Source organism: Petrotoga mobilis SJ95 (genome assembly GCF_000018605.1).
Lineage (GTDB): Bacteria > Thermotogota > Thermotogae > Petrotogales > Petrotogaceae > Petrotoga > Petrotoga mobilis.
In genome coordinates this window covers 1,625,928-1,683,598 of record NC_010003.1, presented here as the reverse complement: position 1 = coordinate 1,683,598, position 57,671 = coordinate 1,625,928, and the positions used below count along the sequence as shown (strand labels likewise).

General features: G+C 33.1%; 51 protein-coding genes and 1 tRNA gene (1 of these 52 only partly in view). 31 read left to right on the top strand and 21 right to left on the bottom strand.

The genetic code is table 11. The features are described 5' to 3' along the window. Window positions 1-12: 12 nt before the first annotated feature. The 5 genes from PMOB_RS07965 to PMOB_RS07945 form a co-directional block, all read right to left on the bottom strand. The gene (locus PMOB_RS07965; RefSeq protein ID WP_012209348.1) at window positions 13-1,194 is read right to left on the bottom strand and encodes a glycine C-acetyltransferase; all 1,182 of its coding nucleotides are present in this window, start codon (window positions 1,192-1,194) and stop codon (window positions 13-15) included. A 2-nt stretch (window positions 1,195-1,196) separates the two neighbouring features. Then, window positions 1,197-2,249 (bottom strand): L-threonine 3-dehydrogenase, encoded by a 1,053-nt coding sequence (gene tdh, locus PMOB_RS07960; RefSeq protein WP_012209347.1) that lies wholly within the window; start codon window positions 2,247-2,249, stop codon window positions 1,197-1,199. A gap of 146 nt (window positions 2,250-2,395) precedes the next feature. Further along, the gene (locus PMOB_RS07955) at window positions 2,396-3,553 is read right to left on the bottom strand and encodes an amidohydrolase (protein WP_012209346.1); all 1,158 of its coding nucleotides are present in this window, start codon (window positions 3,551-3,553) and stop codon (window positions 2,396-2,398) included. 257 nt (window positions 3,554-3,810) lie between these two features. Further along, the gene (locus PMOB_RS07950; RefSeq protein ID WP_012209345.1) at window positions 3,811-5,100 is read right to left on the bottom strand and encodes an ArsB/NhaD family transporter; all 1,290 of its coding nucleotides are present in this window, start codon (window positions 5,098-5,100) and stop codon (window positions 3,811-3,813) included. A gap of 151 nt (window positions 5,101-5,251) precedes the next feature. Then, window positions 5,252-6,541 (bottom strand): ArsB/NhaD family transporter, encoded by a 1,290-nt coding sequence (locus tag PMOB_RS07945; protein ID WP_012209344.1) that lies wholly within the window; start codon window positions 6,539-6,541, stop codon window positions 5,252-5,254. 491 nt (window positions 6,542-7,032) lie between these two features. Here PMOB_RS07945 and PMOB_RS10310 point away from each other — a divergent pair, with 491 nt between their 5' ends. The 7 genes from PMOB_RS10310 (at window position 7,033) to PMOB_RS07915 (ending at window position 11,984) form a co-directional block, all read left to right on the top strand. Beyond that, a complete protein-coding gene (locus PMOB_RS10310; RefSeq protein WP_012209343.1) occupies window positions 7,033-7,719 on the top strand; it encodes a CPBP family intramembrane glutamic endopeptidase in 687 nt (228 codons plus the stop codon). A 171-nt stretch (window positions 7,720-7,890) separates the two neighbouring features. Next, complete coding sequence (locus tag PMOB_RS07935) at window positions 7,891-8,331, top strand: Hsp20/alpha crystallin family protein (protein WP_012209342.1); 441 nt, start codon at window positions 7,891-7,893, stop codon at window positions 8,329-8,331. Between the two features lie 331 nt (window positions 8,332-8,662). Next, window positions 8,663-9,739 carry a tetratricopeptide repeat protein gene (locus PMOB_RS07930; protein ID WP_012209341.1) on the top strand — a complete coding sequence of 359 codons (1,077 nt, stop codon included), beginning with the start codon at window positions 8,663-8,665 and terminating at the stop codon, window positions 9,737-9,739. A 60-nt stretch (window positions 9,740-9,799) separates the two neighbouring features. Continuing rightward, window positions 9,800-10,213, top strand: a complete 414-nt coding sequence (locus tag PMOB_RS11180; protein ID WP_081429288.1) for a prepilin peptidase — start codon at window positions 9,800-9,802, stop codon at window positions 10,211-10,213. 205 nt (window positions 10,214-10,418) lie between these two features. Further along, window positions 10,419-10,964 (top strand): YdcF family protein, encoded by a 546-nt coding sequence (locus tag PMOB_RS07925; RefSeq protein WP_158245194.1) that lies wholly within the window; start codon window positions 10,419-10,421, stop codon window positions 10,962-10,964. Between the two features lie 55 nt (window positions 10,965-11,019). After that, the gene (locus PMOB_RS07920) at window positions 11,020-11,289 is read left to right on the top strand and encodes a hypothetical protein (RefSeq protein ID WP_041534125.1); all 270 of its coding nucleotides are present in this window, start codon (window positions 11,020-11,022) and stop codon (window positions 11,287-11,289) included. Between the two features lie 89 nt (window positions 11,290-11,378). Continuing rightward, on the top strand, window positions 11,379-11,984 hold the full coding sequence (locus tag PMOB_RS07915) for an isochorismatase family protein (RefSeq protein ID WP_012209339.1): 606 nt from the start codon (window positions 11,379-11,381) through the stop codon (window positions 11,982-11,984). Between the two features lie 34 nt (window positions 11,985-12,018). Here the strand turns inward: PMOB_RS07915 and PMOB_RS07910 are convergent. The 3 genes from PMOB_RS07910 to fbp form a co-directional block, all read right to left on the bottom strand. Then, window positions 12,019-12,094, bottom strand: a tRNA-Pro gene (locus PMOB_RS07910). Between the two features lie 48 nt (window positions 12,095-12,142). Continuing rightward, window positions 12,143-13,381: an MFS transporter gene (locus tag PMOB_RS07905; protein ID WP_012209338.1), complete on the bottom strand. Its 1,239-nt coding sequence runs from the start codon at window positions 13,379-13,381 to the stop codon at window positions 12,143-12,145. A 172-nt stretch (window positions 13,382-13,553) separates the two neighbouring features. Beyond that, window positions 13,554-14,669, bottom strand: a complete 1,116-nt coding sequence (gene fbp, locus PMOB_RS07900; protein ID WP_012209337.1) for a fructose-1,6-bisphosphate aldolase/phosphatase — start codon at window positions 14,667-14,669, stop codon at window positions 13,554-13,556. A 354-nt stretch (window positions 14,670-15,023) separates the two neighbouring features. Between fbp and PMOB_RS07895 the strand changes: the two genes are divergently transcribed. The 4 genes from PMOB_RS07895 to PMOB_RS07875 all read left to right on the top strand — a co-directional run bounded on the left by PMOB_RS07895 (window position 15,024) and on the right by PMOB_RS07875 (window position 25,287). Beyond that, window positions 15,024-16,088 (top strand): ERCC4 domain-containing protein, encoded by a 1,065-nt coding sequence (locus PMOB_RS07895; RefSeq protein WP_012209336.1) that lies wholly within the window; start codon window positions 15,024-15,026, stop codon window positions 16,086-16,088. A 323-nt stretch (window positions 16,089-16,411) separates the two neighbouring features. After that, complete coding sequence (locus tag PMOB_RS07885; RefSeq protein ID WP_012209334.1) at window positions 16,412-19,672, top strand: helicase-related protein; 3,261 nt, start codon at window positions 16,412-16,414, stop codon at window positions 19,670-19,672. Further along, window positions 19,665-23,024, top strand: coding sequence for an Eco57I restriction-modification methylase domain-containing protein (locus PMOB_RS07880; protein ID WP_041534124.1), 3,360 nt, complete (start codon window positions 19,665-19,667; stop codon window positions 23,022-23,024). Before PMOB_RS07885 ends, PMOB_RS07880 begins: the two co-directional genes overlap by 8 nt. Then, window positions 23,014-25,287 (top strand): AAA family ATPase, encoded by a 2,274-nt coding sequence (locus PMOB_RS07875; protein WP_012209332.1) that lies wholly within the window; start codon window positions 23,014-23,016, stop codon window positions 25,285-25,287. The genes PMOB_RS07880 and PMOB_RS07875 overlap by 11 nt, the downstream gene beginning before the upstream one ends. Window positions 25,288-25,511: 224 nt before the next feature. Here the strand turns inward: PMOB_RS07875 and PMOB_RS07870 are convergent, their stop codons facing one another. From PMOB_RS07870 to PMOB_RS07850, 5 genes are all read right to left on the bottom strand, one after another. Beyond that, complete coding sequence (locus tag PMOB_RS07870; RefSeq protein ID WP_012209331.1) at window positions 25,512-26,783, bottom strand: MFS transporter; 1,272 nt, start codon at window positions 26,781-26,783, stop codon at window positions 25,512-25,514. 303 nt (window positions 26,784-27,086) lie between these two features. Next, window positions 27,087-27,734 carry an ABC transporter permease gene (locus tag PMOB_RS07865; protein ID WP_012209330.1) on the bottom strand — a complete coding sequence of 216 codons (648 nt, stop codon included), beginning with the start codon at window positions 27,732-27,734 and terminating at the stop codon, window positions 27,087-27,089. Continuing rightward, window positions 27,731-28,645: an ABC transporter ATP-binding protein gene (locus PMOB_RS07860; RefSeq protein ID WP_012209329.1), complete on the bottom strand. Its 915-nt coding sequence runs from the start codon at window positions 28,643-28,645 to the stop codon at window positions 27,731-27,733. Before PMOB_RS07860 ends, PMOB_RS07865 begins: the two co-directional genes overlap by 4 nt. 4 nt (window positions 28,646-28,649) lie before the next feature. Continuing rightward, window positions 28,650-28,829: a hypothetical protein gene (locus tag PMOB_RS07855; protein WP_041534123.1), complete on the bottom strand. Its 180-nt coding sequence runs from the start codon at window positions 28,827-28,829 to the stop codon at window positions 28,650-28,652. A gap of 297 nt (window positions 28,830-29,126) precedes the next feature. Further along, a complete protein-coding gene (locus PMOB_RS07850; RefSeq protein WP_012209328.1) occupies window positions 29,127-30,833 on the bottom strand; it encodes an ABC transporter ATP-binding protein in 1,707 nt (568 codons plus the stop codon). Window positions 30,834-31,418: 585 nt separating this feature from the next. Here PMOB_RS07850 and PMOB_RS07845 point away from each other — a divergent pair. Continuing rightward, complete coding sequence (locus PMOB_RS07845) at window positions 31,419-32,324, top strand: tRNA dihydrouridine synthase (protein WP_012209327.1); 906 nt, start codon at window positions 31,419-31,421, stop codon at window positions 32,322-32,324. A gap of 3 nt (window positions 32,325-32,327) precedes the next feature. Here PMOB_RS07845 and PMOB_RS07840 read toward each other — a convergent pair whose 3' ends face one another. The 7 genes from PMOB_RS07840 to PMOB_RS07810 all read right to left on the bottom strand — a co-directional run bounded on the left by PMOB_RS07840 (window position 32,328) and on the right by PMOB_RS07810 (window position 38,936). Continuing rightward, window positions 32,328-32,702 (bottom strand): flagellar protein FlaG, encoded by a 375-nt coding sequence (locus PMOB_RS07840; RefSeq protein WP_012209326.1) that lies wholly within the window; start codon window positions 32,700-32,702, stop codon window positions 32,328-32,330. A 154-nt stretch (window positions 32,703-32,856) separates the two neighbouring features. Further along, entirely contained in the window at window positions 32,857-33,882 is a 1,026-nt protein-coding gene (queA, locus tag PMOB_RS07835; protein ID WP_012209325.1) for a tRNA preQ1(34) S-adenosylmethionine ribosyltransferase-isomerase QueA, read from the bottom strand. Further along, window positions 33,875-34,873 carry a hypothetical protein gene (locus tag PMOB_RS07830; protein ID WP_012209324.1) on the bottom strand — a complete coding sequence of 333 codons (999 nt, stop codon included), beginning with the start codon at window positions 34,871-34,873 and terminating at the stop codon, window positions 33,875-33,877. Before PMOB_RS07830 ends, queA begins: the two co-directional genes overlap by 8 nt. 4 nt (window positions 34,874-34,877) lie before the next feature. Beyond that, window positions 34,878-35,357 (bottom strand): tRNA (adenosine(37)-N6)-threonylcarbamoyltransferase complex ATPase subunit type 1 TsaE, encoded by a 480-nt coding sequence (tsaE, locus tag PMOB_RS07825; RefSeq protein ID WP_012209323.1) that lies wholly within the window; start codon window positions 35,355-35,357, stop codon window positions 34,878-34,880. Further along, the gene (locus tag PMOB_RS07820; protein ID WP_012209322.1) at window positions 35,336-35,986 is read right to left on the bottom strand and encodes an endonuclease III domain-containing protein; all 651 of its coding nucleotides are present in this window, start codon (window positions 35,984-35,986) and stop codon (window positions 35,336-35,338) included. Before PMOB_RS07820 ends, tsaE begins: the two co-directional genes overlap by 22 nt. Window positions 35,987-35,996: 10 nt before the next feature. Next, window positions 35,997-36,959, bottom strand: a complete 963-nt coding sequence (locus tag PMOB_RS07815) for a 2-hydroxyacid dehydrogenase (RefSeq protein WP_012209321.1) — start codon at window positions 36,957-36,959, stop codon at window positions 35,997-35,999. A gap of 258 nt (window positions 36,960-37,217) precedes the next feature. After that, entirely contained in the window at window positions 37,218-38,936 is a 1,719-nt protein-coding gene (locus PMOB_RS07810; protein WP_012209320.1) for a hypothetical protein, read from the bottom strand. A 364-nt stretch (window positions 38,937-39,300) separates the two neighbouring features. Here PMOB_RS07810 and PMOB_RS10695 point away from each other — a divergent pair, with 364 nt between their 5' ends. The 8 genes from PMOB_RS10695 (at window position 39,301) to PMOB_RS07780 (ending at window position 46,927) form a co-directional block, all read left to right on the top strand. Beyond that, window positions 39,301-39,444 carry a hypothetical protein gene (locus PMOB_RS10695; RefSeq protein WP_155811091.1) on the top strand — a complete coding sequence of 48 codons (144 nt, stop codon included), beginning with the start codon at window positions 39,301-39,303 and terminating at the stop codon, window positions 39,442-39,444. A 182-nt stretch (window positions 39,445-39,626) separates the two neighbouring features. After that, a complete protein-coding gene (locus tag PMOB_RS10690; RefSeq protein ID WP_155811090.1) occupies window positions 39,627-39,791 on the top strand; it encodes a hypothetical protein in 165 nt (54 codons plus the stop codon). Window positions 39,792-39,937: 146 nt separating this feature from the next. Continuing rightward, window positions 39,938-40,993, top strand: a complete 1,056-nt coding sequence (locus PMOB_RS07805) for a radical SAM/SPASM domain-containing protein (RefSeq protein ID WP_012209319.1) — start codon at window positions 39,938-39,940, stop codon at window positions 40,991-40,993. Next, window positions 40,974-42,242, top strand: a complete 1,269-nt coding sequence (locus PMOB_RS07800; protein WP_012209318.1) for a radical SAM/SPASM domain-containing protein — start codon at window positions 40,974-40,976, stop codon at window positions 42,240-42,242. Before PMOB_RS07805 ends, PMOB_RS07800 begins: the two co-directional genes overlap by 20 nt. 27 nt (window positions 42,243-42,269) lie before the next feature. Further along, a complete protein-coding gene (locus PMOB_RS07795) occupies window positions 42,270-43,256 on the top strand; it encodes a S8 family peptidase (protein WP_012209317.1) in 987 nt (328 codons plus the stop codon). 43 nt (window positions 43,257-43,299) lie between these two features. After that, entirely contained in the window at window positions 43,300-45,789 is a 2,490-nt protein-coding gene (locus PMOB_RS07790; RefSeq protein WP_012209316.1) for an ABC transporter permease, read from the top strand. A 43-nt stretch (window positions 45,790-45,832) separates the two neighbouring features. After that, window positions 45,833-46,525, top strand: a complete 693-nt coding sequence (locus tag PMOB_RS07785) for an ABC transporter ATP-binding protein (RefSeq protein WP_012209315.1) — start codon at window positions 45,833-45,835, stop codon at window positions 46,523-46,525. A gap of 21 nt (window positions 46,526-46,546) precedes the next feature. Next, entirely contained in the window at window positions 46,547-46,927 is a 381-nt protein-coding gene (locus PMOB_RS07780) for an ATP-binding cassette domain-containing protein (protein ID WP_049755303.1), read from the top strand. A 78-nt stretch (window positions 46,928-47,005) separates the two neighbouring features. Here the strand turns inward: PMOB_RS07780 and PMOB_RS07775 are convergent, their stop codons facing one another. Next, entirely contained in the window at window positions 47,006-48,268 is a 1,263-nt protein-coding gene (locus PMOB_RS07775) for an IS110 family RNA-guided transposase (protein ID WP_012208365.1), read from the bottom strand. Between the two features lie 93 nt (window positions 48,269-48,361). On the opposite strand from PMOB_RS07775, the gene PMOB_RS07770 reads away from it, so the two are divergent. From PMOB_RS07770 to PMOB_RS07740, 11 genes are all read left to right on the top strand, one after another. Beyond that, window positions 48,362-49,096, top strand: coding sequence for an AAA family ATPase (locus tag PMOB_RS07770; RefSeq protein ID WP_155811089.1), 735 nt, complete (start codon window positions 48,362-48,364; stop codon window positions 49,094-49,096). After that, complete coding sequence (locus PMOB_RS07765; protein ID WP_012209314.1) at window positions 49,093-49,905, top strand: ABC transporter permease; 813 nt, start codon at window positions 49,093-49,095, stop codon at window positions 49,903-49,905. Before PMOB_RS07770 ends, PMOB_RS07765 begins: the two co-directional genes overlap by 4 nt. Next, a complete protein-coding gene (locus PMOB_RS10860) occupies window positions 49,902-50,057 on the top strand; it encodes a hypothetical protein (RefSeq protein WP_196793025.1) in 156 nt (51 codons plus the stop codon). Before PMOB_RS07765 ends, PMOB_RS10860 begins: the two co-directional genes overlap by 4 nt. Continuing rightward, a complete protein-coding gene (locus tag PMOB_RS10685) occupies window positions 50,023-50,187 on the top strand; it encodes a hypothetical protein (RefSeq protein ID WP_155811088.1) in 165 nt (54 codons plus the stop codon). Before PMOB_RS10860 ends, PMOB_RS10685 begins: the two co-directional genes overlap by 35 nt. 202 nt (window positions 50,188-50,389) lie before the next feature. Continuing rightward, window positions 50,390-50,548, top strand: coding sequence for a hypothetical protein (locus PMOB_RS10680; protein WP_196793024.1), 159 nt, complete (start codon window positions 50,390-50,392; stop codon window positions 50,546-50,548). A gap of 75 nt (window positions 50,549-50,623) precedes the next feature. Continuing rightward, a complete protein-coding gene (locus PMOB_RS10675; RefSeq protein WP_231282467.1) occupies window positions 50,624-50,788 on the top strand; it encodes a hypothetical protein in 165 nt (54 codons plus the stop codon). A 266-nt stretch (window positions 50,789-51,054) separates the two neighbouring features. Then, window positions 51,055-51,858 (top strand): hypothetical protein, encoded by an 804-nt coding sequence (locus tag PMOB_RS07760; RefSeq protein WP_012209313.1) that lies wholly within the window; start codon window positions 51,055-51,057, stop codon window positions 51,856-51,858. A 294-nt stretch (window positions 51,859-52,152) separates the two neighbouring features. After that, window positions 52,153-53,724: a dynamin family protein gene (locus PMOB_RS07755; RefSeq protein WP_012209312.1), complete on the top strand. Its 1,572-nt coding sequence runs from the start codon at window positions 52,153-52,155 to the stop codon at window positions 53,722-53,724. 60 nt (window positions 53,725-53,784) lie between these two features. After that, window positions 53,785-55,605 (top strand): translation elongation factor 4, encoded by a 1,821-nt coding sequence (lepA, locus tag PMOB_RS07750; RefSeq protein ID WP_012209311.1) that lies wholly within the window; start codon window positions 53,785-53,787, stop codon window positions 55,603-55,605. A gap of 17 nt (window positions 55,606-55,622) precedes the next feature. Continuing rightward, window positions 55,623-55,979 (top strand): hypothetical protein, encoded by a 357-nt coding sequence (locus PMOB_RS07745; protein WP_041534120.1) that lies wholly within the window; start codon window positions 55,623-55,625, stop codon window positions 55,977-55,979. 72 nt (window positions 55,980-56,051) lie between these two features. Continuing rightward, window positions 56,052-57,671, top strand: the 5' portion of a protein-coding gene (locus PMOB_RS07740) for a methyl-accepting chemotaxis protein (RefSeq protein ID WP_012209309.1). Its footprint extends 669 nt past the window's final position; 1,620 of the gene's 2,289 nt are visible here — the first part of the coding sequence; it begins with the start codon at window positions 56,052-56,054; its stop codon lies off the right edge, out of view.

Below are 57,671 nucleotides of genomic sequence, written 5' to 3'. Positions count from 1 at the left end.
ACAACAATTTATTTATAGAGTACCAAGACTTTTACCTATTTTTTCAAATTTGCTTAAAGCAAAGTCTAAGTCTTCTTTACTGTGTAATGCGCTTATCATTACCCTTATCCTGGCTTTACCTTTTGGAACGGTGGGATAAACTATACTAGACGCAAAAATTCCTTCTTCATATAGTTTTGAGCTAAATTCTTTTGTTTTCTTTTCATCATATATCATCACAGGGGTTATAGGAGTTTCAGTGCCTCCGATATCATAGCCCATTTCTTTTATCTTACTTTGAAAATATTTTGCATTATCCCACAGCTTTTTCACTAAATCGTCAGATTCATAAAGTATTTTTGTTGCTTCTAAAGCGGCAGCCGTTTCTGCTGGAGATAAAGAACTAGAGAATAGAAAGGGCCTTGCTTGTTGCTTCAAATAATCAATTAATACTTTTTTACCTGCTATAAATCCGCCTACCACTCCAAAAGCTTTCGATAAAGTTCCAATTTCTATATCCACTTCCTCTGTCAAATTGAAATGATCCGCTATTCCTCTACCGTTTTCTCCTAGTACTCCTTCCCCATGTGCATCATCCACCATTACTAAAGCATCATATTTTTTGGCTAATTCTACAATTCCTGGTAGAGGCGCAATATCTCCATCCATACTAAAAACACCGTCAGTTATAATTAATTTTCTTCTACAATTATCCCTTTGAGCCTTAACCAGTTGCTCTTCCAAGGAGTTTAAATCTTTATGTTTCCAAATATATCTTTTTGCCTTTGATAATCTAACACCGTCTATTATGCTAGCGTGGTTAAGTTCATCTGATAAAATGCCATCTTCTTCGTTTGTTATAGTAGGAATAACTGCTTGATTTGCGTTGAACCCAGATTGAACAACGAGAGTTGCCTCTACTTTTTTAAATTCCGCTAGCTTTTTTTCTAATTCTTCGTGAATCTTCATAGTCCCAGCTATTGTTCTAACTGCACCTGGACCTACACCCCAGTTTTTAATCGCATTAATAGCAGCTTCTTTAAGCCTTTCGTTGTTTGCCAAACCCAAATAATTGTTAGAACACATATTTAAAACCTTTTTACCATTGATATTGATCCAAGCGCCTTGTGCACTTTCAAGTGTTCTTATGGTGATAAGTAAACCAGAGTCTTCGAGCTTTTTCAACTCTTCTCTCAATTGTTCATAAAAATCCATAATCAAACCTCCTCCTCTTTTGTAACGTTTAAAACTATCTTACCGCTTTTCCCACTGGCCATCAATTCGAAAGCTTCTTCAAAATTTTCAAAGTCAAATTCATGCGTAACGACTTTACTTAAATCCAATTTATGATATTTCAGCCAGTTTATAGCCATATACCACGTTTCAAACATCTTTCTTCCAGTAATCGTGTGAATAGTAAGATTTTTAAAAACTGCGGTATTCATTTCAAACTTTATCTTGCTTTCAGGATAAACCCCTAAGATAGATGCCACTCCTGTGCTTTTTAATGATTTTATACCATCATTCAAAGCGTTTTCATTTCCTGACATTTCAAGAAAGACATCTGCTCCCAATCCAGAGGTTATTTTTAATACTTCTTCAACTACAGACTTCTCCTTCGGATTTATAACTAAATCAGCCCCTAAAGATTTTGCCATATTGATCCTGTAATCAGAAGGTTCACTTACTATAATGAAAGCTGCTCCGGATAATTTGGCAATTTCTATCGCCATAGCGCCAATAGGTCCCGCTCCGGCAATTAAAACTACTTTACCTCTAAGATCGGCTGCAGTTGTTGTAAAAATCGCATTTCCCAAAGGTTCCATCACAGATGCATATTTTAAAGGTATACTTTCGTCGATTTTTATCAAAACTGTATCTGGTAGAACGGCGTATTCAGAAAAAACGCCATCTCTATCTACTCCTAAGATCTTTAAATTCTGGCATACATGCATATTTCCTGTTCTACACTGATGACAATAACCACAAGGTATATGACTGTCTGAAACAACTAAATCTCCAGGTTTAACGCTTTTAACTTCATTTCCAACTTCGATTACCCTTCCAACAAATTCATGGCCATCGATTTGTGGGAATTGCTTAATTCGGTCTTTTGCCCAATCATTCCATTCGTAAATATGTACATCAGTCCCACATACCGATACTTTTAAAATTTTAATCTTTACATCGTGTGAAAACTGTAAAGTTGGTTCTTCTACTTCCATTAGGGTTAACCCTTTTCCTGGTTTGGCTTTTACAATAGCCTTCATTTTTTCACTCTCCTTTAAAAGATAACTACTATTATATATAGTAACTCACTATGAAATTTTTTTCAAACCTCAGGAGAGTAGTTTATAGGCAAAAATAGACAATAATAGGTGATTATGGTTAATTAAAACAAAATTAGCGAGTAATTTTACGATTCATAAACCACAGTTCCATTTATCAGTGTCTTTTCTACAATGCTTCTGGGGTCAAAAGGATGACCGCTCCACAAAACCAAATCTGCGTCCTTGCTTTCATCAATAGTTCCTAAACGTTTTTCTATCTTTAGAATTTTAGCTGGATTTATCGTTAACATTTTTAGCAAGTCTTCTTCCTTGGCTCCATACCTTAAGGCAGTAGCTGCTTGTATTGAAGCGTGTTCTAAATGAGTTACAGGATGATCACACATCAACGCAGCTAAGATTCCCTTCTCATTAATTATTTTTATCGACTCAAACCGCATATCTCTGGTTTCCAATTTTGTTCTAAAACCTAGTAGAGGTCCCAAAATCAATGGAATATTTTTTTCTTTAATAAAATCAGGGATTTTATAAGCCTCTGTTGCGTGTTCAATAACCAGGTCAAACCCAAATTCTTCAGATAACCTTATCGCAGTTAAAATATCGTCTTTTCTGTGTGCGTGAATCCTTGCTGGAATTTGCTTATTTAGAACTTTCTCGCCAATTTCAAATTTGATGTCTGTCTCAGTAAAAGCTTTCCCTTCTTTTTCTGCAGATTTCTTCTTTTCAATATAATTTCTAACTTTAGTAAAATAATCTCTTATTACTGCAGCATTTCCTAGCCTAGTAGATGGAGTTTTGTTGTAAGAACCATATACTCTTTTAGGATTTTCACCCAAAGCCATTTTAAGGCCAGCAGGTTCTCTTAAAATAGCTTCATCGGTTATTTGAGAATTTAACTTCAATATAGCCCCCTGACCTCCAATGGGGTTTGCACTACCTGGCACTATCATCACCGTTGTAACCCCCCCAGATAGAGCTCTTTTTATAGCAGCGTCTTCGGGATAAAAGGCATCAATCGCCCTAACTTGTGGTGTAACAGGGTCCGTCGCTTCATTTCCGTCTTGGTAAGAGGCTCCAACACCTTCTTCAAACAAACCAATATGGGAATGTGCATCGATAAATCCTGGTAGGATATACTTATTTGTTGCATCTATTACCTCTTCTGCTTTAACCTGCAGATCTTCCCCTATTTGCTTGATTATGCCATCTTCTATCAAAATATCTCCGACAAATGGTTCTCTAGAAATAGGATAAATGTATCCATTTTTCAATAAAAGTGTTTTCATAAAAGTATTCCCCCTTTTAGTATTGTTCTTTTGTTAATGCCTTTAGAAAGCTTCTTTAGCGCCCCTTGCCCCGCTCCCCACCCTTCTAAGGAAGGGACCTGCGGTCCCTTAAACTGGCAGGGGGAGGGCTCCGCCCTGTGACCCTTTTAAAAACCATTTTTTTGGATTAATTGTTTGCTTAGTTTTCTTGTAAGTCGTGTTTAGTCTTTGTTAGCGCCCCTTGCCCCGCTCCCCACCCTATAATCCACCAAAAGTTTCTAAAAAAACAATAATAATAAATAAATTTCTGAGATAACTATATTTCCTAATACAAGTAAAAATCCGTATTTAGCAAAATCTTTGAACAAGATAGTTTTATTCTTAAACTGGGTTAACATAGCGAGTCCAATTATATTAGCGGATGCACCGATGGAAGTTGCATTTCCACCTAAACATGCACCCATCGCAAGAGAATACCATACTGGATCTAAATTACTGAAAATACCGGGTTGTACCACTTGTAAATGTTGAACAACGGGAATCATAGTAGCTGTAAAAGGAATATTATCAATGAATCCCGAAATTAAGCTAGCAACAGGTAAAATAAACAAAGTGAAAGATTTTACCGAATCTCCAGCAACTTTTACCATGACATCGGATAAATTAGCTATCAGTCCTGTTTCTTCCATCGCCCCTGTAATGAGAAATAAACCAAAAAAGAATAAAAGACTTTCCCACTCAACTTCATTCAAAGTATCCCTCACCTGATTTGGCGCTAATAGTAGTAAAGAGAAGAATCCTGCTACTATTGCAATTGTAGAACTCTCCAAACCTAAAAAGTGTTGAGTAGAAAAAGCGATTATTACACTTACAAAAAGAATTATGGACAGGAAAAATCTTCTTTTATCTTCGATCAAATGGGACGTATCAAAACTTTTTATACTCTCTTTATCAAATTTGATTTGAAGATCTTTTTTAAAAATGAATATAAAAAGCATATCCATGAACAAGAGATTCATTATTGCAATTGGGTACATAACTAAAGCAAATTCTGAAAAGGAAAATCCTGCAGCTGAAGCTATCATAATATTGGGTGGATCGCCAATGATGGTTGCCATTCCTCCAATATTCGATGCAAAAATTTCACCTAAAACATAAGGGAAATAATTGACTTTTAAAGAATCCGTTATAGCAAAGGTAATAGGTATAAAAACAAGTATCGTAGTAACATTATCAATGAAACCTGAAATTAATGCAACCAAAAAAGTTAAGGAAATAAACAACATGTATCCGTTATGTCCAAATATTTTCAAAGTCTTAATACCTACATATGAAAAAAGGCCAGTTCTACGAATAACGCTTACAAATAACATCATCCCGAGCAGTAAAAGAAGGGTGTTGAAATCAATATAATTTCTTATAGCTTCAATTTCGTCAGGAAAAACTCCGAATATAATAAGCACCGAAGCTCCAAGCATGGCAATAATGGTTCTGTTAATTTTGTGAGTGATGATAAAAAACAATACTACAGCGAATACTATAAGGGTTATTAGTTCAGTTTGTGACATAAATTAAAGGTTCCTCCTGATCTAATATTTTTACTGTCATTAGAAACTTTAAGAACTTTATAAATAACCCCCCTTAGCCCCGCTTCCCACCCTTCTAAGGAAAAAAATCTGGACCAATTCATCCCTGATCCCAGCTTATAAGGGTAAGAAATCAGAAAAAAATGAAATTTACATATATTCCAGAAATTACTATATTCCCTAATAATATTATCAAACCGTATTTAGAAAACTCCCAAAAAGAAATTGTTTTCCCTTTAAATTGGGTTAAGAGACCTAACGCTATAACGTTCGCTGAAGCGGCTATTGGAGTTAAGTTCCCTCCCAAGCAAGCCCCCAATGATAATGAATACCAAATGGGGTCAAGATTACTAAATATGGAAGATTCAGAAATAGATAATTTTTCAATGACAGGTATCATTGCAGCCACTAAAGGAACATTATTTAGGAAACCAGTAAAGAAAGAAGAAATTGTTAGAATGGAAAAACTAAATAACAGTAAAGAGCCACCAGCAAAATTGACAAGCATATTAGAAAAAGCGTTAATGATACCCGTTTCTTCAAGTGCACCGGCAATTAAAAATAAAGCAAAGAAAAATAAAATATTTTCCCATTCAACTTTAGATAATGTATCTTTCAAATCCTTTGGCCTAAGAATAAATAATGAAAAAAAACCACCCGCTAAGGCAACGGTTGAGCTTTCTAAATTAAGCTCATGTTGTAAAGCAAAAGCCACGATAACTGCACCAAACAAAAGTATAGACAAGATAAATTCCTTTTTGTTTTCTACAATATGAGATACATCAAAGTTTTTAATCACTTCTTTGTCTATTTTAACGGATAAATCTTCCTTGAAGAAATATATCAATAAGAGAATGGCGAATACTAAATTGATCAATGTAACCGGATACATAATAAGAGCGAACTCTGAGAAAGAATAACCTGCCGCAGAAGCAATCATAATATTAGGAGGATCACCAATTATAGTTGCCATACCTCCAATATTTGATGCGAAAATTTCTCCTAAAACAAAAGGGAGATAATTAATATTTAATGAATCCGTAATGGCAAAAGTCATTGGAATAAAAACTAAAACAGTAGTAACGTTATCAATAAAGCCAGAAAATAAAGCAACCAAAAAAATTAGAGAGATGAATAAGGTATAGGTGTTATTCCCAAACAATCTTAACATGGAGAGACCTAAGAAGGTAAATATACCTGTCTTTCTTAAAGTCTCAACAAATACCATCATTCCAAGCAGCAATAACAGAGTGTTATAATCCACGTACTCTTTTATTGCACCAATTTGGTCAGGGAAAATCCCTGTTCCTAATAGAAAAATAGCCCCCAACATTGCAATAAGCGTTCTATCTATTTTCTGAAAAACCATTCCTACAACGACAATTATGAAGACTATCAAAGATGTTAAGGCATAAATTGACATATAATTCCTCCGAAACGGAACCATTCTTTTTTACTAATGTTTTTAAAGGATTTAATATCCCAAACTAATTATAGTTTAAAAAAAAGACAAAGTCAAATAAATCAATATTTCCTTTTAATTCTTATTGCATCGGTTAATCATATTGATTAAAATTAAGCATCCTAATATTGTATAATTAAATTAAAGATACAGACATTTAAAGTGCGGAGCCGGGTCTAAGGGACCGCAGGTCCCTTTCCTTAGAAGGGTGGGGAGTGGGGCGAAGGGGCGCAAACCTAGATAAAATTAATATTTTAAAAACTTAATTATTTTCAAAAATAAGATTTTGATCTTAAAAGGGTCACAGGGCGGAGCCCTCCCACCTTCCGGGCGAGGGACCGAAGGTCCCTTCCTCAGAAGGGTAGAAAGCGGGTCTAAGGGACCGCAGGTCCCTTTCCTTAGAAGGGTGGGGAGCGGGGCGAAGGGGCGCTAACACAAAGGTTGGTGAATATATGCTCTTTATTAGATTTATCATCTTAGTTGTTATCTACTATTTACTAATATATGCAATAGGTCGATTTTTTCTAAAAAGAAAAGGTATTTATTTAGGAAATTTTATTTTAGGAATCTTCAGTATTGCTATTTCAATCTTTCTTATCTATCTTTCACCAATAAACTTCCAACAGGCTGGATTTCAAATAGGAAATTTTAAAAAAGGACTGTTTATGCTTCTAATTTCTTTAATTTTAATAATAGGATCTTTATTTAGTATGAGAAAAATGAGTCTTTCTGATCTCATGAAGATTCCCTACGGAAGTTTTCAAAATAACAAAATTATGTTATTACATGTTTGGTTGGTGGTAGGACCATCTGAAGAGCTATTTTATAGAGGATTTATCCAAGGAAATATAAGAATGTTTTTACCCGGTTCAGTTTTTTCTATTGAATATGCAACGATCATAGCAACATCAATCTTTGTTTTTGCCCATTTAAACAATCTCTTCTTTGGCAGAGAAAGTATAAAACAATTTATAGGTCTTTTACCAGGAAGGATCATAATGGGATCGATTTTGGGATACACCTTTCAAATTTCAAATAGCTTGATCTATCCTATCATAATACATACCCTCTCAGATGGACTAACTATAACTTACTTAATTATCTTAAAGAAGCGAACCCTAAATAATTATCACTTATAGATAACAAGTGATTAAATCTTTTATTATATTTAAATTTAGTATTAATATAAAGCTTTTATTGTCAATTAAAAACAATCATAACCTTTTTTAAAGACTCTCTTGACACAAAAGATTTTTTTGATATATAATTTTAGTGAAAATAATAAACAGTTAAAAGGGAGGCGGTGACAAATGTTAGAAAGAAGAAGAGACGACAGAGATGACAGAGAAGACTTGTTATCTCCATTTGATTTCTTCAATAGAGAGTTTGAAGACTTCTTTAGATCATTGCCTTTTGGAACGACCTCTCGTGGTGAGATGGATGTGTATGAAACTGACGATGATTACATCGTAGAGTGTGAATTACCTGGTTTAAACAAAAAAGATATAAAAGTTCAATTAAACAACGATCTATTAACCATATCCGCAGAAAAGAAAGAATCCGACGAAGTAAAAAGAGGGAACGTATATAGGAGAGAAAGATACTTTGGTAGAATTGAACGAACTATAAGACTACCAGAGTACATTGACAAAGACAAAATTAAAGCTGAATATGAAAATGGAGTTTTGAAACTAACTATACCAAAAGTTGAGACAGCTAAAGGTGAAGGAAAAGAGATCAAAATTGAATAAAACTGACAATAATTAAGAAGGCAGGCGTAAGCCTGCTTTTTATAATTTTACAAAGTAATTTTATAGTTATTCTTTCAAGCTCTTGAGAAATTTTAGTCGTTTCTACAATTAGAGCCTATTTTATTTGGTTTAATAATCTGAAATGCAAAAAAATGTAAATAAATTTTCTTAATAATTCTTAATTATGGTATAATAAAAAATAACAGCAACAACATCCTACTTAGCTAATTTAAAAATAAAATTAGGGTGGGCAGCGGGGCGAAGGGGCGCTATTTATAAAGTTTTAAAATTTCTAAAAACTGTAATTCAACTAAAAGAGGAGGAGATACCCATGGAGCATATAGTAAAGTTTAACATTGGAGAAGAAGAGATTGAAATAACTGATTTAACCCCTTTTCCAATCTTGCTTTGTGAGTTCTTGTACGAAGGAGATTTTGAGTTAATGAAGGCTGACTTAAAAAACAACTCAAAATTTATTGAAGAAGCAAAGAAAATCGAAAAACTTGTTGAACACTTACCCGGTTTAACCTCCAACTTTGTGATTTATCCTTTCGTCCTTTCCGAATTTTTGGCTTATTTTTCTGAGTTCCAAATCAATTACTCCGACCTAGTACATATTTCCTTGAATGGACTATTCGACACGGTCTTATTGGAAGCCGATAAAAAGAACTTTGAGTTCGTGAAAGATGTCGTAGATTTTATACTCAAAATTGATCCAAGTTTCGCTCCAGCCTACGAATTAATGGGCTCAGTGCTAGTAGAAAAAGGCGAAATGGAAGAGGGGGAAGAGTATTTAGAAAAAGCAGTTAAATTAGACCCTTGGAATATAGCAGCTTTGTCTGAATTAGGTGAACTATACTTTAATTTAGGCGAATACGAAAAAGCTGCTGAAATCTGGAAAAAAGAAATAGAACTTTCACCCAACAATTACGTAACTTACTTCATGATTGCAGATGCTTACATGCAAAAAGGAGATTATGAAAAAGCCGCCCACATTTTAGAAAAATTCCTAAATAGATTCCCCAACAGCGTATTGGGTAAGTATGAGTTATCCACTATTTATGAGAAATTATCGAGAACTACAGAAGCCAATGAACTCAAAGAGGAAATTCTCAATACAACACCTGAATATTCAACCGACATAGAAGTTTGGGCTAAAGTAATGTTTGAAAACGGTAAATATAAAGAAGTTCAAAACTTCTTAGAAAAATATATAGACCAAGATAAAGAAAATGAACACTTTAAATTGTTATTGGTTATCCCCTACTTAAAGGTTAAGAAATTCGAAGAAGCCAAAAGTATATACCAAGAAATAAAAGATAAGTACATGTGGTACATTTATGGACTTGAAGAAATTCTGAACAAAAATTTAACCAAAGAGGAAATGGAAGTAATAGAAAAGGTGTAAAAAACACTGAGAAAGAATAAAAAGGTCCTAATTATCGTTTTATCTTATATAGTTGTAAATATGTTTGTCATACTCACCTCTTTTAACTGGCAAAATTTGTTTTTTGCTAATAGCCTTTTATACATAGGGTTATATGATTATTTCACCTTTATCATTCCTGATCTAGGAATAGTAGTTATTTTAGCAATTGCTTTACTAAACTTTGATTACTTTAATCTTATTTTTACTATCATTACCTTTTTAATCACCTTTTATTATTGGCGAAATGGGAAAATGGGTTTTGGAGACGTGAAATTTCTATCAGTCCTCTCTCTTCTTATTGGTATTTATATATTTCCGGTATTAATTATCAGCATAATCCTAATTATTTTATCGAACACAAAAAAGAAAGTCACCAAGGTTCCACTAGGTTTCTATGTAATGTTGAGTACATTCATTTTATATATTTTTAGGGGGGCTTATTATATTTTATGATATTTTTACATCTTTCATAGAAATTCCAGGTATTTTTATCTCACTCTGCATAATATTTTTAATCATTGGGCTAATAAGAAGGAAAAAACTATCTTTTTCTCTTTTAATGGTTTGCATTGTAATCTATATATTTTCTTCTGGGTGGTTTGCAAAAATAATTGTTTTACCGTTGGAAAATAGATATCCTCCTGTGAATGTTTCTCAGTTGGATGATACTCAAGAAAAAGGGGTAATAGTTGTACTTGGAGGCGGAATAATTCCTGAAACCCCAAGGGAAGGATCCGGAGAGTTATCTGATAGCGCTATGAAAAGGGTTTATGAAGGTTTCTTACTTTACAAAAATTTACAGATTCCTATTGTTGTAACTGGCGGGAAACTCCTAGGCACGGAGATACCAGAAGCTCAAATAATGAAAGAAGAATTGCTAAAAATGGGAGTCAAACCAAACGATATTTATGTAGAACCACTTGCCAAAAACACAAAGCAAAATGCGGAATTTACGCTTACACTATTGGAAAGCGATGAAGTACAAAAAATATATTTAATCACAAGTGCAATACATTTACCAAGGGCTATGAATTATTTCAAAAGTTATACAAACATAGATGTTGTTCCCGTTCCCACAGATTATAAGATTTCCCGAGAAGAATTGAAATGGTATGATTTCTTACCAGATATGAGATTCCTAGAAGCAACTTCTTCTGCATGGCATGAATACTTGGGATTGGTCAAATTTAAAATTAGTGGGTAAAAGTTAGACCAAGCCGGCCAAAGAAGGGGGCGGGCTGCAGGGCGAAGCCCTTTTGTTGTTCTGTGCAAAAAGCTTTTTGCTGATTTGTGCAAAACGTTTTTATAATGCTTTAGAAACAATTTCCATATTCTCATTTGCGAAGCAAATGATGTTACGCGAATTTGGGGTTTTTAAGGGGCTTGCCCTTTTGCAGTCTTGTGCAAAAAACTTTTTGCTGTTCTGTGCAAAACGCTTTTATAATGCTTTAGAAACAATTTCCATATTCTCATTTGCGAAGCAAATGATGTTACGCGAATTTGGGGTTTTTAAGGGGCTTGCCCCTTAACGCCTGGGTCCAAGGGACCGCAGGTCCCTTCCTAAAAACGGGCGGGGAGCGGGGCGAAGGGGCGCTATATAGAAAAGGAGGCTAAAAAAATGTTCGAAAACAACAAAACACCTTACGATTTTACCAATTATATAGTAAACATATTGAAATTATCTCCTTCAAACACAGCAATATTATGTGTTGATTGTCAAAACGGATTTACCGAAAGATGTCCTAACGAACTTCCAGTAGTTGGAACAAATGAAGAGTGGATAGATCAGGTAAACGAGTTTTTGACTTTAATGAAAGAGAGAAATTTTAAGATTTTTGCCAGTATGGATGATCACCCTGAAAATCACATCTCTTTTGAAAAATGGCCCCCTCACTGCATAAAAGGAACTTATGGGAATCAACTATTTATAAATACCTATGATTTCATTATAAAAAAAGGCGAAGAAGTAGATGGGGATAGCTATTCAGCATTTTACAAAGACATTGAAAGAAGAATTGAATCAGAATTAGACGAACTTTTGAGAAAGCATAAGATAGAAAATTTAGTAGTTTTAGGCTTAGCAGGAGACGTATGCGTCATAGCGACGATAGAAGATGCTTTAAAACGAGGATATAAGGTATTCCCAATAAGCCAATATATAAAAGCTGTTAACAAAAAGGATATTAAAGAACTCATAGAAGAAAAATTTGGTAGAATAATCTAGATTTAAAAAAATACGGGGAACAACCCCGTATTCTTGGTCGGAGCGACTGGATTTGAACCAGCGACCTTCAACACCCCATGCTGACGCGCTACCAACTGCGCTACGCTCCGGTTTACTCCAGGAAAATTATATCATATTTTCTAATGAACGTCAAATTTTTATGAAACATTCCGCTTTTTCAATTGATAAGGTATCAATAGATAAAATATTCCAAGTATGCTAGTTATTATTCCAAACACAAAGAACAAACTTTTCAATGAAAAAAATGTTGCCATTATCCCTGCAAAAGCATAAGAAAAAGGTCTCAGCGAATTATCTATCGTTGATCGCAACGCAAAAACCCGTCCCCTTGTGTTTTCAGGGGTAATTCTTTGAATCAAAAGATTTTCATTGATATTTCCTATCTCAGTCATAACACCCAACATCAACAAGGCAATCAAGACGTATATATAACTGTTAACTATACCAAGAGAAGCCAGAAATACTCCTGCCAAAACGGAGGATAGCATCAGTGCCAGGTACTTCATTTTTATCTCTTTAATTGATGATAGAACAAGTGCGGAAATAAAAGATCCTGCTCCCAACATTGTTTGCATAATTCCATACTCACCAGGACCTACTTTCAGTATTTCACTAGCCAATACAGGTAGGAAAACGAATATCGTGGTTCCAAAAAAATCATCTAATGTCTCTAAGGTTATTAACCCTTTAAGTTGAACATTGGACCATATCACTTTGAAACCTTCTTTTATATCTGAAAAAATCATCCCATTTTTTCTAGCTTCCTCTTCTTTTCTGCCTTTTTCTTCCGCTTTTATGAACATTTCAGAGACTGCCGAGAAAATAAAAGTCATCCCATCGATTAAAATTGCCCATTTTATTCCCACTAAAGACACAATCACACCACCAATAGCCATCCCAATAAGTTGAGAAAGCCTATCTGTCATTGAAATCATGGCATTAGCTTGAGAAAGCTCATTATCGTTTATCATAATCGGGATTAACGACAACAACGCAGGACCAAATAAAGTACCACAGATCTGTAATCCAAAAATGGTTATTATCAATACCCAAATTTGATAGAAATATGTTCCAAAGAAAATACCCAGTAAAATAAGGATTCCGCCACTGATTAAATCTGTTATCACAAGAATATTTTTCTTTTTCCATCTATCTGCCCAAACACCTGCAAAAGGAGAAAAAATAATATTCGTAACAGCTATAGTACTTAAAACAGTACTAACTGCACCCACCCCGCCTATCTCAGCTGCGGCTGACCAAAGAATAGCTATAATAAAAATAGCAGATCCGACACTGGATACTAGCCTACCGAAGAACAGAAGTAGAAAATCACGGTTTTTTATTAAAAGTTGTAACCCGCCGGTTGATTTTGACATTTTATCTCCCCCTTTAAGATTTTGAATATAATAATAAATATTCTACAAAGATTATAAAATAGAACTTCAAGAAAGTCAAGTATTTTATTAAAATTTTTAAAGCAATGCCGTAATTTAAATAAAAAAGTAACTCCCGCATGCTACTTCGGGAGTTATCTATTAAGAGAAGATATTATTCCAATTCTTCAAACCTTGTTTCAAGCTTTTTTAATACTCCTGGAAGGGTAGTATATTCCATCTCTTCAGGTGGAAGCCTGTGTGGTTCGAAGGGACCTTGTACCCTTAGGTAATCTGCTAATTCCAAAGCTTTTTTCCGAGAGAGGTCAAAAGCAGGATCATCAAACAAATCTATGGGACCGATAAAATTACCGTGACTTATCTGGAAGCCAGCTGCAATTACACGAGGTGGCCCATCAAATCGTGTACATTGAGCATCTTTGAAAGAAACGGGCATTAAAGGACCATTATGTGAACCACGCATCCAGCCGCTGACTAAATAAGGTACGCTAAAGGGTTCTAAGACCTCTCCCAAAGCTGGTAAGCCTGATTGCGCTCTTACCAACGCTACTGGATCGTCTTTCCCTACATATTTTTCTGCGATAAAGAATAGCTTTTCTGTGCTTACTACTACAGCGGGTTCATCTTTAGGTAGCGGGCTGGAATCTTTGGGAAAAACCCTTTTTATAACATATTTGCTTTTTGCACCTATCAAAGATAATAAAAGATACAAATCTTCTGGACATTTGAGAAAAATTCTTTTTCTTTCTTTTATATTCCATACTTCAAATATAAATCCATCAATTAGCAAAGGGTCAATAATTAATCCTGCGGTATTGAATGGATCTGCAAAAATTTTGTAAATGGGAAAGTTAAAAGAACCTGGTTCTGTTTTATCCATCATAAATGCAACTAAAGTTTCAGACCCACGTTCTGTAAATTCCATTTCTGCTATGCCTGGCCCCATTCCTTTAATATTTCCGCTGAAAGCGTCTGATAGCAGATCTTGACCGGCACCGTGTAACTTTAACTCTTTAGCAATCTTCGTTGCTGCTTCAAACGTTTCCCAAGCAAGTTTATGAATTTCTTCAGAATCAATCCCCTTACGATGACTCATAAGTAGTTGTAAATCATCGCCTACGTGTAAAACTCTGTAATCTACCAACAATCCTTTTTCTTTTGCCTCCGCCAAACACTCAGAGGCCTTTTCTTTAAGTTTGGGATGTACAGTCGAATGACCTGGAATTCCTCCAACATCTGCTTTTATTAAACTTACAGAAACTTTTTCCATCTTGTTATCACCTCCACCAGTAATTTATTAATGATATTTAGAAACTCTAAAACTTTATATGTAATTCTCCACTACTCTGCACCCCCAACTATATTTTCCCAACTTGCAAGTTAATTATATGTGAATAAAATTGTTTAGTCAAAGACGATTATTCCTGTTTATAGCCGATTATAACTTTTTAGAGGCGATCCTGGGCAGTATGAAAAAAATTTCATTGAAATCACTTTTGTAATAAAAGTCCAACAAATTTCAAAAACTTGAAAATCAGTTTTGTAAAAACTAAAAAATATTATAAAATTAGACATAGAAAGAAATGTGAAATATTTTCTATTTTGTAAGAAAGGTGAATGCAAGATGGGTTCTTTTTTATGGGTTCTTGAATCAACGGAAAAATACAGATTTCCTTACAGGGTAACTATTAGAAAAGAAGAAAAAATAATATTATCACTATTTGTCCAGGACAAATGGCCAGGTGCTGGTAAACATATCTTTTGCATGAGAGACATGGAAGAACCATCGAGCAATTACCAAGAGATTGAAAGGGTTCCGATTATATCGTTAAATCGTTATGGGAAAAGGTTGTCGGTAGTTCTTGACAGAGCACAAAACAAAAGATGCGACTTTCTCTTTTTAAAAAAGAAGTATAAAAATAAAGAAGGAGAATACGAACAGATATTTTGGAGGACGGAACAAGGGCTAAAAGAACATCGCCCTAAAGTTAAATTAACCGCAAAAGGCGATCATCATCTTCATATATTGATTGACATAAATGAAAGATATCCATGGAAATTTGCCAATTGTAACGTTGAAAGAGCTCAGCTCAAAGCCGGCGATTATGCCTTACTAAGTGAAAGCGGGATAATAGCGGTTGCTGAAAGAAAAACCTTTACCAATTTTATTGGAGATATTGGAAATTTGCCTCTTTTACACATGAAGCTTGGTGAATTGGCTAAGTACAAACATTCTGCTTTCGTTGTTGAAGCAAATTACTCCGATTTTTTGAATCCAACTAAGCTGAAGGCGTACACACCATCCTATTTATCTAAAGTTTTAGCAGAAATTTTTGCTTATCATCCTGGGTTTCAAATAATATTCGCTGGAAACAGAAAATTGGCAAATGAATGGACTTTACGTTTCTTTCAAGCTGTCATGTCACATGAAAAGGATAACATCCCCACAATAGTTTCAGAAGTGGCATCTAAATATGAAACTAAAAAAGATTTTACCGGCGGCATATACTACGATATAAGAAGAGAAATACTTGAAAATCGTGAAGATACTTTCACTATAGATGAACTTAGAAAAAAATCCCCATTAACTTCTGACACTAAGATCAGAAAGGTATTGAACGATCTCAGAGAAGAAGGTTATATAGAAAATTTTGGCAAAGGCAAAAAAAGTGTATGGAAAAAGATATAGATCAATGATGTTATTGCAAAGAGGCTGAACGGTGGCCTGAAAACAGGCTATTTTGTACTCAAATATTACTAAAATATAACCAGCACAAACACCCGAAGTTGAAGATATAATGGAAATCCTTTCTGATTGCAATGTTTGGATAGCTAAGTCTATGGGAAAAAAATCAAAAGAAGTAATTATGAAAGCGGGATATACTCCCCTTATAATTAACTCTGACACAATACAAGAAGCCGAAAAGGAAATTGTGAAAGCATTAGACCACCAAAGTTTCTTATGACTATAATCAAAATAAATCGAAGAGAAAAGAGATGGGATAATAATTTATGAATAAAGAAAGCGATCTCTATCCATCTAATAACATTCACGAATTTGTGAAATCAATGTCAGATCTAACGTTTATAACAAACGCACCCAATCAAACCCTCAAAGATAGATTTGAACAGTTAATAAAGGATTGTCAATCCTTTGATTGTTTGGTTGCATATTTTTATATAAGTGGTTTCCATCTTATATATAAATCGCTTGAAAAAACCGAAAAAATCAAAATACTAATCGGAATTGGAACTAGTAGGGAAACATACAATTTAATGAATGTCTCAGGAAATCAACTTCTGTCACATTCAGAGACAAAACAAGAAGTTGAAAAAATGGTAGAAAGTGAGATGGGTGATTCTGAAGATAACCAAAATGTAGAAGAAGGAGTTCGAAAGTTTGTTGAATGGATAAAAGAAGGGAAATTACAAATAAAGGCTTACCCCTCACAGAATATTCATGCAAAAGTATATATTATGACTTTCAAAGAGGGCGACAGAGATGTAGGAAGGGTTATCACTGGCTCAAGCAATTTTACACAATCTGGATTACTGGACAACCTCGAATTCAACGTCGAGTTAAAGAACCGTTCAGATTACGAGTTTGCAAAACGGCAATTTGAAGAGTTATGGAAAGATGCTGTAGATGTCAGTGAAAAATATATACAAACAATAAGCGAAAGAACCTGGCTCAATCAAACAATTACCCCATACCATCTGTATCTCAAATTCCTGTATGAGTATTTTAAAGAAGAACTAAGTAAAAGCGATGAAATCTTCACTCAATATTTTCCTGAGAATTTCAAAAGTTTTGATTACCAAAAGCAAGCTGTTATAAATGCAAAAAGGATATTAGAAGAATACGGTGGAGTTTTTATTTCTGACGTAGTAGGCCTCGGGAAAACCTACATCAGTGCGATGCTAGCAGGACAGCTTGATGGTAGAACCCTTGTTATAGCTCCACCAGCCTTACTTAATAAAAACAACCCCGGTTCGTGGCAAAATGTTTTCGCAGATTTTCATCTTCCAGCCAATTTTGTATCAATCGGCAAAATTGACGAGGCAAAAAGGTTAACAGAACAAAGAGAATATAAAAATATAATCATTGACGAAGCACATCGTTTCAGAAATGAGACGAATATCAACTACGAAAAAATTGCTGAAATCGCACGTGGAAAAAGAGTTATCTTAGTATCCGCCACCCCCTACAACAATTCACCTAAGGATCTTCTCTCGCTCATTAAACTCTTCCAGAATACCAAAAAAAGCAATATCCCAGGCGTTACTAATCTAGAAGAGTTCTTTGGAAGACTTGAGAGTAAGTTAAAAAGAGTTGACCGTCAAAAAGATTACAACAAATTCTTAGAAATTACAAAAAGTAATGCAAAAGAGATCCGTGAAAAGGTATTAAAATATCTAATGGTTAGAAGGACAAGAAAGGAAATCGAAAAATACTTTGCAGAAGATTTAAAGAAAAACAAAATAAAATTCCCTCAAGTAGAAGATCCCAAACCATTTTATTATCAATTAAACGAGCATGAAGACAGCATCTTCATGGAAAGTATAAGGTTAATAACACAAGAGTTCAAATATGCTCGTTATACACCCTTACTCTATTTAAAAAAAGGTATAAATTCCCAACAAGAACAATCCCAAAAAAATATGGTCGGTTTTATGAAAGTTCTACTAGTAAAACGCCTTGAAAGTAGCTTCTACTCATTTAAAAAAAGCATAGAGCGATTCATCAACTACTACGAAATGTTTATTAAAGAATATAGAGAGGGAAGAGTATACATAAGCAAAAAGTACATAAACAAAATCTTCGAACTATCCGAAGCTGAAGATGATGAAACGATTCAGAAACTTATAGAAGAAGGGAAAGCCGAAAAGTACGAAAGTAAAGATTTTAACCCAGAATTCGAAAAAGATCTAAAGAAAGACCTTGAAATTCTAAAAGAAATAAGAACAATGTGGCAGTCTATAAAAAGAGACCCGAAACTCGAAACCCTAATTGAAAATTTGAAAAACCACAAAATCTTGAAAAATAAGAAAATAATTCTCTTTACAGAGTCAAAAGAGACTGCAGAGTATTTGAGTGAAAATATAAATAATTCTTTAGGTAACATCGCCCTTGTTTTTCATGGAAATTCGCCAGAAACAATTAAAGACATAGTAATAGAAAATTTCGATGCAAGGTCAAAAAACCAAAAAGATGATTATAAAATACTCATTTCCACCGAAGTACTTTCTGAAGGCGTTAACCTACACAGGTCAAACATTGTAATCAACTATGACATACCATGGAACCCCACAAGGTTGATGCAAAGGGTGGGGAGAATAAACCGTATAGATACCCCGTTTAACAAAATTTATACCTTTAACTTTTTCCCAACCAAACAAGCCGATTCCCAAATAGAGTTAACAAACATAGCTCGTTCAAAAATAGAAGCATTTTTAACGTTACTTGGTGGAGACACCTCGATTCTCACCGAAGGAGAGCCAGTATCTTCTCACGAATTATTCAACAAATTACTCTCAAAGGATACTATTGCACCAGAAGAAGAGGAAGAAAGCGAACTCAAGTATCTAAGATTAATTGAAGATATTCAAAAAAATAATCCCGAACTTTTTGAAAAAGTAAAGCATCTACCAAAGAAAGCTCGTTCTGCAAAGGTACTTTCTGAACCGCTCAAAGACATAGCCCGTCCTCAATCTCTCATAACTTTTTTCAGAAAAGGCAAATTGATGAAATTCTATCTATCGAATAAAAGCAAACCAGCAAAAGAGACAGATTTTTTAACTGCCGCAAAAATTTTTGAGAGTACAGCTGATGAAAAAAGAACGAATATTCTAACTCAACATTACTATGAACTATTAGATAAAAATAAAAGCACATTCTATGACGCAACCATTGAAGAAATCATCGTTGACACCCGTCAGAGGGGTTCTAAAAATGAAATCGAACTTCTTAAAATCTTAAAAGTAACCCAAAAAAACGGAAAACAACTCACAAAAGATCAGGAAGAATATCTTAATCAAATTATAACTAAGATTGAAGAAGGCGGTATACCCAAACAAACAGTGAAGAAAACCCTCACTTCATTAAACAAGATCTCAAAAGAGATACAAAATCCTTTAAAAGTAATTGGTGTTTTACAAAGTGAAATCTCACCAGCCTTCCTTAAAAGCCACTATGCACAAACTGCTGCTGTAACAGAAGGTAAAAGAGAAGTAATATTATCACTTTATTTAGGAGAGGATAATGATGAATAGAGAACAAGCTAAAAATCTTGTAGTTAAAATTTTCGAAAATCCTTTCGATAAAAACAACTTTATCCTTTTTCTTAAAAATCTCTTGAAAACATTTGAAGAGAAACCTTTTGTCTATAAAGGCAAGTATATTCCCTATGCGTTTGAACCTTATATAAGTTCGTTGGAAAGAATCGGTAAGTATTCATATGATGGCAAAGAAATCGATTTACTCATCGTGCAGTTAAAAAAAGAAACATCACTTGAGCGAGCTAGAGCGATGCAAAGAAACTTCATAGCTTGGTACTTAAAAGGTTCAAGAGGTGGGAAATTAAAAGATGCAGCTCTTGTTGCCTTTGTTTCCCCAGAGAACCAAGATTGGAGATTTTCGCTAGTTAAGATGGATTATCGCTTTCAAGAAACAATTACCGGAAAGGTCAAAGCCAAAGAAGAATTCACACCTGCAAAAAGATGGTCATTCCTGGTTGGTAAAAATGAAAATAGCCATACTGCTCAAAGCAGGTTTATCCCAATACTAATGAACGATGAATACAAACCAACCCTTGAAGATTTAGAAGAAGCATTCAACGTTGAGATAGTAACAGATGAATTTTTCCAAAAATACAGAGACCTTTTTATTAGAACAAAATTAGAACTCGATAAAATTGTTATGCAAAATCCAGAGGTAAAACAGGAATTTCAAACAAAAAATATAAGCACCGTTGATTTTACCAAAAAGCTTTTATCTCAAATTACTTTCCTTTACTTTCTGCAAAAGAAAGGCTGGTTTGGGGTTAAAAAAGGTCAACCCTGGGGGACAGGTCAAAAAGACTTTATGAGAAAATTGTTTAATAAAGAATTTGGAGATTATCAGAATTTTTATAACGATATCCTTGAACCCCTCTTTTATGAAGCGTTGAGAACAGATAGAAGCGATGCTGACCATTACTTTAGCAGGTTTGACTGCAAATTACCATTTTTAAACGGTGGATTGTTCGACCCCATAAATAATTATAACTGGGTAGAAATTGATATTATGATTCCAAATGATCTTTTTTCAAATATCGATAAAACACAAGAAATAGATCAAAGTGATGGAATACTCGATATCTTCGATAGATTCAACTTCACAGTAAACGAAGAAGAACCACTTGAAAAAGAAGTTGCCTTGGACCCCGAACTTCTTGGAAAAATCTACGAAAAGTTAAATGCCATAAGAGAAGATAACTTTGATGAATATGTAAAAGTTTTAAAAGCCGGAAAAAGAAGTTTAGAAACAAAATTCAACAAAGAATACGGCGTCTATTACACACCAAGAGAGATAGTTCACTACATGTGTCAGAAAAGTTTGATAAATTATCTTGAAACTGAAATGAATGGCAAAGTTTTAAGAAAAGATTTAGAAAAGTTTGTAGAAATAGCTGATTCAGTTACTGAAATAGAAGCCATTGCTCTTGAAAAAGAAGAAAAAATTTTCTCTGGCGATCAAAAAACAACACGTTATAAAATACAAACACCTGAAATCATAAGGCGAAACGCAAAAGAATTAGACCAACTACTTGAGAACATAAAAGTATTAGACCCTGCAGTTGGCTCAGGCGCTTTCCCAATCGGTATGATGCATGAGATTGTGAGATTGAGAAAATTGCTTTCCATTTATCTTGGTAAAGAGGAAAAAACTTATAATTTTAAGCGATCTTGCATTGAAAACTCGCTCTATGGAGTTGATATAGATAACGGTGCAGTTGAAATATGTAAATTAAGATTCTGGTTGTCAATGATCGTGGATGAAGAGGACTTTTACAATATAAAACCACTTCCTAATCTTGATTACAAAGTAGTTAAAGGAGATTCATTACTTAAAATAGAGAAAAAACTTTTAAATTTTCAGCTTTTCGAAGATTTAGAAATAACCAAACCCTTGCTTTTTAGCGAGACTAGTCCTTCCAAAAAGCAAGATTACAAAAAGCAAATTGACGAACTCTTCAGCAAGATCACCAATGGCAACACTGAATTTGATATTGAAGTTTATTTCTCAGAAGTGTTTCACCAAAAAGGCGGTTTTGATGTTGTGATTGCTAATCCTCCATATATTCAACTCCAAAAAAATGGAGGTAAACTTGCAAAGCTTTATGAAAAACTAAATTATGAAACCTTTGCCCGAACAGGAGATATTTACGCACTGTTTTACGAAAGAGGTATACAACTGCTCAAAGATAATGGCTTACTTTGCTTTATTACCTCTAACAAATGGATGCGTGCAGGATATGGAGAAAAACTAAGAAACTTTTTCGCCAGGTACAACCCACAAATACTAATTGACTTAGGCCCTGGCATCTTCGAAACAGCCACAGTAGACACTAATATACTATTAATTCAAAAAAAGCCTAACGAGAAAAATCTGAACGCTGTAACTTTACAAAGGGAAAACCACGAACCTATAGACATAAAGGCAGAATTAAAAAAACGCGGTGTTATACTTACTGACCTCACAAAAGATGCATGGTTTATTGGCTCAGCTACAGAACAAAAGCTCAAGGAAAAGATAGAACAAATAGGTAAGCCTTTAAAAGAATGGGATGTAAAAATTTATTATGGAATAAAAACTGGACTCAACGAAGCATTTATTATTGACAGCCAAAAGCGGGAAGAAATTTTGAACAATTGCAGGGACGAAGAAGAACGCCGCCGCACCGAAGCCGTTATAAAACCAATACTTCGAGGCAGGGATATCAAGCGTTACTATTACGAATGGGCTGGATTGTGGGTGATAATAATTCCCGCTGGTTGGACAAATGAAAACAGAAAAAATAAAAAAGCTGATGAATTTATTTACGAGAAATTCCCAGCATTGATGGACCACTTAAAGCGGTACGAAGAAAAAGCTAAAAAACGAGACGATCAAGGAGATTACTGGTGGGAACTTCGTCCATGTACCTACTACCAAGAGTTTGAGAAGGAGAAAGTAGTGTATGGCCAATTTCAAGATTCTGCTGAATATTCGTATTGTGAAGCTGGAATATATTTATCAAGTAATGAATATATGATCGGTGGTAAGTATCAAAGAAAATATTTTCTTGGATTGTTAAACTCAAAAATAATTGAACGTTACCTGAATGCAATTACAGGAAATTTAGGTAATAATGTGAAAATTGGACAAAAATCAAATTTTGAAAAAATCCCCCTTCCCCCCATCACTCCATCCAATCAATCCGTTGTGCAGCAGATTGAAGAGTTGGTAGATAAAATCATTTCCACCAAAAAGGAGAATCCTCTTACGGATACCAGCCAATGGGAACAAGAGATAGACAGACTGGTGTATAAGCTATATGAGTTAACGAAGGAAGATGTTGAGGTGATAGAGAGTGGAAAATAAAGGGAGTAAAATAGAGAAAGATCTTAGGATTGAAAAAATAAAAATAAGTGATGTCGCCACTTACAAAGAAAATGTTGAAATTAATGATTTGAGAAAAATCAATTTCTTTTATGGCTCTAACGGCACGGGTAAAACCACCATTTCAAAAATTATTGCTTCACCTAATAATTATAAAAATTGTGAGGTAAAATGGAGATCTGACATTAAATTAAAAACCTTAGTTTACAATGATGATTTTGTAAGAAATTACTTTTATCAATCTGAAAACTTTCCTGGTATCTATACCATGGGTGAAGGTGCAAAAGATATAGAGGAAGAAATAAAAAAGAAAAAAGATGAGTTAGATAAAATAAAAGAAGAACTTATAAATTTGAATGAAACTATAGAAAATAAAGAAAAGGAAAAAACCCAAATTCAGGATAATTTTAACGAAGTATGTTGGCAGAGTTTATATCTAAAATACCAGCAAAACTTTACTGAGGTTTTCAAAGGTTATAGAAACAATAAAAAAAATTTTGCAGATAAAATTTTATTAGAATACAAAACAAACCATGCAGCTGTTAAAGATTATGGTGAATTATTAAAGGAATATAATATAATCTATAATCAAACACTTAATAAACTGGATGAGATTACTAAAATTGAAGATACTTTAATTAATGATGTTAAATTGATAGAAGTTGACAAGATATTAAGCACAAGTATAATAGGAAAAGAAAATGTTGATATAGGAAAATTGATTCATAAACTGCAGAATCATGATTGGGTTAGAGAAGGTAAAAATTATCTGGAGAATAGTTTTATTGAATCTGAGCAAAAATATATATGTCCCTTCTGTCAACAACGTGTTGATAAAGATTTCAAACACAAGCTTGAAGAATATTTTGATGAAACTTACGAAAATCAAATAAAGAATTTAGAAAGCCTTAACGATAGATATACAGGCGTAAAAAAGGCATTGGAAGAATATTATCAAAAACTTAGTACAATCCAAAATAATCAATATTTTAATGAGAAAAAACAAGAAACAGAAGAAAAATTCAGATTATTATTTCAAATTATGTCTACTAATATTGAAAAGTTGAAAGAAAAGAAAGATAAACCAAGTATCGTAATCGAATTAGAATCAATTTTAGAAATCCTATACGAGATAAATGAAATTTTTGATGGAATTAATAGAGAAATTCATAATCATAATAATTTAATAAAAAATAGAAAAACAGAACAAGAAAGGCTTGAATCAGAGATTTGGCATTTTTTTTGTAATGAAATATCTCAGTATATCGATACATATAAAACAAATACTTCTAATGCTGAAAAGGCTTTAAATAGTATTGAGGGAAAAATTGAAATTAATGATCAAAAGCAAGTTGATATAAATACTGATATTTCTACTCTTGAAAAGAAAATAAAAAGTATTAAGCCTACTGTAGAAGTAATAAATAAACTATTAGATCATTTTGGTTTTAAAGGGTTTAGACTTGAAGCTTTAGATGATGATAAACATTATAAAATTGTTAGAGAAGATGGTTCTCCCGCAAAAGAAAACTTAAGTGAAGGTGAAAGAAATTTTATTATTTTTCTCTATTTTTACAATTTAATTCAGGGAGTTTTAGATCCAGCTGAAAACATAAATGACGATAAAATTGTTGTTTTCGACGACCCTGTTTCAAGTCTTGATTCAGACGTTTTATTTATCGTTAGTACATTAATAAAAAAACTATTAAAAGATATTAGAGATAATAATAGTAATATCAAGCAAGCATTCATTTTAACGCACAATGTTTACTTTTTCAAAGAAGTTTCTTATATATCATCAAGGAAAACTTATAATAAGCGTAAAGATACGATTTACTACATTATCAGAAAAAAAGACAATATAAGCGGAATTGTTGCTTATGAAGAAAACCCAATTAAATCTTCCTATCAGTTATTATGGGAGGAGATTAAAAGAAAGGATGTGGATAAAGTATGCATTCAAAATGCTATGCGTAGAATAATTGAATTCTACTTTAAACTTTTGGCAAATCTAGACGAAGAAACACTCATAAATAATTTTGAAAATGAGGAAGATAAAAAAATTTGTCGTTCGTTAGTATCTTGGGTTAATGTAGGATCTCATGAAATATTTGATGATATAAATTACAGTCCAAATTTTGAAGAAATAGAAAAGTATAAAAAAGTATTTCAAAAAATCTTCGAACATACAAAACAGATAGAACACTTTAATATGATGATGGGAATTGAAAAACCTGTAAGTTAAACATAATTTATAAGGCAAAAAAAGATTGTTGATCTATTCAAATATTCTCACATCTTGGGAGGATCAGAGTGGAACACCGCTCCAAAACTTTTTCCTGAGAACAAGAGATAGACAGATTGGTATATTCGTTATATGGTTTAACAGAAGAAGAAATAAAGATTGTGGAAAAACATATATATTCAAAAAACACTAAATAATAAATTGATTTTATCTAGGTTCGACTTTCACGCTTCTTCACTAACAGGTTTAGGATTGAACGTTTCTTCTGGTGCAATTTTTAAAAAGAGGATAATTACAATAACTGATACTATGCTCGCAAACAGTGCAATTTGATATCCCTTCATTAAATCTAAAAGAATACCATATATCTGCATACCAACAGGTACAGCTCCTTGAGCAATCAACCCCAAAACTGTAAAAACACGAGATCTTACGTTGGTTGGTGTCATTTTTTGCATGTTGGTATCAATAGGTATATTTATAAAAGCATTGCTCACACCTATTATCATAAGGTTTATGTACAAAATTATTAAGAAGGTCCATGAGGCACCTCCGAATTTGGTAACGATATTAGGAAAAAATAAACCTGAAATGATGAAAAACATGACAGCCTCTACTGTTAAACCGAGTGTCATAGATTTTTTTGGATTACTTTTAGAAAAAATAGTACCAATTAAAATACTGCCAATTAGTATTCCCACGGTAAAAGATGATTGTGTGATTCCATACTGTTCGCTCGTAAACCCAATTTCTTGCCTTAATACATAAGGGAGCACAATCGTAAGAATAGGAGCCATTAAAAAATTGACAACCAATGCAAATAAAAGCAGTTCTTTCAAACCCTTTCTTCCTCTTATAAAAACTAAGCCTTCTTTGATGTCTGAAAACATGGATTTAAAGGATATTTTCTGCTTACCTTCAAAATGTGGTACGTAAGTAATAAACATTTCGCTTATAGCAGAAATAACGAAGGAAATTCCATTTATAAGAAACACAACTTTTATTCCGCCAAATCCATATATGATTCCTCCAAGAATTGGTCCTATAATATTAGAAATACCATTTATTGAAGAATTTAATGAATTAGCTTTTGTGAGGAATTCAATAGGGACTAAGTCTGGAAGCATCGCATTGGTTGAGCCGCCGAAAACACTGTCTAATATAGAAATAAATACTTGAGCAGTGAAGATAAAGGCGATGTTCATCCAACCTTGATAGGCTGAATATGCCATAAAAAGTATAATTATCCCACGTAAATAGTCCATATTCACCATAATTTTCTTTCGATTTCTTCGATCTCCCAAAACCCCTGCTATCGGTGAAAAAATTAATCCTGGAAGCATGCTTAAAAGAGCAAATGTACCCATAAGGGTTCCAGAGCCTGTAAGATCAAGAATATAAAGAGGTAAAGCAATCATTTGTACGCCAGTTCCTATTAAAGATACAAGCCTACCTGCAGAATATAGCAAAAAGTTTCTTTTTTGCTCATTTGTCATTGAATTTCCCCCTCGTATAATATGTATAGATGTGAAACGTAAAAATATCCCTACTCCTAACAATATCCATAAAAGTATGCCGTTAGACTGTTCTGTCACAGGAAACAATGAGGTTAAATAATTACCACCAGAATTCTATTATAAAAAACAAGTTATTGATCATACTAATTCTTTTTCTTTAATTTTAAAAAATCTACTCTTCGCTTTTTCTGGTATAACTAAATTTCCACGCTAAATTGTAGCACTCACCTTGTACACCAAATTTCCCTCAAGTATATGCATATTTTCTGGGATCTGTTTTTCTTATTCAACCATCAATCTTTTACCAAAGATATCTACGAAGTAGATGATTCCTAACATAGCCATTAATCCCAGAAATATCAAAATAAGATTTTGCCATTTTTCTAAAATAATTAACTTTTCCCACAGATTTCCATTTATTCCCACAAAAAATATGAATAAAAATAGAAGGATTCTAATTATGAAAGGGTTATCAAACACGAGAAGCCCTACTCCAACTAACCCACTAAGTACCGCCGACCAAATCGGAAAGGCTATCAATACCGTCAAAAGTATTTCAAAACTAGGAATTACTCCCATAAAAAAAATGTTTGTTATATATTGCACAATAACTCCCCATAACATAAATACCTGGGTGAACAATAATACTGCCAACATTTTCCCCAAGAATATTTCTTTTATATTTAAAGGTGATGCCAAAAGGTATGAGATGTTTTTATTCTCCTTCTCTTTTTGAAAGCTTATCCAACCAAATGAATAAGGCACGAAAAAAGTAACCATAAAAGAGGAGATAAGAATAGGGTTTAAATTATTTGAATTTTCCAAATTAAACGCTATTATAAAGATTGTAATAACCGTCAAAAAAAGCAATAATTGAAATCGTTTCCTTATGAACATTCGTAACTCTTTTTTAATTAGGGCTCTCATCATTCTTCGTCCTCCTTCACGATATAAGTATATATATCCTCAAGCGTTACTTTTTCTTCTTCCACCCTTTCAACGTCTATTCCTTTATTCACAAGATATCGGACTACTGATGGTGGACTTATTTTATCCCCAGAGAGTATCAACTCTTTTTCCCCTATTACATTTATTTCAGAATCCTTGGAAATCTCATTTATTATATCATCGGGAATTTTGTTACTTACCTTTATCGTTACACCCATTCTAACTCCCAAAGCCTCTTTCAATTCTTCCATATTTCCAGATACAACTATTTGTCCTTTTCTCAAAAGTATTATCCTTGAACATATTCTTTCTATATCGAAAAGATCATGAGAGGTTATTAAAAGCGTTTTTTCTTTATCATGTAAGCTTTTTAAAAATTCTACCATGTTTTTCCTGGCTACAGGATCAAGATTGGACGTGGGTTCATCCATTAAAACAATTGAAGGATCATGCAAAAATGCTCTTGATATGGCTAACTTTTGTTTCATACCTGCGGAAAGTTCCTTAACTAAACTTCCCTTATTTTCATAAAGTCCCCATTGGTTTAGTAGTGCTTCTCCCCGTATTTGGGAAACCTCATATAATTCACTCCAGAACTTTATATTTTCATCAACGGTTAAATCATCATATAGACCAGGTCCGTCCAAAATAAAACCTATCTTTTTTCTTTCACGCTTGGTCATCTTATCAGTATCTACCCCTAAAATTTTTGAAACCCCTTCAGTTGGTTTCAAAAGTCCTAATATTATATTTAGCAGGGTAGTTTTTCCTGCGCCGTTTGGCCCTATCAATCCTACAATTTCTCCGGCCTTTATTGAAATATTTATATCTTTCAAAGCTTCTACCCCGTTTTTATAAACCTTTCGAATATCTTTTAATATTATCGTATCCATAAATCTATCTTCCTCCTAAAAGATGAGATAGCATGATAAGAAATAAAATTACTAATGTTGGTGTTACAAAATTTTTAAGGAATAATTTTAGAAAACCTTTGCCTTCTCCAATGCGGAACTCGTATGTTGTTCGTAAAGCGTAGCCTATGGTGAGAATCACAAAAACAGCCACTAAATTAGACATGTTAATATTCCCCCTTAGATTATTCTTTAAATTAAAACTAAAATTTCAAATAATCCAATCCCTCATTTTAATAATACACTTTTCCAAATGATTTTCAAGTATTTTTTTAAATGGTTTCAAATACGCATTGATAAAGTATTACAGAGAAAACCTTCTGTTGTTTCTTTTTATGTTTTTGAAGAGGAAGAGAGAGAGAAGAGTTCATCAAAATTATCAGCAATTTTTAATTTAAAAACGCCCATGTTGGGCGTCTTTTCAGAAATTAGGTTCTCTTGAAAATAATGGCTAATTAACTTTTCATACAACCAACTGACTTTCTATTATTTCTTTGTAAATGGGAGAATTTTTTAGTAACTCTTCGTGTACTCCTTCTCCTCTTATCTCTCCATCTTTTAATAATATCACCTTGTCTGCTTTTCTTATCGTCGATAATCTGTGGGATATTATTATCAGAGTCATCTCGTACTCTTTCAATTCATCAAATATTTCTTCTTCTGTCTGTGAATCTACCCCTGACGTTGCTTCATCCAGTATCAATACTTTTGGTCCCCTTATCAATGCTCTTGCTATCGCTACTCTCTGCCTTTGCCCATCTGATAGCTTACTTCCCCTTTCTCCCACTACAGTATCGTATCCTTCATCTAAAAGCCCTATGAATTTATCTACCTTCGCTTTCTTTACCGCCTTCATGAATTCTTCTTCGGTGAATTCATCATCCAGCATTATGTTTTCTTTGACCGTCATGTTGAATAAGGGTTCGTTACCTCTGACTAACTTTATCTTTTCTCTGATTTCTTGTAATTTGTAATCTTTTATGTTTTTATTTCCTAATAGTATTTTACCGTTTGTGGGATCATATAATCTCACAAGAAGACTCACCATAGTACTTTTGCCGGATCCACTCGTTCCTACCAACGCTACCTTTTCGTTTTTGCCAATGGAGAGATTTATGTTTTTCAAAACTATCTCGTCTCTGTATTTGAATGAGACGTTTTTGTATTCGATGTTGTAATCCTCGGGGAAAAGATATATACCATCACCTTCCTCTTCAGGCATATCGAGGATTTCAAAGAATCTTTCAGCTAGAGGTTCAACCCGTTGTAGTTGAACCAAATTTTCATTTATGATTCCTATGGGTTCGTATATCCATGGCACAAAAGAATAAAAAGCTATTAAAGTTCCCAAAGATATATTCCCTCTTATCACAAGTACTCCTCCAAATCCTAATATAATCACAGGAATTACATAACTGATAAAAAAGGCTATATTTAAAATGGTTATTTGAAATATCCCTGCTTTAGTCGCTTGTATAGCCCAATTTTCCGCATCCTTGGAAAATGAATTTGAAAAGTATTTTGTTTTCCCAAATACTTTAATAATTAATTGACCATCTAACTTTTCTTTTATAGAAGAAGTTAATTTTCCAAAAGATTTTCTTTCTATTTTTGAATAATTCTGCAATTTTGTTTGTGAACTTCTTATAATAAGCCAATAGAAAGGTAAAGAAGCAAGTACTATCAAAAATAATTGCCAATTCAGATAAGTCAATATAGCAGAAGTAACTATTAAATTCAAAAAGTTTAAACACATGGTTGGTAATACAAGGGCCATTGCATAAGAAGTTTCATCAATATCAGACAATAACCTACTCATTATATCCCCAGAATCCATCTTAGAATAATCAACAAATTTTGAGTTTTGAATTTTATTATAAAGGTTCATCTGCTCGTTTTTGATAGTAATAAAATTAACTTTTCGATGATAAGTATTGAAAAAATAATTGAAAACTCTTTCTAAAGCTACTATACCGATTAAAAAGACAAGGAAAAAAGGCAGTATATTAATTCTTTGAAAAGATATTATATCGTCGATTAAAAACTGAATGAAAAAAGGTCTCAAAGCTGCTAACGCTAAAGCAGCAACACCCAAAAGAAACACGAAAACCATATACTTTTTATAATTTTTTATACCATATCTTATCAATCTTCTTGTGTACAAACTCATACCTTAACTTCCCCCTATAAATAAGTTTTTTTCTTTAGAAATTCTAAAACTCGTTTTAGCACCCTTCCCCCGCTCCCCACCCGATAGGAAAAGGATTTTTATTAGCACCCTTTTACCCCGCTCCCCACCCATAAGGAAGATCGGGTAGAGGTAGATAATTAATTTATCTACCGTCCTCCCACAGCACCCATCTTAGGAAGGAAAAATAGGGTCCTAAACTATCCATCTATATTCTTTACTTTCACAATTTCCTTATGTTTTCGAGATAAACCTGCCATAATTCATCCGAAAGTATGTCATAAGCAGTGTGATAAGATTCTACCTTTTTAATTTTTTTCAGTGGTTTTCTCAACATTTTTATAACCTCCTTTAATAATTTTAAACTGATTTCAAATATTTCAGAAAAATTATAACAGATTAAATAAAGAATGTCAAGTATAAAAATAAAATAATTCAATAATTTTTATATTCTTACTAAAAATTTTTGAATTTAGTTATTGTATGTAGATTTAAAATTAGTGTATATAGCTGTTTAATGAAAAGAGCTAAAATAAATTACGAATAAGATTCAGGAGGAGTAAGTGGATGTTAGAAAATCAAATTGGTTTAGCTCCGATGGCTGATTATACAGATTACCCTTTTAGAGAGATTTGCAGAAGGTTTGGGGCCAAGTTTACTTTCACTGAAATGATTTCCGTAGATTCAATAATAAGAGAAAACGAAAAAGTTGAAAAAATGCTTCCTCAGAAGGGCGAAGATAATATAGGCGTACAACTTTTTGGCAATGAGACAACAAAATTTATCGAGGCAGCCAAATCCATCCAGCATTTAGCTAGTTGGATAGATATAAACGCTGCTTGTCCTGTCAATAAAGTAGTGAAAAAAGGTTCAGGGGCAGCTTTATTGAAAAATCCAAAATTATTAGGGGATATAGTTTTTAATTTAAAAAAGAGTATTGATTTGCCAGTTGGAGTAAAGGTAAGATTAGGATACGATCAAATAAATATAGAAGAAGTAGCTGAAACAGTGGAAAAAGCAGGTGCTGATTATATTATTGTTCATGGTAGAACTAGGTCACAAATGTACAGTGGGATCGCAAATAGAGAAATATTAAAAAAGTTAAAAGCGAAGATCACTATACCTTTAGGGGCTAGCGGAGATGTGTTTAGTAAAAAAGATATAGATGATTATTTGTTGAATTATGGTGCAGATTTTGTTTTAGTAGCAAGGGGTGCTATCGGTAACCCTTGGATATTCACAAAGAATAATTATAATCCGACTATAGATGAAAGAATCGATACTTGCTTAGAGCACTTGAAACTTATGATTGAATTTTATGGTTCAGAGGTCTATGCAGTAAAAAAATTCAGAAAAGTATTAATGAAATACTTTTCTGGGATTGAAGGTGCAAAAGAGATAAGAAGAAATTTAGATCTACTTTTATCTTATAATGATGTCGCCGAAATGGTTTATAAAACATTAAAACGTTAATGATCAGGCTATTTCATCAAGTAATATGCCTTGAACATCGTTTAGGGCTTTGGCAAGTTTCACAGAGACTTCAGGTGGTATCTGTCTTATAATTTGCTTGCTATCTTTATCTATAATTTTTACAACAATAATATCCAAATCCCTTTCTATTTCAAACTTTGCTTCTCCTTTGAAAATATTGGATAGCTTTTTTAATCTATCTTCAATTATCTTAGTGACTTTGTCGAGTTCGTCAGGAGTAATCTCTTCTTTTTGGATTGGCTGGTTTGAATTTTCAGGATTTTTCAAATTGGCATTCACCATTTCCATTTGCTGCCTATTAGATATAGGATTGTTAATCAAAAAGTCTTCTTTTCCCCCAATATTTGATATTCCCATAATATCACCCAACCTTCAAAGTTTTATTCATTTTTTTTATCGTCTAAGATTTAATAAACTTTAATATAAAGAATACTTTCTTTAACCCACCCTGTGACCCTTTTAAAATTTAAATATTATGTTGAAATTTTTTCTAAAGTGTGTAATATAGAAATTAAATTATGAACATAGCATCTCCAAACGAAAAAAACCTATATTTCTTTTCTTTAGCAATTTCATAGGAGTTCATAATAAAATCTTGACCAGCAAATGCCGAAACAAGAAAAAGAAGTGAAGATTTCGGTAGATGAAAATTGGTGATCATAGCATCAATTATTTTAAATTCAAAAGGCGGATAAATATATAGATCTGTTTTACCAGCGAGTTTGTCTGGATTTCTGGCAATTGATTCGAGCGTTCTAACAACCGTTGTTCCTGTGGCTATTACCCTTTTACCTTCGGCTTTAGCTCTAACTATATCGCGAAGCACACTCTTTGATACGGTATAATACTCCTCATGTATTTGGTGGTTCCTTATATCTGCCGCGCTAACAGGTCTAAAGGTTCCTAAACCTACATGAAGAGTAACTTCAGCAAATCTAACACCGTAATCGGTGAGCTCGTCTATTAACTCTTGTGTGAAATGCAAACCAGCGGTTGGCGCAGCCACGGCACCATCTTCTTTTGCGTAAGTAGTTTGATATTTTTCTGGATCATCGATCTGTTTTTTAATATAAGGCGGTAAAGGGACTTCGCCAATTTTTGGCAATTTTGAGAAAAAGTTGGGATCGTCAAATTCTAAAATTCTAGATCCGTCTTCCAAATGTTCTACTACTGTGCAAACTAAATCATCTTCAAAGATAAGTTTGTTGCCTTTTTTTATCTTTCCACCTGGCTTTACCAAAGCTTTCCATGTTTTATCGTTTCCATCTTTTTCTAAAAGTAAAACTTCAACTTTAGCACCTGTTTCCTTTTTGCCGTACAATCTTGCAGGGATAACCCTGGTATTGTTTAAAACAAGCAAATCGCCGGGTCGTAAATAATTTTTTATATCCCTAAAAACTTTGTGTTCGATACTTTTTACTCTTCTATTTAGCACCATCAGCTTGCAGCTATCTCTTGGTTCAACAGGTTCTTGGGCTATAAGCTCTTCAGGTAACTCGTAGTTATACTGCTCTAAGTCAAAGCTCTGTTCACTCATCTACAAACCTCCGAAGTTCCAATAATTTGTCTTTATCAAACCGATATTCACTAAATTTATCTTGTGAAATCATGTAATAACCAAGTTTATTACTAAAATGAACTATCAATTCATCTGCAGGTGATTCAAAGTAAATTCTCTTTTTTTCGGACATTCTCTTTAAAATATCCTTGTCATCTTCACTTTTTAAAACGTATTCAATGTTTTTATCGAATACTATTATCGCAGGGAAAAACGTCATATTTTCTATGTAGAGATTATCCAATAAATCAACCAATCTAACTATACTTTCTTGATCATTGTACCTTACAACGTTGCTACCATCGATAATAACACCTTTAATCGATCCTTTGCTCATAAGCCTATAATGGTAGTAAGAGATATTTTTCAATTGAAGTTCCACCATCTGTTTTTCGTAAGGGCCTAAACTCTTAAATATTTCTTTTATTTTTTTGTACAACGAGATCTTTGTATCGATAGGATCAATGCTTAGGATCTCGTCTATGAGGTCTTGTACAAAGGGAGTTTTCACATCTAAAGGTATGTATGTTATTAGTGCGTATAAGTCTATAAAATCCTTAAAATCCAGCCTTTTTAATATAACTTGAGGATTGTAAAACTCTACCCCATACTTTTTTAATTTCTCATTGTAGCCACCTGGTGGAAACTTATCTGGAAAAAGTAAAAATTTCAAGTTTTCAATCGTTTCTTCTTTTAACTTGTAATAACTTCTTAAATCGGCGAATCTATTCTCTTTTGGCTTTTTTAAAATATGCATTATCAAAAATTGGAAATCGTTTATATGTTTTTTTGGTATTTTTAGTTCGGCGTCTTTTCCTAAAACTCTGTAAACCCAAAACATTTTTCTTTCGTTTAATTCTCGAGGTTTTCTGAGAATACTATTAGCCTTTTCAACTATTTTTCTTGCTTTTTGGCTATGTTCTTTGTAATCTTTTTCTGAGATAACGTTAAAAATTCTCTGAATTGACACAAAACTACTGCTCCTTTTCTATAATAGCCTCCATCTCTTTGTACTTTTCACCAAATCCTTCGATTTTTACATCCCTATACTTAATATCTTCATTGTACGAAATATGAATCTCCAATCTTTCTTCGGGGGTTAAATAATCCAAAAAGTCTGCCCATTCAATTATATATACCCCTTCAGGATCCAAAAAAACATCCAAGTACTCTATCTCTTGAGGATCGTTTAACCTATACAAGTCGACATGATATATTGTTGGATTTGTGTTGTATACCTTTATTAGGGAAAAAGTTGGGCTTGTTACGTTTACGGGAGTTTTGCTCAAACTGTTAACTATATAAGATGTCAACGTGGTTTTCCCCGTTCCTAAATTGCCAAAAAGTAATAACTTAGCTCCCGGGAAAAGATATTTAGAAATAGTTGCTCCAAGTTTTTGGATTTGTTTTAGGTTGAATTTGTTGTAAGATATTATAGGTTGTTCACTCCCCAATTACATTTTTCTTTTAGAAAACAATCAGAACATTTAGGCGTTTTTTTACAGTAAACCTTTGAGTGCTTAACTATTAACGCATGGTATTCGTTGTAAAGCTGAACATCTTTTGTCAGGTTTTTCTCAAAAAAATCTTGAAACTCGTCGTATTCTCTAGACAATATTAAACCCAATCGTGAAAACATTCTTTTTGTATAAGCATCGATAACAAAAACTGGCATTTCAAAGGCGTATAAAAGTATTGAATCAGCCGTTTCTTTTCCTATGCCTTTTATACTTAACAGTTCTTCCCTTAAAGAGGTTACACTTTTATTTTTAATCTTATCTATATCATAATTATATTTTTTTAACCATTCTAAGAAGTTTTTCAAACGTTTACTTTTGAGATTGTAAAAACCCGAAGATCTTATCAATTGAGCCAAATCATCTTCTTTGATTTTAGATAACTTTTCTGGTTCTAATAGATCACGTTGTTTCAAATTTTCTATAGATTTTTCAACATTGTTCCAAGCGGTATTTTGTGTTAAAATAGCCCCCACAGTTACTTCAAACCAATTATCTGCGGGCCACCAATGCTGCGGACCATAAAACCCGTAAAGATCCTTGTATATTTCATAAACTTTATTCAATATTTAATTTCTACCTCCAAATTAAATGTTCAGGTGTTTCTCCATCCAAAGCTTGTATTATATCTTTTGCTACCATCTGAGCCATTCGGCTTCTTGTTTCGTGTGAAGCAGAACCAATATGTGGTGTTAGTACTACGTTATCCAAATCTTTTAAATCTGGTGTTAATTGAGGTTCATTCTCATACACATCTAAAGCAGCTCCTGAAATCTCTTTACTTTTTAGTTTTTCGTATAACGCTTCTTCATCTATCACTGGACCTCTTGCTGTGTTAATAACAAAGGCAGATTTCTTCAATAGCGATAGTTTTTCTCGATCCAACATATGATAAGTCTCGTCAGTCAAAGGCACATGTAAGCTTACATAATCAGAAACCTTCAAAAGCTCATCCAAGTTTAAATAAGTGGCATTCAAGGCCTTTTCTTTTTCACTGGAGAGACGATGTCTCTGATAGTAATAAACCTTCATATTGAACCCTATTGCCCTTCGGGCAACTGCTTGACCAATACTTCCAAATCCTATGATACCCAAGGTTTTACCGTACACATCGGTTCCCAGAAACAATTCAGGCTTCCAGCCATCAAATTTACCTTCTCTTGTAAAGGCATCAGATTCGACGATTCGTCTGGCAACAACCAACATCAACGCCCAGGCTAAATCAGCGGTTGTTTCGGTTAATACATCAGGGGTATTAGTTACATATATCCCTAACTCTTTTGCCTTTTGGATATCGATGTTGTTGTATCCAACAGCGTAGTTTGCAACGATTTTCAACCTATCCTTTCCTGCTTCTAACACTTCACTATCAATCGGATCTGCCAACATCGTAATTAATGCATCAGATTCTTTCGCTATTTCTTTTAATTCTTCTTTGGTGAGTAGCTTATCCTTTGGATTGATCCAAATATCGTACTTACCTTTTAGCAAATCTATACCTGCTTCAGGGATTTTGTAGGTTATTGAAACTTTTTTCATTTTTGGACCTCCTAATTGGGATTGGGTATTTTTAATGCCCTTAGACTATAAAAGTTTTTAGCACCCTTCCGCCCCGCTGCCCACCTATAAAAAAATGAATCGAAGAAAGCTTTGCTTCTTGTGACATTCTCAAATATTCGCTTTAATTATATCATAATAGAAAGCTAAGGATATGGCATCATTTGCTTGCAGCATTGTATAAACAAAGATTTTTTAAAAAAAGAGATATCTAATTGACCGAATGCGAGAGTTTTTCAATTAAAAATTGCCGATAATTTTAACAAACTCTTCTCTTTCTTCTCCTTCAAAAACATAAAAAGAAATTGCAGAAGGTTTTCTTTTCAACGTATATTTTCTCACAAATGGATCAATCTCTTTTGGTACTTTCGGTGTGAATTCTTTTGGTATATCCTTTAAATCATAGTACCTACCGTAATTCATTATGAACTTTTCTACTGTCTTTTTTTGTCTTGTATCAAGACCAATGTAATTTTCAATGAACTCTTTTAAATTCTTTTTATTTAAGTCTTTCATAAACCTTTTTATAACTTCTTTCCTTCCCAAATAAAAAGGATGTTCGTTGAAGGTTATATTTTTGTTTGTGTAGATTTTTGGTTCTTGAACGTTTGTTAGTAAAGAATTAAAATTTATCTTTGGATTTCTTTCAAAGATATAGTTTATTAACTCTTTCGTGTAGTAATCACATCTTTCTTCAATTAAACTGTCATCTTCTATCTCTTTAATTATCTTTTTTAGATCAATCTCTTCTTTGTAGTAATGAACGAGGTAAGAGGTAAAGAGTTCTGATATTTGTCTTCCTTTTGGAAGGTTTTTAAACTTTTCAAGGTTTATCTCAAACTTTTTATCTATATCCTTCTTTTTTAACTCTTTGATTATACATATAGGTGTGGATGTGGTGATTTCAAACTCAAGAGCATCTATTATGTTTCTCAAGGTACTTGGTTGAATGTACTGTGTCTCTTCAAATAAAAACTCTTTCAACGTTTTTTCAGAAATGTTTATTGAATCTATGGGTATCTTTTCTTTTCCTATCTCTTTCCTTATGAAATCTCTTAGTTTTGGTGTACTTCTATGTTGGTTGTTATCCAAATTGAATACAAAGTATTTTAATTGGTTAATGATATCTTTAAAAGTATTTTTTATCGATTCACTTTCCGCTTTGTTTAGTTGAGATAAACACTTTGAAAAGATAAAGGCGGATTCATAAACCAAAGGATCGTTGTTATTCTTCTGCACTTGAAACATAGTATCGAGGGAATTGAAAACTTTAAAGTTATTATCATCAAAATAGTAACCAAGATAGAATCCCAATGGAAAAGTAAAAGATAAAGCCTTTTCTTTGTCTATATTTTTCAACCACCAAGATACATTGTTTAAAGCTTGTACCATGCCAGAAGGATGTGGAATAGTTTTTAAAATCTTAAAAGCTTCGATGTTTAAAGAAACTACTTCTTCGTATCTTTCTTCGTTCTTTTTTCCTCTTGCTTTTGATAGTAATATGAAACCTTTATCAACAGGGTTTTGTTCGTAATTCTCACTCCAATATCTTATCTTTTCCATATTCTCATCGGATGCATAATACAATTCATGTATATTTCTTAAAGTTTCTACAACAAGGCCTCTGACATAAACAGGTATATTATCAAAATTATCTCTTAGTTCGTCGAATACTTTTTTAACATCCTCTTTCTGTTTAATTCTATTCAATATTTGAATTTTTTGATCCAAAAAAAGATAATACAAAGCACCTTTTTTTAACTTTTGTAACTCTTCATCTATTATCTCAAGGGCTTCATCGTATTTAACATCCCATTTTAATTTTAAAACGTTTATGTAATTGATGATGTTTTTATTTTTATCTGATCTATCACTTTCTAAATAATGGACAACATAATTCAAAATAGGTCTTATGAACTGTCCTTTACTCACAATTTTATCCAGTAGTTTAATGTTCATTTCTCAACCCTCTTTCCTTTACCCAATAGCAACAAAAATATAAAATAAAATTTACTTCAAAAACCCTTCCTTTGGAATGTTAACGATTCTTGAAGCTTCTATTTTTATTCTAAAATTAATTATATCATAACTCTCTTATAATAACCAAAAGAAAAACAAATGCATTATATCAGATAAAAACCATCGTAAATAATTTTAACGTTAGTTTTTTGGCCGATCTCTGCAATACTTTATAAATACATATTTGAAGCCAATAAAAAAACAGTTGAAAATCATATGGAAAAGCGTATGATTAAAATGAGGGATTGGATTATTTGAGATATTAGTTTTAAATCAAAAGAATAATTCAAGGGGGTGAAAGAGGATGAAGAAATTTATTGTTGCTTTGTTGATCACTGTTCTGGTGTTAGGGGGTATATTTGTTTTTGGAGGGGATGATGGGGGAGAAGATGGCACATCTGGTTTAAAACCAACAGAGATTGTAAGTGTTGTAGAAAAAGTAGAGTAAAGGCTTAGTTGATGTATTTACTTTGTCCAAGAAGCAACAGTTGAAAAAAAACTTACAAGATTTAAAAAAGTAAGTATATAAGTTTTTGAAGTAAAAGATTGTGAGGATAGGAATTATTTGCCGGCATGTAGCAATCCTGCAGGAAAAGTAGAAAAAAATAAAAGTGAAAGGAGGTGAAACAAATGAAAGTAAGACCAGAAGAAGAATTGAAGATTGATGTTAATGGATATAGTAATGTGAATCCTCTTGGTTGTGACGATGATTGCGACGAATATTTTGAAAAGGTTTCGCAATTTATTGATGGTTGTGGATGGCGTGAAACAGATAACACTAGTCCTATTTTCTGAGGGTTAAAAAAGGTAGGGGAATAATACTTCCCCTATCTTCAGTTAATCAAACCAATATAATATTCAGAAAAGAATATGAGTATAAGAAATAGGGGTTTGAGATTTCAAAAAATGGATGAATTGCTTGTTAGAAAGAGGTGGAAGGTATGCTTTTTAGTATATGGTTGACAAACAATTGCAATTTAAAATGTTCTTATTGCTATATTGGAGAAAAAAACGGTGAAGAAATGAAAGATGAAACAAAAGAAAAGATAGTCGACTTTATATCTTTAAAATCGGAGATTGAAAAAAGAAAGAAAAGTGAAAGAAAACATATAAATATTGTATATTTTGGTGGCGAGCCTCTTTTACGTTTTGATTTAATAACATTTTTTACTAAGGAAATCAAAAAGAAAATAAAGGGAATCCCAATCTTTTTTCATATGACAACTAACGGTACTCTTCTAACAAAAGAGATAATAAATTATTTCAAAGAAAATCAACTCCCAGTTACTTTAAGTGTTGATGGGATCCCAGAAGTTCACGATTATTATAGAAAATTTAAGAATGGCAAAGGGTCGTGGGCAACAATAGAAAAGAGGGTGGGAACCTTACTAAAGGAATTACCTGATTCATATGCACGATTAACTTTTACTTCTCAAACTGTTCCTTATTTAAGAAAAAGTGTGAGGTTTTTGGTTGATTTAGGATTTAAGAATATAAAACCAATACCAGACTTTTTTGATCCTCAATGGACAGAAGAAAATTTTAAAATATTAGAAGAGCAGTCCTTTCAAATTTTAGAAGATTATTTAAATAAGTATAACAATAAAGGTATTGAAATAACCTTTTTAAAGCATAAATATGAGATCAAAAATTATGGGATTTGTGATGGTGGAGTTAACCAATTTTACATACTTCCCAATGGGGATATTTATCCATGCAATTATGTGGCAAAAAGGAAAAAGTTTTGTTTGGGTAACGTTTCAGAACCGATGAATTTAAAAACGCCATTATATTTAAACGCTGAACCAGTGCGAGAATTATGTCAAGGTTGTGTGTATTTTAATTTTTGTGAAAGCAAGCGATGCACTTACTTAAATTATGCGATGACGGGTAAAATGGATAAGCCAAACGGCTTTTTTTGTGCTTATGAAAAGCTTATTTTTAAGATTGCCAACGTACTTAAAAGGAGGGAAAGTGATGAGTACACTTTCAAATAATAAGGTAGAATGGAACAAATACACTAAAATTTTAAAAAACAACAATAAGATTATTTTGGCTCAAACCCAAACAGGGTTATGGGTAAGGATTGAAGAAAGATTTTATGAACTATTAAATGAACTAATAGAAATTAAGGAATTGGATAAAATAAAAGGTGAAATAGAAAGTATAAACGTTGCTCAAAATGAAAAGTTATATATAAAAGAATTGATAAAGAAGCTTTGGGAAATCAATATACTAACTTCTTCAAATGAAGAAAACTATGAATTGGAAGAGGTGACTTTTGCCATTACCAATAGTTGTAATTTAAATTGCAAACATTGCACAGCAAGTGCTAATGAAGTGTTTAGAGGAACATTGAATCTTCGAGATATATATAAGATCTTCGATTATTTTATAGCAATGAATCTTAAAATTGTTGTTATAACCGGAGGAGAACCGCTTATACGTAAAGATTTTCCTGAAATTATTTCTTATTTGCGGAAGAATTTCAAAGGGAAAATAGTAATCATGACTAATGGTACATTAATAAGTAAAAAGATGGCTAAATTCTTAAGTGAAAATGTAGATGCTTTTGATATCAGTTTAGATGGATACGATGAAAAAAGTGTCGCTTTTATTAGGGGTGAAGGTACATATCAAAAAGTAATCGATGGTATTAAGTATTTAAAAAGTTTTGGTGTGGAAGAAATTAGAGTTTCGATGGTAAACACAAGGCAAAACGTTCATCATAATAAGGAATTCAAAGAATTATGTCAAGATTTAGGGGTTAAACCAGTCTTTAGAGGGTTTGATAGGGTTGGCAGAGGAGAGAAAAATTATGATATCTTTAATATCGAAAGAGATTTGGATTTTACTTTGTCAAGGGAAAACGAAAAAGAACTGAGAAACTTAAAAAAACAAATAAACGCAAAAAATTATTGTAAAGCAGGGAAAAATGGTTTTTATGTGGATGAAATAGGTGATATTTATCCATGTTCAGTATTGATTTACCCTGCTTTTAAGATAGGTAATGTTTTAGAAATGGAAGATGATTTTAGAAAAATTAAAAATTACAAAGACGTTATGAAAAAATTGGAAACATGTGTTGTCGACAACGTTGATAAATGCAAAGATTGTAATGTTAGGTATTTTTGTACAAAAGGATGCCCGGGACTTGATTATCACCTTTTTACAAATGAAGAATTCAGAAAAGAAAGATGCGAACAAATGAGAGAATATTACCAGAAATTAGCTTGGGAAGTTTGAAATGTATGCAGAAGGAGAATTTCTCTAATGACAGAAGTTAAAATTGCTATAATAGATAGTGGGTTGGATGATCATATTTCTATACCTAAAAACTCGATCATTGGTGGACATGGATATTCATTAAAAGATGGAAGAATTCGTCACACATTTGATTTTTCTGATACCAATGGACATGGGACAGCAATAGGCGGCATAATTAATTATGAAACAAATAGTTCAAAATTTTATATAATACGCATCTTGAATGAAAATAACGCATCCAATGGGAAATTAATGATTCAAGCGATTAGAGACGCATTAGATTTAGGTGTGGATATAATTCATATGAGTCTAGGTACAGAAAGTATGGAGTACAAAGAGGAATTAGAGAAATTGGTTAAGCAGGCTCATGAAAAAAAGATTTTAATGGTGGCAGCCAGGCCTTTAGAGGTTAAACAGTGTGTTCCTGCAGATATAAAAAATGTTTTTAAGGTTTTTTTCGGATTTATTAAAAATAGACAGAATATTTATTGGTATAAAGATGAATTTTATGCACAAGGAGTGCCTCAAATGGTTATTTACAAAAAAAATTTATATAGGTTGATGGGCGGAAGTAGCATCGCTGCAGCACATCTGACCGCTAAGATAGCTAGCATTTTATCTAAAGAAAGAAAAGAAAAAACTTTTGAAGAAGTAAATAGGAATTTAAAAAAAGAATGTTGGCAAGTTAAAAACAGGAACATTGCAAGAAAGGATATTTGGAAGTATGACGGGAAAAAATATTTAACAACGAATCAGTTGGAAATTTATAATGAGGTACTTTATTGTGTTAAGGAAGTTTTGGGGGAAAAATTTGATGAAAGTATTCCTTTATGGTTTCAAGGCATCAAAACAAAAGCCTATTACTTATTGAAAACTTTAGAAGATCATTTGAAAATAAAAATAGATTATCAAGATTACAATTTTTTCCATTTTTTTACAATAAATAATTTGGTTGAAAAGATCGATCAAGAATCACAAAGACTTCTAAGGTAGATATTTTTACCGTTTCTAAAAATATTGTGAAAGAGGTGGGCAAATGAAAAATTATAAACAACTGGGCAATAAGTATGTAAAGATGAAAAAGGGTAGAACAACAGCGATTATTGTAACTAATATCTTAGCAATTGCTTTAGTTACATTTTTTTGGGTATATAGAACTGCATCTTTTAACGAACAGATAAATCAAATAACCCAAATTACAGGTAACTACCACGCAGTCTTCGAAAATCTCGGTGAAAACCAAATAAAAATATTAAAAGAAGATCCAAGGATAATAGCCCTTGGAGAAAATAGGTCAGGTACTGCATCAATCATTGAAGGTACAAACGTGAACTTAAATTTACAATATATGGATGAAGAAGCTTTAAAAATTGTGAACATTGAGCTTTTAGAAGGAGATCTACCTAAAAACTACGACGAAATAGTAATTGAGAAAGACGTCGCTGAAAGGCTAGGGCTCAACGAACCTCTCGGGAAAGAAATAAGGGTGATCAATTTATCAAACAGAAGTAATATCTACACTTTAACCATATCAGGGATAATAAAAGAGACATATGCAAGTGTTGATCTTGCCCTAATAAGTGAAAGCTTGGTAGAAGAAATCTCTAAGGAGGCCGTCCAAAGTTCAACTGTAGTTCTGGTAACTTACAAAGACCCCAAAAAGATGGAGGAAATAACAAAAGATATCGCAAGGAGTTTGAGGATAGGCGAAGATGATTATTATTTAAACAAAACTCTGCAGAGCACAATCGAACTATATGGAGGGAACAGTCTACCCACAATACTATTGACGATTCTCATTGTATCAGTAGCTATTACAGCTATATACAATATTTTGAACATATCAGTTTTGGAAAGGATAAGAGAGTTTGGGAGGATAAGAGCGATAGGGGCAACACCAACACAAGTTCGACGTATTATATTTAGAGAAGCCTCAATGTATGCATTGATTTCTATCCCCATTGGAATAATATTGGGAATCGTCTTACCTTACCTATTCCTACCGATATTTGGGTTAACTGATTTAGCAAAAAACATACAAATAACCACCGGTATAATCATTGGATCTGCTTTTGTAGGGATAATTTCGATATACATTTCTTCTTTCTTACCTGCAAGAAAAACTCAAAATATAAGTCCTATGGAAGCAATTAGGATAACAGAAAAGTTGAAAACAAATAAAAAAAATAAAAGAAGAAAAGAACATAAATGGACAGAAAAAGCTTTTGGTATAACAGGAAAAATCGCAAGTCAAGATATGGAAAGTAACATAGGACAAACAAGAAAGACCTTGGTATCTATCACACTTTTGGTGACTTTGTTTGTTTCAATCGCCTATATAACTTCAAGTTTTGACCCTCTTCAAGCGGCAACAAAAAAAATAAAATCAGATTATCTATTGGTAGATGAAAGGTTTTTTGCTGATGGTGGTTTCTCTGATGAGACGTTGGAAGAAGTGAAAAACATAGAAGGAGTAAAAGAAGTAAAAGGTCTTAAAGTTGAGTCAAAGTATCCTTTATCTTTCGATTCAGGAGTTATTGATGAACTTTATTTGAACCAAGATTATATGGACGAGTTTCAAAAAGAATGGTTAAATAGAACCGGAGAATACCTAACTTCTATCTATATTTTTTCCTATTCAGATGAAATGTTGGAAGAATGCAATGAGTACCTATTGGAAGGAAAAATAGATATAGAAAAACTTAAAAATGGGAATTATGTTATTGTTGAGTACAATGATAAACTTTTTAGTGAAGATATCTCTTTGGATAATTATCCGTTAAAGGTTGGAGATGAGATAGAACTGATACCTTTAACCATAGAGGGAAATGTGGAGGAACTATCAAATTATCCAAAACTCGAAATCGTTGCTTTGATAGAAGAGGTACCGTATTACTTACACGATAGTAATCCCCCATCTCCCATGATGATAGTATCAGAAGAAACCTTTAATAAGTTAAGCAATAAAAAAAATTACAGCCAGATATACATAAACCTCGATGAAGATGCAGATAGAACATATGTAGAAAATCAGTTAAACGAGATAGCAACTTCAAAAGGAAGTTGGGAAGTAGTATCCTTTAGAAACGTAATGGAAGATGTAGAAAAATTTGTAAACACCACCGTCTATATTCTATACATATTTGGGACGGTAATCTTTTTTATATCTATCTCGAGTATAGCCAATTCAATTTCAACCAACATTCTGACAAGGACAACGCAATATGGCATACTGAGAGCGGTAGGTCTAAATGAAAAGAATCTAAGAAAAATGATGATGATAGAAGGATTCTTATTTTCAGCAAAAGGAGGGATCTGGGGAATAATAGTTGGAAGTATTGTAGGGATATTTTGGTTTGCCATTATGGCAGCAAATGGAGCGTACATTAAATTTATGATTCCTTGGCTACAAATACTGTTGATATTTGTTGTAACGATACTATGTGGAATGTTGATAACGTTGATACCTTTTAACAGATTGAAGAAAACTTCAATAATTGAATCTATAAGAGATATAGAGCAATAACATGTAAATGAATAAATTATTCACAGACTAAGGAGGAGAAACGATGGAAATATTGAGAACGGAAGATTTAAAAAAGAAATATGGCGAAGGAGAAAATGAAGTCTGGGCGTTGAAAGGGATAACGATCTCGTCAGAAAAGGGAGAATTTATATCAATAGTGGGACCAAGTGGTTCTGGGAAAAGCACATTATTACATCTTATAGGTGGGCTTGATAGTATAAGTTCTGGAAAAATATACATTGAAGAAAAAGATATCTCTGAATTATCCGAAGAAGAATTATCTAAGTTCAGAAGACAAAAGGTGGGATTTATCTTTCAATTTTACAATCTAATACCTGTTTTAACGGTAGAAGAAAATATCCTTTTGCCTATACTGTTGGATGAAAAAGAACCTGATAGGGGATACATAGATGATGTATTAAAATTTTTGAATATAAAAGACAAGAAAAATAAACTTCCAAGCCAACTATCGGGAGGGGAACAACAAAGGGTAGCCATTGCCAGGGCGGTGGTAAACAAACCGGCGATAATTCTGGCAGATGAACCAACAGGAAACTTAGACACAAAAACAGGATCAGAGGTTATGGAATTACTTAGAGATCTAAACAAAGAGTACGATCAGACGATACTGATGGTAACCCATGATTTGAAATTAGCGAAACAAGCAGATAGAACAATAACCTTAGTTGATGGGAAAATAGAAAAAGAAGAGCACAATGCTAATGTTGTAAAATAAATAAAAAGCGGGGTTTCAACATTGGAAACAATAAAAACACAGAATCTAACAAAGATATTCAAAGTAAAAAGGAAAGAAATAAAAGCCATACAAAACATAAATCTATCCATTCAAAGTGGGGAGATATTTGTTTTACTCGGTCCTAACGGTGCCGGTAAAACCACATTTCTCAAGACTATTTCCACTCTCATTCTACCAACGTACGGTGATGGTTGGGTTAATGGATACAACATCAAAAAAGATGAGTATAAGGTCAGAAGATCGATAGGATTATCGACAGGATTTGAAAGGTCTTTTTACTACAGGCTTAACGGGTATCAAAACCTCGAGTTCTTTGGTACATTGTATGGGTTGAAAGGTAAATATTTAAAAGTCAAGTATGATAGTCCCCTATTTAATTAAAAAAATTTTAAATATTTTCTATTTAAAAAATCCTCATTCAGTCATACTTCTAGGTTGAAAGTAGCAGTTGTTGTTTATTCAGGTTACTATTTCTCTTTTCCTTTTTAATTTTTTTGCTGTATAATTGCCATGAGCTCTCAGTTCTTGATTTTGTAATTTGTAATGATAGTCAGAATCATATTTTTTCCCACTCTTTACCAGTGAATATATTATTCTCAACAATTTTCCCGCTACGGCTAACACAGCAACAGTATGTGATTTACCTCGAGTACGTAGTTTCATGTAATAATTCTTGAAGTATTCATTGTTTTGAATAGCAACGATGGCAGCGATGTAAACAGCTTTTCTTAGGTATCTGTTACCTTTTCTATTGATGAACCAGCCTTTTTTCATTTGACCTGATTCCTCTGTACGAGGATCGATGCCAACGAAAGCCACCAGGGCAGAAGCAGAATAGAATCGGTTAATATCTCCTGTTTCTGCTACAATATTTAAAGCTGTTTCATTGAAACCATCAAGAGATTGTATTAATTCTACCTGGTTTTTAATTACATCGTTTGATGAATTGTTCAAAGTTTCTTTCAATTTTTCTTTGAAGAGCTTTTGATCTGATTCAAGTTTGAACAACAATTCTATTCTTTTTTGAAGAGCTAACTCATGCGCATCGTTGCCACTTGCTATTGAATTTTTAGAAAGTTCAATGATTTGGTCCAACTTATTTTCATCGAAATACAATTGATTATCTATCTTCATCGCATCAATAAGCTGTTTTTTGTTGGTTGTAGCGATCTTCCTTGCAGAAGGGAAGTTATACAATAAATTCATTAAACTCTTGATAAAGATATTAGATTGAAAAGATTCCAATTCAGGGAACAAAAGGTAGACATAACGTTTGATTTCATTCTTAACCCTTGAAATCTCCTCAGAAAGGTTAATGATCTCGCGAGAGTATTGAGTGAAATTATCTATCTCCTTAGAAGAAGGGATGTTGTCTGGATACTTTTCTTTCAGCCAAATGGAGATCAGCTTGGAATCAATGTTGTCGTTTTTAGAATGGCGAAGAGTTTCACTTTTTCTGAATTCTTTCAACAAAAGGGGATTAATGATATGGACATCATAATCGTGTTTAAGTAAATAAGAAAACAAATGTTGATGGTAAATAGAAGTGGATTCCATACCAATTATAATCTCTCTTTTGTTGAACTTTTTAAGAATTTTGTCGAAAGTGGTGAAACCACTCATATTCTGTTTGAATTTACCACTATCGATTTTGGTCCTACCTGAATCGGAGATGTAGTAATGAAAAGAGTTTTTAGAAATATCAATACCTACAAAATACATATTTTTTCACCTCGCTTTAGTATTGTTTGAGGATCCGCCTTTTGCAATCATCCTTCTAATACGGCCTTGAAAGGTCAATCAAGTATCGGATTTATGGGCGGAAAGTGGGTAGCGAACAAACTTTTAAACGAACTTAAAAGTTCAGAAAGAATAAGCGTTCTACTACCCACTCATTTTTTAAAGAAAATAGTTGTTTATGCTTATATTGTATCATCAAATATCATAGAAGAAAGAATAAAATATCTACTCTCGCTGTTCAACTTAGAAGACGCAAAAGATTTAAAATACATGAAGTATTCAACTGGGATGAAGAAGAAACTCTCTCTGGCAAGGGCCTTGTTACACGAACCAGATGTATACATATTCGACGAGCCAACCTCTTCAATAGACCCAATAAGTGCTAATGAGATAAGGCAAATAATCTCTTCACTCAAAAACAAGAACAAAAGTATCGTACTTTCCACACACGACATGCACGAAGCGGAACTCCTCGGTGATAGGATAGGGATACTGAATAAAGGAGTAATGCTTGCAGTTGATGAAAAAGGGAACCTCAAGAAGTTGTTGAAAAAAGAGATAATAAAAGTAAAAACAGATAAGTTTGTATCTGAAGAGATGATCTCTAAAGATGGAATCAAAGGAAAGATAAACCATTTTAGAAGCTTGAAAGAAGATGAGTTTGAAATAGAAGTTGAGAACTCATCAGAGGTACTCGATCCACTGATAGAAAAATTGAAAAAAGAAAATAGAAAGATACTTACAATAAATGTTGAACAACCTTCGATAGAAGAGGTATTCATGAATTTTGTGAGGAATGATAAGAGATGAACTTTTTAAGGAAATTATGGATATTCATAAAAAGGGGATTCGTTATAAACTTCAGTTACAAGACTTACGCGATACTTGGAATAGCAAGTATGCTGATAGGGGTTTTGAGGTTTGGTTTCATGGCTACCTTTTTGGAAGAAGGGAACACCTTCCCCATGCTCGCACCATACGGTGGAGACTTGATGGCTTTTTTGATAACAGGAACGATGTATATGAGTTATGTCTCCGTTGCTTTGGATTCTTTCAAAAATTCTATAAGGTCGGAACAAACGATGGGGACTCTTGAATATCTTCTTATGAGTAACACCCCATTATGGCAATTATTGATCTTCAATGGGATAAATAGTTTCATATGGACAACTATGAACGTTGGGGTTATTTTTTTGTTCTTAGTTCTAATTTTTAATATACAGATGACTGTAAATATAACCCTATCTTTATTCATATTGATCCTATCAATAATATGTATAAGTGGGATAGGACTGATGAGTGCGGGAGTAATAATGATAACAAAGATGGGAGACCCCATAAGTTGGGTATTCAGTACACTCTCTGGACTTTTAAGCGGTGTGTTGTACCCAATCTCCATACTACCTGTTTGGTTAAGAAGTATCTCTTACTTTCTTCCCCCTACGTATGCCTTAAGTGCATTGAGAAAGTCCTTGCTAACAGGGGCTACCTTTGTTGATGTGAAGAATGAAATAATAGTTTTGATCATCATGAGTTTACTGACGATTCCCTTGGGATTGTTGTTATTCAGATTTGGTTTCAATAAAGCAAGAGAAACAGGTAGTTTGATAGAGTATTGACAAGAAGAAATGGTTTAATGGCTTGTAAAAACATAGCGAAAGATTATAACTATTTGCCGGCAAGTAGCAATCCTGCAGAGAAAATAGTAAAAATAAAAGTGGAAGGAGGTGAAACAAATGAAAGTAAGACCAGAAGAAGAATTGAAGGTTGATGTTAATGGATATAATAATGTGAATCCTCTTGGTTGCAGGGATGATTGCGAGGAGTACTTTCCAGAGGTTTCTCAATACATTGATGGTTGTGGATGGCGTGAAACTCCTAAAACAACTATTCTTTGGTAAGAACCGAAAAAGAGAGGAAAGTTATACTTCCTCTCTTTGGTGGTGCGCCCAGCATGCGCGATAGCTAAGCGGTGAAAGTCCGTTGTGGGCCAGGTAGCGGGAACCACTAGCCAAAGGCAAGGGTGTCCACCGTGAGGTGGAATCTGAAGGAAGCCAAAGGCAAAGTCCCGGTTCGATGAACAAGAACCAGATACAAGGCTAAGTGAAGTGGACGAGTTTGCCACTCAAAACGAAGTCCAACAGCTACCCAGAACTTCACGGAGTAGATCTGGCGAATAGATGGGATGAAAGTTATTGCACTTACCTGGGGAGATCTCAAGAATATGCTGATAAGGCAACCCATACAGCAATGTATGGCTGAATCTTGAGAAGTCAGCAGAGGTCATAGTACTCATTGAGAGATGAGGAAGGACTGAACAACAGGAGGTTTCGAATCTTGAAAGATGCGAAGGGACATGGAAAAGGCATACAACTTCGATTAGAAGGTTTCCTACATGAAGATAAGGGAGAGCCTGAAAATAATGTAGAAGCGCCTAATATAACTTCTACGTCTGAAAGAGGAAGAAACGATGTGAAAGGATACAGACATCAATCCTGTTGAACCGCCGTATACCGAACGGTACGTACGGTGGTGTGGGAGGACGGTAGATAAATTAATTATCTACCTCCTACCCGATCGCCCAGCATGGGCAATAGCTAAGCGGTGAAAGTCCGCTGTGGGCCAGGTAGCGGACTAGTCGAAAGAGGTAAGGTGTCCATCGAACGGTACGTATGGTGGTGTGGGAGGACGATAAATAAATTAATTATCTGCCTCCAACGCGATTTGTTTTTGTATCTAAATTATATAATTAAGATGAATTATAGAATATGAAAAAGACTCAAAATGAGGTGATGCTGATTACACCAAGATTTTCAAAAACATTGAAAAAAGCAAAAATAGAATTTGACAAAATCCATCACTTTTTGGTAAGAGATCCTGTAGTGAAAGAAACCATGTTTACTTCAAGTTCAACCGTTTATTCTATTTTAAGAACCGTTAACTTATTTTTTTCTTTTGTTGTATTTATCCCTATTATAGGAAGCATTTGGAATTTTAACTTACCTCATTTTTTAGGATACCTCTTAAGTGCCTTTGGAGTTTATTTAACTTGGATTTTTGAATGGGTAACAAAGTCTACGGTTCTTGAAGAAATACGTACAGTAACAATAATTCAAATTTCATTACATAGTGTATTTGGGTTGTGGTACCACTTTTATGATACTTTTGAAATTTACGATTTTATTATTCATTTTACGGGAGGTATTTGGCTTTCATTTCTTATATATCCTTTGGTAATGGGGTCTGAACTAGTTTGGACCAAGACGAAAATGTCTTTTTTCTTTCTAAAAATATTTGTTATTACCATTTCTATTGTTATGACAATAGGAGTGTTTTGGGAAATAGGAGAGTTTATTTCTGATCTAATCTTTAGAGGTTATCCTGGATACAGACTGGCGCAAGAGGACAGCCTTTTCGATACAATGGTAGATTTTATTGTAGACTTTATAGGGAGTCTTACTGGAATATATATTTTTTGGAACACCCTAAAAAGATTGAACAAAACTCGTGATATGGATTCTTTATTAGAAAGAATCGGATCAGCTTTAAAAGACTATGTGAATGCTTCTTAAAAGTGTTTATACGAGGGGATAACTTGTTAGAAATAACGATAGAAGAGATAAAAGAATTATTGAAGTAGCTGTGCAGAAGACTAATTTAATATTAATGTCAAGTATTTGTTTTCTGCCTATAATTTTGCTAAATTTTGATATCACTCTTTTCTTTATTTTAATTTCTGAAAGAGTGATATCTTTTTTGCCCTTTTTTCGAAAATCTGATATACTCTTTTTATAATGTAGTAAAAAATCGATAACAAATATTATATAATTGATAAAACCGGATTCAAAAATGAGAGGTGGTGTTCTATGGGAATACCCTTAGTTAGCGATAAATTCAAGAAAGAAGAATCTAAGTTAAAAGCCTTGTTGAAAGATTATTTAGAGCTTATCAATGGGAATTCTTTTTTGATTAAAGATAAAATTGACGAAGTGAAGAGCGAATTTGAAACACTTTTCAATTTTGTAGTTGTAGGTAAAGTTAAAGCTGGTAAAAGTAGTTTTTTAAACGCTTTACTTGGAATTAAAGAAGGAGAAGAGAGTATCTTCGAGGTTGGACCAGGACCTCAGACTTCCAAAATAACAATCGTTCGAAAGGGTCAAGGGAACGTTGAAACAAAAGGTGATATGGTTACAATCTACAAAGATTTGGATTCTTTGGAAGGAATAGAGATAATAGACACCCCAGGAACGGACACAATAATGGAGAAACATGAAAAGATTACCAGAGATTTTTTAGAAAATAGCAATCTGATAATGTTTGTTTTCGACTCGAAAAATATATATACAAAAAGCGATTGGGAGTTGATCGAAAAGATCATCAAGGATTTGAAAAAAGATGTCATCTTTATTCTCTCCCAGAAGGATAGAGCTTCACAAGAAGAGATAGAAATGGCTAAAAAAGAGCTTATAAATAGATGCAACAAAATAGATTTGAAAGATCCCAAAATCTTTTTAACTTCAGCTAAGCTAGAAATTGAATCTAAACCTGATAGTGGGTTCCAACAGGTTAGAGATTATATTTTTAACGAAATAGGTAGTCATGACAAGAAAAGAATGAAATTGAAAACAATTATAGGTAAGATTAGATTTTCCGTTGACCAAAATAGCAACATTTTGAACGAAAAAATCGATGAATTGGAAGTTCTTGAGAGATATTATGAAACCCTTAATGCGTTTTTGGGAGAGAATCATTCTTTTTTTAATATTAGGTTTGATTCAATTAATGATGCTATAAAAAATTATTACTTGAATAAGTTAACTGATTTGAAAGATTCAATCTTAAACTTTTATAAGACGCAGAAAAAAGTGAAAGAAAATATCGAGTATGAGATTTCTCAATTCAAAAAAGAAGTATCAAAAACCCTGAACGATAGAATAACCAGAGAGATTTTAAACATTACGGATGAAGAAAAGAGCAGAATAAATAGATTTTTTGATAAGAAGGAAGTTGTAGATAGATTAGGAATCGATCCTTTCTTAAGGGAAAAGTTAAAGTTGGATGTTGATAAAGAGTTTATTATTTTTTCCAATGATTTAGAAAAAGAAATCAACAAAATTTTAGATAGAACCTTTAAAACAGTAACGTTTAAAAACAAAAATCTGTTGAACAGGTTATACATCTCAAGAAGTGTTCAAAAAAGATTGGATAATGAAATTTCTAATCAAATGAAGGCTTTAGAAAATACACTTAAATCTAATGTTGAAAATTTTATAAATAGCTTAAAGGTAAAAATGCAAACAAGTATGTTTGAAAACTACGAGGCATTTAAAAAGGAGATAAATAAGCTAGAACATTTCAAAGATCTAAAAGAAAGAATTGATGGATACTCAAGGCAATTGGAAGATATAGAGTCGTCTCTTAATAGTAAATCTTTTTAGATTATCTTTTTTATGATATAATATTTCTATATTTTTAGGTTTGTGGAGGTGCTTTCTTTTTTGTTTGATCCCAATTTTATTAGAAATATAGCAATAATTGCACATATTGATCATGGAAAAACAACCTTGATGGATAGAATACTGGAATTGACACATTCGATAGACGAAAGAAATATGAGAGAACAGTATTTAGATTCAATGGACTTAGAAAGAGAGAAAGGAATTACTATAAAATCACATCCGGTCAAGGTTTTTTATACTGGAAAGGATGGAAATGAATATGAGCTGAATATTTTGGACACTCCTGGGCATATTGATTTTACCTATGAAGTTTCGAGAAGTTTGGCAGCATGTGAAGGTGCTATTTTACTGGTCGATGCCACACAAGGTGTTCAGGCTCAAACCGTTACTAACACGTATTTAGCCATGGAAAACAATTTGGAGATCATTGGTGCAATAAACAAAATAGATCTTCCCACTGCAAATATCGATGAAACGATGTTGGAGATAAATGATTTGGTTGGTATTGAAGCTGACTCAATAATCCCTATTAGTGCAAAAACTGGAGAGGGAGTTACAGATTTACTGGAATTGATTATTCAAAAGGTCCCTTCTCCCCTTAGTAAAGGCAATACTTCAGACAAGTTGAAAGGTTTGATATTCGATGCTAAGTATGATAAGTACAAAGGTATCATCGTTTATTGTAGAATATTTGGAGGAAAGGTTAAAAAAGGTGACAAGATTAAATTAATGGCTTCTAATGCAACCTATGAAGTTATCGAGGTTGGGATCTTTCACCCAGAGATGATAGAGACAGAGGATCTGTCTGCTGGCGAAATAGGTTATATTGTGGCTGGAATAAAAGATATAGAGCAGGCAAGAGTAGGAGATACGATTACTGATGCACTGAATCCCATAGAAAAACCTCTTCCAGGGTACAAAGAAGTAAAACCGATGGTTTATGCGGGACTTTATCCAGGTTTGCCAGAGTATTATGAGGAGTTAAGAAAGGCTCTTGAAAAGTTGAAATTGAACGATGCTTCTCTTGTATTCACTCCTGAAAGTTCCCCGGCTATGGGATACGGTTTTAGGGTAGGTTTTTTGGGTTTGCTTCACATGGATGTGGTTAAAGAACGTTTGCAAAGGGAATTTGAACTTGCTGTTATTCTTACTGTTCCTAGCGTAATTTACAAAGCAAAGCTAAGAAATGGAGAAGAAATAGAAATTACAAATCCTTCAGAGTTTCCCGATGAAGATTTGATAGAAAAAGTTTATGAACCTTTTTGTAAGTTGGATATTATTACTCCACCTGATTATATGGGGGATTTAATAAATTTGGCTCAAGTTGAAAAAAGAGGTAATTTTTCTCATGTTTCAAACGCAGGTAAGAATAGGGTGGTTTTACATTTTGAAATTCCTTTGGCTGATTTGATCTTCGATTTCTTCGATAAGATGAAGGCTATCAGTAAAGGTTACGCCTCTATGGATTACGAGATAACAGGGTACAAAGAGTCTAATTTAGTGAAGTTAGAAATTTTAATAAATAGAGAGAAAGTTGACGCCTTATCTTACGTTGTTCATGACAGTCAAAGCTATACACTTGCAAGAAAATTAGTGGATAAATTAAGAGATTTAATTCCTAGACATCAATTTGAGATACCTATCCAAGCATATTGCAAGGGTAAGATAATCGCAAGATCCACTATTAAAGCCTTAAGAAAAGATGTCCTTCAGAAGTGTTATGGTGGAGATGTGACCAGAAAGATGAAATTGCTAGAAAAGCAAAAAGAAGGTAAAAAAAGGATGAGGGAGATTGGTAAAGTCAATATTCCTCAAGAGGCCTTCCTGGCTTTGTTGAAGGTTAACGAAGATGAAGAATAAATTTGGAGGTGTCAGAGTTGGCAGGAGATTTAAAAGAGAGTAAAAGTAAAGGTCGAAATATCTACAGAATAATCCTATGGATTGCCGGTTTGGCTTCTTTATTTGTGTTTTCTTTGGTTATTAACCAACCGTGGATTCTTTTTGCTATAACCATTGTAGCTCTTTTGAGTAAAGAGTGGCTTTTGGCGTTTATCATCACTGGTATAAGAGGTACAGGTATTTTTGGAGCCATGGGAGAAGTTGAAATGTTGTGGGTTACATTATGTATCTTTTTTATATTCATTTGGGCTCTTTTCAGGTTCTTCTTTGATACGGATAGATTTTTGAGAAAGAAGGTGCGAAGTTTACACGCAAATCACAATCGAGAAGGGTAAAATCATAAGGTCAGATTTATAGTATCATTTTTTAAGTTTCCCGTCCCACAAATTATATAGGGGGGAACACATATGAAAATTAGAACAAAGTTAAACTTTTTCGTTCCAGTAATAGTAATAGTCGGGGTTATAAGTATAATTCTTGTATCTATTTTTTATCAACAGAAGGTTTATGATTTTCAAAATGAAAACTTTGTAGAACAGGTAAATTATAGTTACTTAAGCGAATTAAAAAACCTTGAAAACTCTTTAAAAAGAACTTTAGATTCTATTTTGGCAAATGAAGAGATTGCAAAAGCTTTTGCAGAGAATGATCGTCAAAAGCTTCAAGAACTGACCCTTCCGATTTGGAACACGCTAAGGGAAAATAATATTGAGCAATTTCAATTTCACAAAAACTCTGTTACTTTTTTGAGATTACATGACACAGGACAATACGGTGATGATTTGAGTTCTTTCAGGGAAACAATAAATCAGGTAAACAAAACAAAAGAACCTACTTCAGGCCCTGAAATTGGAAGAGCTGGATTAGGTTTTAGATATGTAGCTCCAGTGTATTATAATAATGAATTTCAAGGTACAGCAGAATTGGGTTTATCAATAAATAAAGAATTCTTAGAGAAAATCGAAGGAGACTCTGTTCTTAAAATTTTTGATAACGATTTAAGTGGTGAAGTAGAAATTTTTGAATCAAATAAATATGATCTTACCATATTCACCACTAATGTAGATTCAATAAAATCCGGAGATAATTTTTTCTACGAAATAAAAGATAATTATTTAATGGCTATGTTCCCTCTAGTAGATTTTAGTAATAAAGTAATAGGATATGTAGGAACAAAAATAGATTACAGTGAAATTATCTCTAACAACAGAAACGGGATATTTTATTCTATAATTATCAGTTCTGCTATTTTGTTAATAATCATTTTGGTTACTCTATTCATATCTAGAAAACTAGTTAAAGAAGTTAATTATTTGAAAAATAAAGTCAACGATTTTTCAAATGGAAATTTGGTTTTAGATTTTTCTGGTATGAATTTAGATAGTGAATTTGAGACAATATCTAACTCAATCAAAGAAGCTGTGAACAAACTCAAAAATTCAATGATGAGAATAACTCAAATCTCTCAAGACTTTGGAATTTTAAGTGCCAATCTTGCGAGGTCATCACAAATTTCTAAAGAACATTTAGAAAACACCAATCAAAAAACAAAGGACATCAATTACAATGCACAAGATACAGATGAGAGAATTCATGAAATACGTCAAAGTATCGAAGATTTAACCGCTGCAAACGATAATCAGGCAAAATCGGCACAAAATCTGAACGAAATATCAAATGGAATACACCAAAGTTCAGATGAGGGTGTAAAAAATATTGAAAGAATGAACGAAATGCTGTTTGAAGCTGTTAAAAAAGCTGAAGAATCAATGAAAAACTCAGAAATTCTTTCCAAAAATTCTGAAGAAATAAAAGAAATAATAAACACAATAGATAGTATAACTGAACAAACTAATTTATTAGCTTTGAATGCTGCCATAGAAGCAGCTAGAGCTGGCGAAGCTGGGAGAGGCTTTGCTGTAGTAGCGGATGAAATACGAAAACTCGCAGAAGAAAGTAAAAAAGCCACTGAAAACATAGCAAAAATAATAACTGATCTAATAGTAATATCTCAAAAAACAAATCTT

What these genes read in the sequence shown, in the direction of transcription:
- PMOB_RS07965 (WP_012209348.1), bottom strand. Translation starts at nt 1,194, where the DNA reads ATGGATTTTTATGAACAATTGAGAGAAGAGTTGAAAAAGCTCGAAGAC.
- tdh (WP_012209347.1), bottom strand. Translation starts at nt 2,249, where the DNA reads ATGAAGGCTATTGTAAAAGCCAAACCAGGAAAAGGGTTAACCCTAATG.
- PMOB_RS07955 (WP_012209346.1), bottom strand. Translation starts at nt 3,553, where the DNA reads ATGAAAACACTTTTATTGAAAAATGGATACATTTATCCTATTTCTAGA.
- PMOB_RS07950 (WP_012209345.1), bottom strand. Translation starts at nt 5,100, where the DNA reads ATGTCACAAACTGAACTAATAACCCTTATAGTATTCGCTGTAGTATTG.
- PMOB_RS07945 (WP_012209344.1), bottom strand. Translation starts at nt 6,541, where the DNA reads ATGTCAATTTATGCCTTAACATCTTTGATAGTCTTCATAATTGTCGTT.
- PMOB_RS10310 (WP_012209343.1), top strand. Translation starts at nt 7,033, where the DNA reads ATGCTCTTTATTAGATTTATCATCTTAGTTGTTATCTACTATTTACTA.
- PMOB_RS07935 (WP_012209342.1), top strand. Translation starts at nt 7,891, where the DNA reads ATGTTAGAAAGAAGAAGAGACGACAGAGATGACAGAGAAGACTTGTTA.
- PMOB_RS07930 (WP_012209341.1), top strand. Translation starts at nt 8,663, where the DNA reads ATGGAGCATATAGTAAAGTTTAACATTGGAGAAGAAGAGATTGAAATA.
- PMOB_RS11180 (WP_081429288.1), top strand. Translation starts at nt 9,800, where the DNA reads ATGTTTGTCATACTCACCTCTTTTAACTGGCAAAATTTGTTTTTTGCT.
- PMOB_RS07915 (WP_012209339.1), top strand. Translation starts at nt 11,379, where the DNA reads ATGTTCGAAAACAACAAAACACCTTACGATTTTACCAATTATATAGTA.
- PMOB_RS07905 (WP_012209338.1), bottom strand. Translation starts at nt 13,381, where the DNA reads ATGTCAAAATCAACCGGCGGGTTACAACTTTTAATAAAAAACCGTGAT.
- fbp (WP_012209337.1), bottom strand. Translation starts at nt 14,669, where the DNA reads ATGGAAAAAGTTTCTGTAAGTTTAATAAAAGCAGATGTTGGAGGAATT.
- PMOB_RS07895 (WP_012209336.1), top strand. Translation starts at nt 15,024, where the DNA reads ATGGGTTCTTTTTTATGGGTTCTTGAATCAACGGAAAAATACAGATTT.
- PMOB_RS07885 (WP_012209334.1), top strand. Translation starts at nt 16,412, where the DNA reads ATGAATAAAGAAAGCGATCTCTATCCATCTAATAACATTCACGAATTT.
- PMOB_RS07880 (WP_041534124.1), top strand. Translation starts at nt 19,665, where the DNA reads ATGAATAGAGAACAAGCTAAAAATCTTGTAGTTAAAATTTTCGAAAAT.
- PMOB_RS07870 (WP_012209331.1), bottom strand. Translation starts at nt 26,783, where the DNA reads ATGACAAATGAGCAAAAAAGAAACTTTTTGCTATATTCTGCAGGTAGG.
- PMOB_RS07865 (WP_012209330.1), bottom strand. Translation starts at nt 27,734, where the DNA reads ATGATGAGAGCCCTAATTAAAAAAGAGTTACGAATGTTCATAAGGAAA.
- PMOB_RS07860 (WP_012209329.1), bottom strand. Translation starts at nt 28,645, where the DNA reads ATGGATACGATAATATTAAAAGATATTCGAAAGGTTTATAAAAACGGG.
- PMOB_RS07855 (WP_041534123.1), bottom strand. Translation starts at nt 28,829, where the DNA reads ATGTCTAATTTAGTGGCTGTTTTTGTGATTCTCACCATAGGCTACGCT.
- PMOB_RS07850 (WP_012209328.1), bottom strand. Translation starts at nt 30,833, where the DNA reads ATGAGTTTGTACACAAGAAGATTGATAAGATATGGTATAAAAAATTAT.
- PMOB_RS07845 (WP_012209327.1), top strand. Translation starts at nt 31,419, where the DNA reads ATGTTAGAAAATCAAATTGGTTTAGCTCCGATGGCTGATTATACAGAT.
- PMOB_RS07840 (WP_012209326.1), bottom strand. Translation starts at nt 32,702, where the DNA reads ATGGGAATATCAAATATTGGGGGAAAAGAAGACTTTTTGATTAACAAT.
- queA (WP_012209325.1), bottom strand. Translation starts at nt 33,882, where the DNA reads ATGAGTGAACAGAGCTTTGACTTAGAGCAGTATAACTACGAGTTACCT.
- PMOB_RS07815 (WP_012209321.1), bottom strand. Translation starts at nt 36,959, where the DNA reads ATGAAAAAAGTTTCAATAACCTACAAAATCCCTGAAGCAGGTATAGAT.
- PMOB_RS07810 (WP_012209320.1), bottom strand. Translation starts at nt 38,936, where the DNA reads ATGAACATTAAACTACTGGATAAAATTGTGAGTAAAGGACAGTTCATA.
- PMOB_RS10695 (WP_155811091.1), top strand. Translation starts at nt 39,301, where the DNA reads ATGAAGAAATTTATTGTTGCTTTGTTGATCACTGTTCTGGTGTTAGGG.
- PMOB_RS10690 (WP_155811090.1), top strand. Translation starts at nt 39,627, where the DNA reads ATGAAAGTAAGACCAGAAGAAGAATTGAAGATTGATGTTAATGGATAT.
- PMOB_RS07805 (WP_012209319.1), top strand. Translation starts at nt 39,938, where the DNA reads ATGCTTTTTAGTATATGGTTGACAAACAATTGCAATTTAAAATGTTCT.
- PMOB_RS07800 (WP_012209318.1), top strand. Translation starts at nt 40,974, where the DNA reads ATGAGTACACTTTCAAATAATAAGGTAGAATGGAACAAATACACTAAA.
- PMOB_RS07795 (WP_012209317.1), top strand. Translation starts at nt 42,270, where the DNA reads ATGACAGAAGTTAAAATTGCTATAATAGATAGTGGGTTGGATGATCAT.
- PMOB_RS07790 (WP_012209316.1), top strand. Translation starts at nt 43,300, where the DNA reads ATGAAAAATTATAAACAACTGGGCAATAAGTATGTAAAGATGAAAAAG.
- PMOB_RS07785 (WP_012209315.1), top strand. Translation starts at nt 45,833, where the DNA reads ATGGAAATATTGAGAACGGAAGATTTAAAAAAGAAATATGGCGAAGGA.
- PMOB_RS07775 (WP_012208365.1), bottom strand. Translation starts at nt 48,268, where the DNA reads ATGTATTTTGTAGGTATTGATATTTCTAAAAACTCTTTTCATTACTAC.
- PMOB_RS07770 (WP_155811089.1), top strand. Translation starts at nt 48,362, where the DNA reads ATGGGCGGAAAGTGGGTAGCGAACAAACTTTTAAACGAACTTAAAAGT.
- PMOB_RS07765 (WP_012209314.1), top strand. Translation starts at nt 49,093, where the DNA reads ATGAACTTTTTAAGGAAATTATGGATATTCATAAAAAGGGGATTCGTT.
- PMOB_RS10685 (WP_155811088.1), top strand. Translation starts at nt 50,023, where the DNA reads ATGAAAGTAAGACCAGAAGAAGAATTGAAGGTTGATGTTAATGGATAT.
- PMOB_RS07760 (WP_012209313.1), top strand. Translation starts at nt 51,055, where the DNA reads ATGAAAAAGACTCAAAATGAGGTGATGCTGATTACACCAAGATTTTCA.
- PMOB_RS07755 (WP_012209312.1), top strand. Translation starts at nt 52,153, where the DNA reads ATGGGAATACCCTTAGTTAGCGATAAATTCAAGAAAGAAGAATCTAAG.